This window comes from Exiguobacterium sp. B2(2022), from assembly GCF_028823655.1.
Taxonomy (GTDB): Bacteria; Bacillota; Bacilli; order Exiguobacteriales; family Exiguobacteriaceae; genus Exiguobacterium; species Exiguobacterium aestuarii_A.
Genome location: NZ_JAPEHX010000012.1, coordinates 1 through 48,654, shown reverse-complemented (window position 1 = coordinate 48,654; position 48,654 = coordinate 1). Strand labels below are relative to the sequence as shown.

General features: G+C 47.2%; 52 protein-coding genes and 1 pseudogene. 49 read left to right on the top strand and 4 right to left on the bottom strand.

All coding sequences use genetic code 11. The features are described from left to right. Nucleotides 1–10: 10 nt before the first annotated feature. Complete coding sequence (locus tag ON063_RS03850) at nt 11–991, bottom strand: YpdA family putative bacillithiol disulfide reductase (protein WP_274664290.1); 981 nt, start codon at nt 989–991, stop codon at nt 11–13. 51 nt (nt 992–1,042) lie between these two features. Then, nucleotides 1,043–2,014: an asparaginase gene (locus ON063_RS03845; protein WP_074034643.1), complete on the bottom strand. Its 972-nt coding sequence runs from the start codon at nt 2,012–2,014 to the stop codon at nt 1,043–1,045. 107 nt (nt 2,015–2,121) lie between these two features. Between ON063_RS03845 and prsW the strand changes: the two genes are divergently transcribed. From prsW to ON063_RS03710, 27 genes and pseudogenes are all read left to right on the top strand, one after another. After that, entirely contained in the window at nt 2,122–2,778 is a 657-nt protein-coding gene (gene prsW / locus ON063_RS03840; RefSeq protein ID WP_214691859.1) for a glutamic-type intramembrane protease PrsW, read from the top strand. 14 nt (nt 2,779–2,792) lie between these two features. Beyond that, nucleotides 2,793–3,458: a flagellar brake protein gene (locus ON063_RS03835; protein WP_214691860.1), complete on the top strand. Its 666-nt coding sequence runs from the start codon at nt 2,793–2,795 to the stop codon at nt 3,456–3,458. Between the two features lie 74 nt (nt 3,459–3,532). Then, a complete protein-coding gene (cmk, locus tag ON063_RS03830) occupies nt 3,533–4,207 on the top strand; it encodes a (d)CMP kinase (protein WP_214691861.1) in 675 nt (224 codons plus the stop codon). Then, nucleotides 4,204–4,827 (top strand): lysophospholipid acyltransferase family protein, encoded by a 624-nt coding sequence (locus ON063_RS03825; protein ID WP_274664289.1) that lies wholly within the window; start codon nt 4,204–4,206, stop codon nt 4,825–4,827. Before cmk ends, ON063_RS03825 begins: the two co-directional genes overlap by 4 nt. Before the next feature lie 155 nt (nt 4,828–4,982). Beyond that, a complete protein-coding gene (gene rpsA, locus ON063_RS03820) occupies nt 4,983–6,131 on the top strand; it encodes a 30S ribosomal protein S1 (RefSeq protein ID WP_274664288.1) in 1,149 nt (382 codons plus the stop codon). Nucleotides 6,132–6,269: 138 nt separating this feature from the next. Continuing rightward, nucleotides 6,270–7,580 carry a ribosome biogenesis GTPase Der gene (gene der / locus ON063_RS03815; RefSeq protein ID WP_214691863.1) on the top strand — a complete coding sequence of 437 codons (1,311 nt, stop codon included), beginning with the start codon at nt 6,270–6,272 and terminating at the stop codon, nt 7,578–7,580. A gap of 17 nt (nt 7,581–7,597) precedes the next feature. Next, nucleotides 7,598–8,623 carry an NAD(P)H-dependent glycerol-3-phosphate dehydrogenase gene (locus ON063_RS03810; RefSeq protein ID WP_074034637.1) on the top strand — a complete coding sequence of 342 codons (1,026 nt, stop codon included), beginning with the start codon at nt 7,598–7,600 and terminating at the stop codon, nt 8,621–8,623. 93 nt (nt 8,624–8,716) lie between these two features. Then, nucleotides 8,717–8,917 carry a DUF2768 family protein gene (locus tag ON063_RS03805; RefSeq protein ID WP_074034636.1) on the top strand — a complete coding sequence of 67 codons (201 nt, stop codon included), beginning with the start codon at nt 8,717–8,719 and terminating at the stop codon, nt 8,915–8,917. 3 nt (nt 8,918–8,920) lie between these two features. Next, nucleotides 8,921–9,631, top strand: a complete 711-nt coding sequence (locus ON063_RS03800; RefSeq protein ID WP_274664287.1) for a hypothetical protein — start codon at nt 8,921–8,923, stop codon at nt 9,629–9,631. A 109-nt stretch (nt 9,632–9,740) separates the two neighbouring features. Further along, nucleotides 9,741–10,013 carry an HU family DNA-binding protein gene (locus ON063_RS03795; protein ID WP_074034634.1) on the top strand — a complete coding sequence of 91 codons (273 nt, stop codon included), beginning with the start codon at nt 9,741–9,743 and terminating at the stop codon, nt 10,011–10,013. 125 nt (nt 10,014–10,138) lie between these two features. Further along, nucleotides 10,139–10,711 carry a heptaprenyl diphosphate synthase component 1 gene (locus ON063_RS03790; RefSeq protein WP_214875556.1) on the top strand — a complete coding sequence of 191 codons (573 nt, stop codon included), beginning with the start codon at nt 10,139–10,141 and terminating at the stop codon, nt 10,709–10,711. A gap of 20 nt (nt 10,712–10,731) precedes the next feature. Then, nucleotides 10,732–11,433 (top strand): demethylmenaquinone methyltransferase, encoded by a 702-nt coding sequence (locus ON063_RS03785; protein WP_274664286.1) that lies wholly within the window; start codon nt 10,732–10,734, stop codon nt 11,431–11,433. A gap of 3 nt (nt 11,434–11,436) precedes the next feature. Further along, nucleotides 11,437–12,399 carry a polyprenyl synthetase family protein gene (locus ON063_RS03780; RefSeq protein WP_274664285.1) on the top strand — a complete coding sequence of 321 codons (963 nt, stop codon included), beginning with the start codon at nt 11,437–11,439 and terminating at the stop codon, nt 12,397–12,399. 91 nt (nt 12,400–12,490) lie between these two features. Then, on the top strand, nt 12,491–12,910 hold the full coding sequence (gene ndk, locus ON063_RS03775; protein WP_074034630.1) for a nucleoside-diphosphate kinase: 420 nt from the start codon (nt 12,491–12,493) through the stop codon (nt 12,908–12,910). Between the two features lie 102 nt (nt 12,911–13,012). Next, on the top strand, nt 13,013–13,792 hold the full coding sequence (locus ON063_RS03770) for a CheR family methyltransferase (protein ID WP_074034629.1): 780 nt from the start codon (nt 13,013–13,015) through the stop codon (nt 13,790–13,792). A 9-nt stretch (nt 13,793–13,801) separates the two neighbouring features. Beyond that, on the top strand, nt 13,802–14,965 hold the full coding sequence (gene aroC, locus ON063_RS03765) for a chorismate synthase (RefSeq protein WP_274664284.1): 1,164 nt from the start codon (nt 13,802–13,804) through the stop codon (nt 14,963–14,965). Next, a complete protein-coding gene (locus ON063_RS03760; protein ID WP_274664283.1) occupies nt 14,959–16,011 on the top strand; it encodes a 3-dehydroquinate synthase in 1,053 nt (350 codons plus the stop codon). The genes aroC and ON063_RS03760 overlap by 7 nt, the downstream gene beginning before the upstream one ends. Further along, complete coding sequence (aroA, locus tag ON063_RS03755; RefSeq protein ID WP_274664282.1) at nt 16,011–17,261, top strand: 3-phosphoshikimate 1-carboxyvinyltransferase; 1,251 nt, start codon at nt 16,011–16,013, stop codon at nt 17,259–17,261. The genes ON063_RS03760 and aroA overlap by 1 nt, the downstream gene beginning before the upstream one ends. Before the next feature lie 29 nt (nt 17,262–17,290). Continuing rightward, nucleotides 17,291–18,586: a tetratricopeptide repeat protein gene (locus ON063_RS03750; RefSeq protein WP_274664281.1), complete on the top strand. Its 1,296-nt coding sequence runs from the start codon at nt 17,291–17,293 to the stop codon at nt 18,584–18,586. 23 nt (nt 18,587–18,609) lie between these two features. Further along, nucleotides 18,610–19,143 carry a ReoY family proteolytic degradation factor gene (locus ON063_RS03745; RefSeq protein WP_214691878.1) on the top strand — a complete coding sequence of 178 codons (534 nt, stop codon included), beginning with the start codon at nt 18,610–18,612 and terminating at the stop codon, nt 19,141–19,143. 219 nt (nt 19,144–19,362) lie between these two features. Further along, a complete protein-coding gene (locus tag ON063_RS03740; RefSeq protein WP_274664280.1) occupies nt 19,363–19,803 on the top strand; it encodes a DUF2487 family protein in 441 nt (146 codons plus the stop codon). Between the two features lie 110 nt (nt 19,804–19,913). Further along, on the top strand, nt 19,914–20,414 hold the full coding sequence (locus ON063_RS03735; RefSeq protein ID WP_074034622.1) for a QcrA and Rieske domain-containing protein: 501 nt from the start codon (nt 19,914–19,916) through the stop codon (nt 20,412–20,414). 19 nt (nt 20,415–20,433) lie between these two features. Continuing rightward, nucleotides 20,434–21,104, top strand: a pseudogene (gene qcrB / locus ON063_RS03730) (menaquinol-cytochrome c reductase cytochrome b subunit). Nucleotides 21,105–21,137: 33 nt separating this feature from the next. Then, nucleotides 21,138–21,932, top strand: a complete 795-nt coding sequence (locus ON063_RS03725; RefSeq protein WP_074034621.1) for a menaquinol-cytochrome c reductase cytochrome b/c subunit — start codon at nt 21,138–21,140, stop codon at nt 21,930–21,932. Between the two features lie 87 nt (nt 21,933–22,019). Continuing rightward, nucleotides 22,020–22,637: a DUF1405 domain-containing protein gene (locus ON063_RS03720; protein WP_274664279.1), complete on the top strand. Its 618-nt coding sequence runs from the start codon at nt 22,020–22,022 to the stop codon at nt 22,635–22,637. Between the two features lie 38 nt (nt 22,638–22,675). Next, nucleotides 22,676–23,359 (top strand): zinc metallopeptidase, encoded by a 684-nt coding sequence (locus ON063_RS03715; protein WP_214691886.1) that lies wholly within the window; start codon nt 22,676–22,678, stop codon nt 23,357–23,359. A gap of 61 nt (nt 23,360–23,420) precedes the next feature. Next, on the top strand, nt 23,421–23,876 hold the full coding sequence (locus ON063_RS03710; protein WP_274664278.1) for a GreA/GreB family elongation factor: 456 nt from the start codon (nt 23,421–23,423) through the stop codon (nt 23,874–23,876). A 41-nt stretch (nt 23,877–23,917) separates the two neighbouring features. Here the strand turns inward: ON063_RS03710 and ON063_RS03705 are convergent, their stop codons facing one another. After that, nucleotides 23,918–24,793, bottom strand: a complete 876-nt coding sequence (locus tag ON063_RS03705; protein WP_074034617.1) for a YitT family protein — start codon at nt 24,791–24,793, stop codon at nt 23,918–23,920. Between the two features lie 112 nt (nt 24,794–24,905). On the opposite strand from ON063_RS03705, the gene bshB1 reads away from it, so the two are divergent. The 14 genes from bshB1 to nth all read left to right on the top strand — a co-directional run bounded on the left by bshB1 (nt 24,906) and on the right by nth (nt 38,512). Then, nucleotides 24,906–25,589: a bacillithiol biosynthesis deacetylase BshB1 gene (gene bshB1, locus ON063_RS03700; protein ID WP_274664277.1), complete on the top strand. Its 684-nt coding sequence runs from the start codon at nt 24,906–24,908 to the stop codon at nt 25,587–25,589. Then, nucleotides 25,586–26,680: an N-acetyl-alpha-D-glucosaminyl L-malate synthase BshA gene (bshA, locus tag ON063_RS03695; RefSeq protein ID WP_274664276.1), complete on the top strand. Its 1,095-nt coding sequence runs from the start codon at nt 25,586–25,588 to the stop codon at nt 26,678–26,680. The genes bshB1 and bshA overlap by 4 nt, the downstream gene beginning before the upstream one ends. Beyond that, nucleotides 26,677–27,816, top strand: a complete 1,140-nt coding sequence (locus ON063_RS03690; RefSeq protein ID WP_274664275.1) for a CCA tRNA nucleotidyltransferase — start codon at nt 26,677–26,679, stop codon at nt 27,814–27,816. The genes bshA and ON063_RS03690 overlap by 4 nt, the downstream gene beginning before the upstream one ends. Beyond that, entirely contained in the window at nt 27,789–28,751 is a 963-nt protein-coding gene (locus ON063_RS03685; RefSeq protein WP_274664274.1) for a biotin--[acetyl-CoA-carboxylase] ligase, read from the top strand. Before ON063_RS03690 ends, ON063_RS03685 begins: the two co-directional genes overlap by 28 nt. A 224-nt stretch (nt 28,752–28,975) precedes the next feature. Continuing rightward, entirely contained in the window at nt 28,976–29,809 is an 834-nt protein-coding gene (gene panB / locus ON063_RS03680; RefSeq protein ID WP_274664273.1) for a 3-methyl-2-oxobutanoate hydroxymethyltransferase, read from the top strand. Then, nucleotides 29,809–30,639, top strand: a complete 831-nt coding sequence (panC, locus tag ON063_RS03675) for a pantoate--beta-alanine ligase (protein WP_274664272.1) — start codon at nt 29,809–29,811, stop codon at nt 30,637–30,639. Before panB ends, panC begins: the two co-directional genes overlap by 1 nt. 5 nt (nt 30,640–30,644) lie before the next feature. Continuing rightward, nucleotides 30,645–31,028 carry an aspartate 1-decarboxylase gene (gene panD, locus ON063_RS03670; protein ID WP_015881490.1) on the top strand — a complete coding sequence of 128 codons (384 nt, stop codon included), beginning with the start codon at nt 30,645–30,647 and terminating at the stop codon, nt 31,026–31,028. 106 nt (nt 31,029–31,134) lie between these two features. Further along, complete coding sequence (gene dinG, locus ON063_RS03665) at nt 31,135–33,945, top strand: ATP-dependent DNA helicase DinG (RefSeq protein ID WP_274664271.1); 2,811 nt, start codon at nt 31,135–31,137, stop codon at nt 33,943–33,945. A gap of 63 nt (nt 33,946–34,008) precedes the next feature. Beyond that, nucleotides 34,009–34,194, top strand: a complete 186-nt coding sequence (locus tag ON063_RS03660) for a YpmA family protein (protein WP_015881492.1) — start codon at nt 34,009–34,011, stop codon at nt 34,192–34,194. After that, the gene (locus tag ON063_RS03655; RefSeq protein ID WP_214783631.1) at nt 34,191–34,676 is read left to right on the top strand and encodes a hypothetical protein; all 486 of its coding nucleotides are present in this window, start codon (nt 34,191–34,193) and stop codon (nt 34,674–34,676) included. The genes ON063_RS03660 and ON063_RS03655 overlap by 4 nt, the downstream gene beginning before the upstream one ends. Before the next feature lie 20 nt (nt 34,677–34,696). Further along, nucleotides 34,697–35,884, top strand: a complete 1,188-nt coding sequence (locus tag ON063_RS03650) for a pyridoxal phosphate-dependent aminotransferase (RefSeq protein ID WP_274664270.1) — start codon at nt 34,697–34,699, stop codon at nt 35,882–35,884. 20 nt (nt 35,885–35,904) lie between these two features. Beyond that, nucleotides 35,905–37,206, top strand: a complete 1,302-nt coding sequence (gene asnS, locus ON063_RS03645; protein ID WP_074034607.1) for an asparagine--tRNA ligase — start codon at nt 35,905–35,907, stop codon at nt 37,204–37,206. Nucleotides 37,207–37,268: 62 nt separating this feature from the next. Further along, nucleotides 37,269–37,853, top strand: coding sequence for a DnaD domain-containing protein (locus ON063_RS03640; RefSeq protein WP_214783625.1), 585 nt, complete (start codon nt 37,269–37,271; stop codon nt 37,851–37,853). After that, nucleotides 37,853–38,512, top strand: a complete 660-nt coding sequence (gene nth / locus ON063_RS03635; protein ID WP_214783622.1) for an endonuclease III — start codon at nt 37,853–37,855, stop codon at nt 38,510–38,512. The genes ON063_RS03640 and nth overlap by 1 nt, the downstream gene beginning before the upstream one ends. A gap of 37 nt (nt 38,513–38,549) precedes the next feature. Here the strand turns inward: nth and ON063_RS03630 are convergent, their stop codons facing one another. Next, nucleotides 38,550–39,401: a DUF3800 domain-containing protein gene (locus ON063_RS03630; protein ID WP_198930015.1), complete on the bottom strand. Its 852-nt coding sequence runs from the start codon at nt 39,399–39,401 to the stop codon at nt 38,550–38,552. Between the two features lie 357 nt (nt 39,402–39,758). Here ON063_RS03630 and recU point away from each other — a divergent pair, with 357 nt between their 5' ends. From recU to ON063_RS03590, 8 genes are all read left to right on the top strand, one after another. Continuing rightward, complete coding sequence (gene recU / locus ON063_RS03625; protein WP_274664269.1) at nt 39,759–40,385, top strand: Holliday junction resolvase RecU; 627 nt, start codon at nt 39,759–39,761, stop codon at nt 40,383–40,385. A 20-nt stretch (nt 40,386–40,405) separates the two neighbouring features. Then, complete coding sequence (locus tag ON063_RS03620; RefSeq protein ID WP_274664268.1) at nt 40,406–43,051, top strand: transglycosylase domain-containing protein; 2,646 nt, start codon at nt 40,406–40,408, stop codon at nt 43,049–43,051. An 80-nt stretch (nt 43,052–43,131) separates the two neighbouring features. After that, a complete protein-coding gene (locus ON063_RS03615; protein ID WP_214691926.1) occupies nt 43,132–43,692 on the top strand; it encodes a hypothetical protein in 561 nt (186 codons plus the stop codon). 16 nt (nt 43,693–43,708) lie between these two features. After that, complete coding sequence (locus tag ON063_RS03610; RefSeq protein WP_274664267.1) at nt 43,709–45,958, top strand: DEAD/DEAH box helicase; 2,250 nt, start codon at nt 43,709–43,711, stop codon at nt 45,956–45,958. Continuing rightward, nucleotides 45,955–47,118, top strand: a complete 1,164-nt coding sequence (locus ON063_RS03605) for a ribonuclease H-like domain-containing protein (protein ID WP_274664266.1) — start codon at nt 45,955–45,957, stop codon at nt 47,116–47,118. Before ON063_RS03610 ends, ON063_RS03605 begins: the two co-directional genes overlap by 4 nt. Further along, on the top strand, nt 47,115–47,660 hold the full coding sequence (locus ON063_RS03600; RefSeq protein ID WP_214691931.1) for a DUF1273 domain-containing protein: 546 nt from the start codon (nt 47,115–47,117) through the stop codon (nt 47,658–47,660). The genes ON063_RS03605 and ON063_RS03600 overlap by 4 nt, the downstream gene beginning before the upstream one ends. Nucleotides 47,661–47,664: 4 nt before the next feature. Then, on the top strand, nt 47,665–47,961 hold the full coding sequence (gene gpsB, locus ON063_RS03595; protein WP_214691933.1) for a cell division regulator GpsB: 297 nt from the start codon (nt 47,665–47,667) through the stop codon (nt 47,959–47,961). A 19-nt stretch (nt 47,962–47,980) separates the two neighbouring features. Next, nucleotides 47,981–48,556, top strand: a complete 576-nt coding sequence (locus ON063_RS03590; RefSeq protein ID WP_214691935.1) for an NERD domain-containing protein — start codon at nt 47,981–47,983, stop codon at nt 48,554–48,556. Nucleotides 48,557–48,654: the final 98 nt, after the last annotated feature.

Below are 48,654 nucleotides of genomic sequence, written 5' to 3'. Positions count from 1 at the left end.
CCGAACTTTTTTATACTTGAATACGATTTGCGATCGTGTCTGCGATGGCTTTCCCATGAAAGCGACCGTTCTCGATAAAAATCTTATTCGCATCGTTGCCGGCAGCGACAACACCAGCGATGAACAAATGCTCGACATTCGTTTCGAACGATTCCTCATCAAACGTCGGAACACCGCTCTCCTCATCGATTGTGATTCCCGCATTTTCAAAAAGATGATGATCTGGTTGATACCCTGTCATCGCGAGGACGTGATCGGCATACACGTGCTTCTCTTCCCCATGTTGGTGATAATAGACACCGTCTTCGGTAATGCGATCGATTGTCGCTTCAAATTCCATCCGAACTTTCTCATGTCGGACGAGTGAATCGAAGTTAGGCAGAACCCATGGCTTCACCGAAGGACTATAAGAGTCACCGCGATAAAGCACGGTCACGTACGCTCCGGCTTTTTCGAGTTCGATTGCCGCATCGACTGCAGAGTTCTTTCCCCCGATAATGGTGACGTGTTGTCGATAGTACGGATGGGCCTCGTGGAAATAATGGTGGACGTGTGGTAACTCCTCACCAGGTACATCGAGCATACGAGGACGTCCATAATATCCTGTGGCTAAAATCACATAATCTGCCTCGCGAACGATTTCACCACGACGCTCATGTCTTGACGTCACGACAAACCGATTGTCGATTTTTTCTACTGATTCGACGTTCTCGAACGGATGGACGTTCAATCCGGTACGGGTGACGACTTCCCGATAGTAAACGAGTGCATCTTGTCGACGTGGCTTTAAATCTTTACATATAAACGGGATGTCCCCGATTTCTAACAGGTTTGCAGATGAAAAGAACGTTTGATGGGTCGGATATCGATAGATTGCATCAACGATATTTCCACGTTCAATAACCGTACAAGAAACCCCAATCTTCTCTAACTCGATGGCCGCTGATAGACCACATGGTCCAGCACCCACAATAATCGCTTGTTTATTCACTGAAAATCACCTCTTTGCTCATTGTAGGGAAGGGAATGCGGAAGCGCAAGGTTATTGCTGGAAGCTAAAGCTATGTTCCATGACGGATTGAGAAGAACCGGATTCGAGTTCCACGAGTAAACGCAGGCGAGCTTTTTGCGAATTCAACCCGTTCGAGAAAATGATCCCCATCTCTTTCAATTGTTTTCCGCCACCGGCATAACCGTATACGTCTTGGACGATTCCGTTAAAGCAACGGCTGACAATCACGACGGGGATTTCCTTGACCAAGCGCTCGAGCGCCGGCAAAAGTGTCGGTGGGACATTGCCTTGTCCTAATACTTCGAGGACGAGTCCGTCGTATCCAAGCTCCATCACCGATTCGAGTAAATCAGGCTCCATTCCCGCGACGACTTTTAACACAGCTACCCGTTTTGAGATGGACGGAATCATTTTAGGCTGTCTCGTTGCCGGTTGACTATAGATGAGTACGTGATCCTTTGTGACCATACCCACGTTTCCGAAATGGACCGATTTGAACGTATCAACGGATGACGTATGTGTTTTTGTGACGTTGAATGCCGAATGGATCTCTCCATTGAACACGACGAGTACCCCTTTTCCGCGAGCCGATTCACTCTTTGCGACCCGAAGAGCGGTAATTAAATTGAATTCACCGTCTGAACCGACTTCATTCGAGGAACGCATCGCTCCTGTCAAGACGATTGGTACAGGCGCACCGAGCGTAATCTGCAAGAAGTAAGCCGTTTCTTCAAGCGTATCTGTTCCATGTGTGATCACGACTCCGTCATACGTGTCCTGCGTCAACTCATGCTGAATGAATTGAGCCAGTTCAAGCATTTTATCGGGTGTCATATGTGGAGATGGGATATTTGAGAAATGCTTCGTTGTAATGTGGGCAATGTCCGTCGCCTTCGGAAGTGTAGCGTCGATTGGATTCACATCGCTCGGTTCGACGTGTCCTGTACCGGATTGGGACATAGCGATTGTACCGCCTGTGTGAATAAGTAATAAATGATTCATAAATGACCTCCTAATTATTTTTATGGATATTTCCATTTTCTAGGCGTTACACACTTTTTCTTTCAGACAATTCAGTGTATGCTAATGAGAGAAAGGAGAGATGCGTCATGATCGCAATCGCCTTGTCTGCGGTGGCACCAGGGCTTGCCCTTCTTTCCTACTTCTATCTTCGCCATGAATTGGAAGCAGAACCGCTCGGATATGTGATTCGTTCTTTCGTGGCCGGGGCCGTTCTCGTTTTCCCGATCATGTTTATCCAATATGCGTTCGTTGAAGAAGGGGTGCTGACTGGTCCGTTTTGGCAGGCATATGTCACCACTGCCTTACTCGAAGAGTTTTTTAAGTGGTTTATGATTTATTATACAATATATATACATAAAGTCTTTGATGATTACTACGACGGGATTCTCTATGCGGTCGCCTGCTCATTAGGCTTTGCGACGTTAGAGAATTTTTTATACTTATGGGTGTACGATTCATTAGAAATCGCGATTTGGCGCGCCATTTTACCCGTGAGCGGCCATGCATTGTTTGCGGTTGTCATGGGCTACTGTTTGGGGCGTGCCAAACATTCGGCACGTGAGCGGGTGTGGCTGTTTATGGCAATTTTTTCTGCAACGGTCATCCACGGGACGTTTGATTTGATCTTGATTTTAGAACCGAATCATAAGTTGCCGGCCGTGCTCTATATCGTCATTTTATGGATGGTTGCACTTCTACTTGTACGAGCAGCCAATCTGTCCAATCGTCGTCAATTTAAATAAAGGGGAACATGCATATGCTGAAAGAAGGACAAGAATTACGAATCGAAGTAGAAGGACGGAATGAGGGGAAAACAAAGATTGCTGCCATTGTGGATCAAATCGTTTGGATTGAATCACCAAGCGACATGACGACGCTTAAAACCTTCTTCTTACATGAAGAAGAAGAGATGCGTGTTTACTTTTTCAAAGGGGATAACCAGTTGTTCGCATTTGATACGAAAGTCGCGAAACGAATCAGTGATGCGCAGATGACGATTCGCTATGCTTTCAAGATGCCGGATGAGAAAAAAATCAAACGAATTCAACGACGTGAATATTTGCGCGTCCCTGAAATGATTGATGTGACAGTCGTTGCGGCAGATGGGGCAGACTTCGAATCATTCGAAACGACGTCGCTTGACGTATCGGCAGGCGGTATGAAAATTATTGCGAACCGTGTGCCCGTTGAAGTAAACGAATCGCTCATCGTTGTGTTCCGAATTGAAGATGAGCAGGGTGCGCCGCAACTCTTTCGTGTGAAGAGTCGTTTAGTACGTATACATAAACAAGAAGTGAAGCAAGAGCTTTCTTTGGCATTCGAAGATTTGACCCCTCGTGATCAGGAGACGATTTTACGATACTGTTTCCGCGTTCAACTTGAAGCGCGTAAGCGGACAGGGTCTGTATTTTCTTCAAGATAAAAAACTGTTATGATGTTCTCGGGATTATAGACCGAGAGGAGGAGGGTATCGGACACACTCGATACCCGTTTTGTATGAAAAAATCGTTACAAATTGCTTTAGATGGACCGGCTGGTGCCGGGAAAAGTACAATCGCCAAGTCGTTGGCGAAACAATTGGGCTATGTCTATATAGACACAGGTGCGATTTATCGAGCAGTCACATATCGTGCTTTAAACGAGGAGATTAATCTTGAAGATGGTCCCGCACTTGCAAAGATGATCGAGAACATGTCGATTCGTCTCGTGCCATCTGAAGAAGGGCAACGTGTATTCGATGGCGAACAAGAAGTGACAGATGTCATTCGCTCTAGTGAAGTGACGAATAATGTGAGTTTTGTCGCCCGTCAATCGGAAGTACGGGATGCCTTGATGGATTTACAGCGTGATTTGGCGAAGCATGGCGGTGTCGTCATGGATGGGCGCGATATCGGCACGCATGTGTTACCGAACGCAGATTTAAAAGTGTTTATGACTGCCTCGGTCGAAGAACGGGCACGCCGTCGCCATGAGGAAAATGTATCAAAAGGAATCCCGAGTGATTACGAGCGATTGAAGGAAGAAATCGCTCTTCGTGACAAACGTGATTCAGAGCGCGAGGTCGCGCCTCTCCGTCAAGCTGAAGATGCTCATTATCTCGATACGACGACGTTGTCGATTGATGGGGTCGTCTCGGCGATTGAACGATTAATTGAAGAGGTGAAAGCATGAGTAAACCGTTGAACAATGGTCCGTTTGGAATGTATCGGATGGCTAGGGCCGTCGTGAACATCATTCAACTCGCATCGTTTCGCGTCGAATTCATCGGACGCGAACATGTCCCAAAAGATGGATCGATTCTCGTCTGTTCGAACCACCAGTCAAACTGGGACCCGGTCCTCCTCGCATGTGCGATTCCGAAAGAACGTCCATTACGATTCTTTGCGAAAAAAGAGCTTTTCAGCGTTCCTGTATTGAAGCATATTTTGAACCGTTCGGGACAAATTCCTGTATCGCGTGGGGAAGGTGACCGTCAGGCGCTACGAGTTGTTCTTCAAAAGCTAAAAGAAGACGAGGTCATCTCGATTTTCCCTGAGGGTACACGTTCAAAAGATGGGACGTTAGGAAAGGCGCAAGCCGGGGTTGGTTTCTTTGCGATGCGTTCAGACGCGCACATTTTACCGATTGCCATCATCGGTAGATATAAGTTTCGTGCGAAATTGCGTGTCGTCATTGGAAAGCCGATTGATTTGGCTCCTTTGAAGGAACGTAAGGCAAACGCACAAGAGGCGGCTGACTTAATCATGAATACAATTGCCGACCTCTATTTGAAACATTCATTCACGAAGTAATTATAGGTTTGAGGAATTGAGGTTTAAACTTCTTTCAATAGAGGTACAATCTTCATAACGCCTTGACAAATTCTCGGAATTATAAGAGATTTATACTAGGTGTAAGCGCCTCAGGGCGCTCCTTTTTGTACTCATCGTGAGGGGGTAGTGTTGGAATGGTCGAAGAAATGAAAGATATGCCTGATTTTGAAATTAATCGTGGTCAAATTGTGACCGGAACAGTTGTCAAAATCGAGGACAAGCAAGCGCTGATCGATATCGGTTATAAAACCGAAGCGATTTTGCCAATTAGCGAAGTATCAAGCATGCATCTAGACGATTTAAACGAATCACTCCAAGTGAACGACGAGATTCGTGTCAAAGTTAAAAAAGTCACGGACGAAGAAGTGGTCGTTTCGAAAAAAGACGTCGATGCTGAAGCAGCATGGGATCGAATTGTCGAGAAATTCGAATCGGGCGAAGTGTTTGAAGTGATGGTGAAAGATAAGGTCAAAGGTGGCCTTGTCGTCGATATCGGAATCCGTGGATTTATCCCGGCATCTCTTGTCGAAAGTCACTTCGTCGAAGACTTCTCGTCTTATTTAAACAAACCAATTACCGTAAAAGTCGTCGAGATTGATCGCGAAAAAAATCGCGTCATCTTGTCACATAAAGCAGTTGTCGAAGCAGAAATGAGCGCCAAGAAATCAGAGACGCTTGAATCGCTCGAAGTCGGTCAAGTGATCGAAGGAACGGTTCAACGTTTGACAGACTTCGGTGCGTTCGTTGATATCGGCGGTGTGGACGGTCTCGTCCATATCTCAGAAATGGCGCACAGCCGTGTTGATAAGCCGAGCGATGTCGTAACAGAAGGCGACCGCGTCAAAGTGAAGGTCCTTGGTCTCGACTTGGATAATGAAAAAGTGAAGCTCTCGATTAAAGAGACACAACCAGGTCCGTGGGAAACGATTGAAGGGAAAATTCAACCGGGTGATGTGATCGAAGGAACTGTCAAACGTCTCGTGACGTTCGGTGCTTTCGTCGAGGTCGCACCACAAGTGGAAGGTCTCCTTCATATCTCGCAAATCGCAAACCGTCACATCGCAACGCCATCTGAAGTTTTATCAGAAGGCCAAGAAGTGAAAGTCAAAGTATTAGATGTTCATCTCGATGATAAGAAAATCTCATTGTCGATGCGTGCACTCGAATCATCTGAACCGACTCGTCAAGATGATGATCAAGCGTTACTCGACGAATACAGCGACCAAGGAGGATTCTCTGTCTCTGAACTGACAGGTGATGAATCTTCGGACGACTCTAAATAAGATGATCGTTCAAGCGGGAGTCATGCTCCCGCTTCTTTTTGTATGGTCACTTAATTTTGCCTGTGATATGATAGGTAAGTTGCGTTTCGAAATGTTGAAATGATGAAATTTTGATAGAAAGATTAGTGAGGTGTTGTTATGGGAATTCCAGCAGTGGCCATCGTTGGCCGCCCGAATATCGGGAAATCCACAATTTTTAACCGCATCATCGGAGATCGTGTCTCAATCGTCGATGATAAACCAGGTGTCACACGTGACCGTATTTATGGTACAGGAGAGTGGCTCAACCGTAAGTTCCATTTGATTGATACAGGTGGGATCGAAGTAGGAGACGAGCCGTTGCTCGTCCAAATGCGTCATCAGGCTGAACTTGCCATCGATGAGGCGGATGTCATTATCTTCATGGTGAACGGTCGCGAAGGCATCACAGCAGCCGATGAAGAAGTAGCGAACTTGTTGTTCCGTTCGAACAAACCGATTGTCCTTGCCGTCAACAAAGTGGATAACTTTGAAATGAGAGATCTCATGTATGAGTTCTATTCACTAGGATTCGGCGATCCGTTCCCAATTTCGGGTACACACGGGTTAGGACTTGGTGACTTGTTAGACCAAGTGTTCGAACTTGCTCCTGAAAAGGATGAATTTGAATATAACGAAGACGTCATTCAGTTCTCGTTGATTGGTCGTCCAAACGTCGGGAAGTCTAGTTTGACGAACTCAATTCTTGGTGAAGATCGTGTCATCGTGTCAAACATCGCTGGAACGACTCGCGATGCGATTGATACTCCGTTCACACGTGACGGACAAGAGTACGTCATCATCGATACGGCTGGTATGCGCAAACGCGGGAAAGTATACGAATCGACAGAACGTTACAGCGTCATGCGCGCGCAAAAGGCGATTGAACGCTCAAACGTCGTCCTCGTCGTCCTTGATGGTGAAGAAGGAATCATCGAACAAGATAAACGTGTTGCCGGTCTCGCCCATGAAGCCGGGAAGGCGATTGTCATCGTCGTCAACAAGTGGGATGCAGTCGAAAAAGATGATAAGACGATGAAGAAGATGGAAGAGGAAATTCGCAAAGAATTCTTGTTCCTTGATTATGCACCGATTGTCTTCTTGTCGGCACTTACGTCGAAACGGTTGCAGACATTGTTGCCTGTCATCAAGCAAGTGGCAGAGACACATCGTCGTCGGATCTCGACGAGCGTATTGAATGATGTCATCGTCGACGCGGTCGCGATGAACCCGACACCGACAGATAAAGGACAACGTTTGAAGATCAACTACGCGACTCAAGTTGCCATCGAGCCGCCGACGTTCGTCCTGTTCGTCAACGATCCTGAATTGTTGCATTTCTCGTATAAACGTTATTTAGATAATCAAATCCGTAAAGCATTTGACTTCACCGGGACGCCGATTCATATCGTGGCTCGTCAGAAAAACTAATAACGGGGGTGCCACTTATGGCAAATGTAGCTGTCATTGGAGCGGGAAGTTGGGGAACGGCCATCTCGCTCGTATTAGCGGATAATGGTCATGACGTCCTGCTCTACGGACGTGAACAAGAGCATGTGGACGAGATCAATTCGTCTCATACAAACTCGTTTTATTTGAAAGACGCACCGTTACCGGAATCGATTCGGGCCACGACAGATTTGAAGGAAGCGCTCGACGGACGCAACATTGTCTTCCTTGTCGTCCCAAGCTCGGCGATCCGTCCTGTCTCGAAACAGTTGAACACCATGTTGAAGGAACCGGTCACCATCGTTCATGCCGCAAAAGGGATTGAACCGAAAACGCACAAACGTCTCTCGGAAATCATTGCGGAAGAAATCGACCCGTCGAAACGTCGGGCCATTGGTGTCTTGACCGGACCGACTCACGCTGAAGAAGTCGCAGTACGGAAACCAACGACAATCACGATTGCTTGTGAGGACCTCGATGTCGCTGACGAAGTGCAGGAGCTGCTCACAAACGATCAATTCCGCGTTTACTTGAACTCGGATGTCGTCGGTGCCGAGTATGGCGGGGCGCTTAAAAATATTATCGCTCTTGCTGCAGGTATGACCGACGGACTTGGTTATGGGGACAATGCAAAAGCTGCCCTCATGACACGTGGGATTGTGGAAATTGCCCGACTTGGAGTGAAGCTTGGAGCCAATCCGGCCTCTTTCTCTGGATTGACAGGAATCGGGGATTTGATTGTGACGGCGACGTCGCAACATAGCCGAAACTGGCGGGCCGGCAACGCAATCGGACGCGGCGAAAAGCTTGAAGACGTTCTTGGAAACATGGGAATGGTCGTCGAAGGTGTCCGCGCCTGTGAGGCGGCACATTCGCTCGCGAAAGAAGCGGGTGTCGAAATGCCAATCACGGAAGCACTCTATAACGTGCTATTTGAAGGAAAGAGTCCTCATGATGAAGTGAAAAAACTCATGAGACGTCCACAAAAGCACGAGATGGAACAAGTGTTTCATTTTGAAGAATAATACTTCGGAGAGGAACTGACGTTTTCGTTCAGTTCCTCGCTTTTTTTTGCTACACTTGAAGTCTGGAGAACATAGAGAAAGTAGGGGGTAGACGTGACACCGTCACTCATCAAAATGTGGATTTCATTTGCGGGGATAGGTGCTTTTGCCATCGCTGCACTGATGGTCGCCATCAGTCACACGAAACTGACCGGATGGTTCGCGACGCTTGTGCGCCTGATTGCGTTCATCATTTTCTTATTTGGGACAGTAATTATGATTTTTGTCGTCGTCTCAGGACCGACGGGAGGATAGGCCATGAAAAAGAGTATCATCGCTGTTAGCCTACTGTTAACGACTTTGTTGGCAGGATGTATGTTCCCGGACTCGGAACGAGCTAACAATATTCCGTACGAAGACCAGTTGAATACCGTACAAAGTGCGGTCGATGCATATCGTGAACAATCTGGCGTATTGCCCATTAAAACAAAACCAGCGGAAACGCCGCTCATGGAGCGTTATCCAATCGAGTTTGCCCGGCTCGTGCCAGGATATTTAGCAGACCCTCCAGGGAATAGCTTTGAGGGTGGTGGATTGTTCCAGTATATTCTCGTCGATGTCGAAACGGAACCGACCGTCAAATTGATTGATTTGCGTGTGTCGGAACGTTTGCAACAGCTTCAGACAAACATTAATGCGTTTCGGGCGAAAGAAGGGAAGTTCCCGTTCGATGGATCGATTGGGAAAAATCAGTTCACGCTCGATTACGACAAGATTTTTGTCACAGAGGAGCCGGTCATCCCGAGCCCGTATTCGGATCGCGAACTCCCGATCTACGTAGACGGTACCGGACAACTATTTGTGGACTATCGAGAAGATGTGAAGGAAGCGCTTCAAAATACGGATGAGTCGCCAGAAATCGGTGAAGACATTCGTTATTTGCTCTATGAAGACGCTCCATTCGCCCCTGCTTATTCACAAGGCTATACAATAGATGAACAAGGAGAAGTTGTTTTTTTAAACAACTGAGCTTGTTTTGATGGCGAATGTCGTGAATTCACGCAAAAAATGTTGTCATATCAACGTTTGTACGATATGATTAATCCCGTAAACTCCTAGTGAGAGGAGGTGAATCGTGATGAACAAAACTGAATTGATCCAAGCAGTAGCGGAGAAAGCAAATGTTTCGAAAAAAGAAGCTACAGTAGTTGTAGAAGCTACTTTCGAATCTATCACTGAAGCACTCCAAAACGGTGAAAAAATTCAATTGATCGGTTTTGGTACTTTTGAAGTTCGTGAACGTGCTGCCCGTAAAGGCCGTAACCCACGTACAAAAGAAGATATCGAAATCCCAGCGAGCAAAGTCCCTGCATTTAAAGCAGGTAAAGCGCTCAAAGATGCGGTCAAGTAATCAGCAATACATAAGTCGCCGAAAGGCGGCTTTTTTGTTTGGTTTGCGAGTTCGAATGACGTGAATGTGACAAAAATGTGCTATACTATGTCAGAATGACAATGAAGTGGACGAGGGGGGATAGCATGGAACAGTTGACAAATGAATTCGTTGTCACAGACCTTGCTCGTCAAATCCAACAACGTATGAATCATCCCTATTTGACGAAACACGAGGTTGTACCAGCGGTCGACATGCTGTTGCTTCGTTGGATGGTCGAGATGATTGATTTGGAATCGATTGAGCATCGACAACTCGTGATGGCAACTTATTTCGCTCATCAGGCGCTCGAATTACACGATCAAGTGAACAGTAGTCCGAAAGGGTCGCTAGAGCGCCAATTAAAAGTGCTCGCGGGCGATTTTGCCTCGGCTCAGTTTTATAAAATCTTGACGGCTTTCCCAGCGTCGTATAGCGATCGATTCGGACAGTCTGTACAACGTGTCAATGCTGCAAAGTGTACATTACTGCTCGATAAAAACGTCTCGATGAACATTTGGATCGAAGCAAACGTCGGATTGATTCAAACACTTTCCGAGCTGATTGAACAACCTTATTTGACAACAAGTGGGAAACGAATGATTGATAAGAAAGCGACAGCGCTCAGACAAGACCAAAAGGAGCAGCTCAACACGTTGCTCGCGCACGCGGTCGCTTAGAACGGAAAGGATGTTACGCGTTGCAACCGATAGAAAAAGAGCAAAAAGTATACGAAGTATTTCAGTCCATTTCTCCGAGCTACGATACGATGAACTCGATTATCAGCTTCCGACTTCACAAATGGTGGCGTCGGACAACGATGAAGAAAATGAACGTCTTTCCGGGGGCTAAATGTCTAGACGTTTGTTGTGGCACAGCTGACTGGACGATTCAATTGGCTGAAGCTGCAGGAAATACGGGGGTCGTCAAAGGTCTCGACTTTTCAGAGAATATGCTGAAAGTGGGAGAGGAAAAAGTAAAATCATTGCCGACGATCGAGTTATTACACGGGAATGCGATGGCGCTCCCGTTTGGGGATCATTCGTTCGATTACGTCACAATCGGATTCGGACTTCGGAACGTTCCGGATTACATGACGGTGTTGCGTGAAATGCATCGCGTCTTAAAACCGGGTGGGACGGTCGTTTGTCTTGAAACAAGTCAACCGACAGCACCCGTCTTTAAAGAATTGTATCGCTTCTACTTTGGGACGGTCATGCCTTTGTTCGGCAAAGTGTTCGCCGGCTCATACGACCAATATAAATGGTTACAAGAATCGACCGATCAGTTTCCTGACCGGCTGACGCTTAAACGCATGTTTGAAGATGCAGGGTTCGAACAAGTCGAAGTAAAGACATTCTCCGGAGGTGCATGTGCCATGCATCTAGGAAAGAAGTGGTGAAACATGTCTTTGAAGCGACTTTACCGTCATATGAACCGAGAGATTGATCAAATCGATCAATTTTTATCAACTCGAGTCAGGACGGACCACCCTGTTATTGAATCGGCATCTCGCCAACTACTCGATGCTGGTGGTAAACGCATCCGACCAGCTTTCGTTTTATTGAGCGCAGGATTCGGTGAGACGAAAGATATCCGTTTGACGAAAGTTGCCTCAAGTCTTGAATTGATTCATATGGCATCACTCGTTCATGATGATGTCATCGATGATGCGATGCTTCGCCGGGGGAAACCGACCGTGATGGAGCGGTATGATGAGACCGTTGCAATGTATACCGGAAATACGTTATTCGGGGAGGCGATTCGTCTCGTATCCGAAATCGATTCTCCGGAAGTGATGCGAATCATGGCGGACACGATGGAGCGGATTTGCGTCGGCGAAATCAATCAAATCCAAGATCAATATGATTGGGGTCAATCCCCTAAACGATATTTAGATCGGATTGCACGAAAGACAGCCCTTTTAATTGAGACGAGTTGTGCGGCAGGCGCTGTTATTTCAGGAGCGTCACCTCATGTCGTCAAACAATTAAGCTTATTCGGGTATGACATCGGGATGGCATTCCAAATGACTGATGATTTACTCGATTTCACGGCAAAAAGTTTCCAACTCGGGAAACCAGTCGGAGAAGATTTAAAGCATGGTCATAAAACGTTACCGCTCCTCTATTCATCGGAGGATCCAACTTTTTACGAGCGTCTCTGTCAGGTGAACGCATCGACGGACACGGAGATGACAAAATCACTCGTTCGTGAAGTGCAGCGGAATGGAACGTTAGAACGAAGCCAACGCACGATTGACCGATATGTTGAACGCGCTATCCGACGACTCGACGGGTTACCAAATGTGCCTGATAAGCAGTCTTTGATTGAAATCGCTCAATATATCGGAAAACGTAAATGGTAAATGCCCATGTAACCCCTTTCAAAAATGTGCAGGAGCGTGTACACTAAATACGTACAACGTACACATTTATTGACTTAGGGGGATTTGGGGAATGGAAAAGACATTTTTAATGGTTAAACCGGATGGGGTAAAACGTGGATTGATTGGGGAAATCATCTCACGTTTTGAAAACAAAGGATATACATTGAACCGTCTCGAAATGGTGACACCGTCAGTTGAGGTCGCAGAGGCACACTACGCAGAGCATAAGGAAAAGCCGTTCTTTGGTGAATTGGTAGAGTTTTTGACTTCTGGTCCGGTCGTCGCGATGGAATGGGAAGGGGAAGACATCGTAGCCGTCTCTCGTCTCATGATCGGGAAGACGAAGCCAATCGATGCACAACCTGGAACGATTCGTGGTGATTTTGCATCGACGATGTCACAAAACGTAATTCATGGTTCTGATAGTGTGGACAGCGCAGAACGCGAATTGGCACTTTGGTTCGCAGGAGTTGCCTCACACGTTTCATGACTTTTCGAAGGGACGGGGAAACCTGTCCTTTTTTGATTCCCTTTAAATAGCTCGTGGTCAGAAGAAAGAGGAAATGAGAAAGAATTGAGGTTGAAATTGGTGATGAATGATTATGCCATCTTCGTAAAAAAGTTTTATATCAAGTCTGGAATTGACTTGAATTTATATAAAGAGGCGCAAATGAAGCGTCGGATGGTCGCCTTACGCGAAAAGAAAGGATATGCGTCGTTTCTTGAATACTTAAAGGCGATGGAGACAGATCGACAGCTCTATGAGGAGTTCCTAGACCGAATGACGATTAACGTGAGTGAGTTTTATCGTAATCCGATACGTTGGCAGCAGCTTGAAGAAGATATCCTGCCTCACTTGATTCGTTCGAGTCAAGGGAAGCTCCGCGTGTGGAGTGCAGCGTGCTCGACAGGAGAAGAACCTTATTCACTCGCCATGCTGTTGTCTAAACATCTGGCACCTTCTCAATTTTCCATTATGGCCACTGATTTAGATGATCTCGTCATTGAAAAGGCGAAACAAGGGAAGTATCACGAACGTGCACTCATCGACTTGCCAGACGAGTTTAAAAGCCGCTACTTTACGCGTCGTGGAGACGACTATTTCATTTCGGATGAGATTAAACAACTCGTGACGTTTAAAAAACACAATTTATTAGCGGATGTGTATGAACGGAACTTTGATTTGATTGTCTGTCGAAACGTATTGATTTACTTTACGGAAGAAGCGAAAGAAAAAGTATATACATCGTTTCAACGTGCCCTTCGACCAGGAGGAATCTTGTTTGTCGGAGGAACTGAACAAATCTTCCAGCCTAAGCGTTATGGATATGCAATGAAACAAAGCTTCTTTTACGAAAAAATAGATGGATGAGGTGAACAGATGCGCTATTTGACAGCTGGTGAATCACACGGTCCGGGACTGACGGTCATTATTGAAGGTGCCCCTGCCGGTCTCGCTATAGATTTAAATCAAATTAACCTAGAGTTGAAAAAACGTCAGTCGGGATATGGACGAGGGCGTCGCATGCAAATCGAGTCAGATCAAGTAGATGTTCGTTCTGGTATACGCCACGGTAAAACGACAGGCGCACCAATCACATTCTGGATTGAGAATAAAGACCATACCCATTGGAAACACATCATGCAAGCCGAGCCAATCGAAGATGATGTCGAAATCAAGCGCCGAGTCTCGCGACCGAGACCAGGGCATGCCGACTTGGTCGGTGGGATGAAGTATGACCATCGCGATTTGCGGGATGTTTTGGAACGCTCGAGCGCAAGGGAAACGGCGGCACGCGTCGCGGTCGGCGCCTTTTGTAAACAATTGCTTCAACAAGTCGGGGTGTCGCTCTTCAGTTACGTCAAAGTGATTGGTGGAGAACGGGCAGAGATACGTACATTTGAATCGCTCCAAGAAGCAAAAGAAGTGATTGACGCCTCACCCGTTCGAACGCTTGACGAAGCAGCTGCTGAGCGGATGATGCGTCGCATCGATGAAGCCAAGGCAAATGGAGACTCGATTGGCGGCATCGTCTGTACAGAAGTGCACGGTGTCGTACCAGGTCTAGGTTCATATGTGCAGTACGACCGAAAATTGGATGCGAAAATTGCGCAGGCGGTGTTGAGTGTCAACGCATTTAAAGGCGTGGAGTTTGGAGATGGTTTTGAAATGGCATACCGTCCCGGTTCTGAAGTGATGGACCCGATTGCATATGGAGACGAAGGATATACCCGACTCAGTAATCATCTCGGTGGTTTTGAGGGTGGGATGACAACGGGTATGCCGATTATCTGTTCAGCCGTCATGAAACCAATCCCGACACTTTATAAGCCTCTTCAATCAGTCGATATTGATACGAAAGAGGCATTCCTCGCTCAAATCGAACGGAGCGATTCGTGTGCTGTCCCTGCAGCATCACTCGTCGTTGAGGCGGTCATTGCGTTTGAAATGGCGAAGGAAGTATGTGAGACGTTCGGTCATGATACGATGGACCGAATAAAACACCGAATCGATGAGTATCGAGAGGAGTTACGAGTATGGTGACCATTCCAATCGCGGCATCGACCCCGTATCAGGTTGTCGTCGACGATCAAGACCGCTGGATGGAAACAAATGATTGGTCACGTTACCCGATGCTCTGGGTCGTCACAGATGAACGGGTCGACGCGCTTTACGGGGAAACGTTCCTTGCAAAGTTGGAGCAAGTTCACCCATGCGTCGTCTCATCTGTCGTCAAGGCGGGTGATGCGTCGAAGTCGTTATCGCAACTCGAACAGCTCGTCACAGAAGGATTGAGACACGGATGCGACCGTCATACTCTGATTGTCGCTTTCGGTGGCGGGATGATCGGTGATTTGGCTGGTTTTTTAGCGAGTGTCTACATGCGTGGTGTTCCTTACATACAAGTCCCGACAACGATTTTGGCACATGATTCGGCTGTCGGTGGTAAAGTGGCCGTCAATCATCCGTTTGCGAAAAACGCGATCGGTTCATTCTATCAACCAATCGGTGTCTATTATAATGTTTCTCGTCTTCATACCTTGCCGGTTCAGGAAGTTCGGAGCGGTCTCGGTGAACTATTGAAACATGCGTATTTGTCAAGTTACGTCCTCGAATCCTCTTTCGAGGACGACTTGTTTTCCGCTCTTTCTGAACATCAGGAATTGGATTGGGTCACATGGCTCGCACGCGGCATTGAAGTGAAACGAGCAGTTGTCGAGAAAGATGAGCAAGAGCAAGGCATTCGTGCTTGGCTCAACTTCGGGCATACGTTCGGTCATGCGCTTGAGTCCGTCGAGGCGTACCGTATCCCTCATGGAGAAGCGGTGTTACATGGGATGGTGTTTGCCTTTTTGTTATCGGGTGACGAGACACGGGCGAAACGGTTGTTTGAATGGATTCGTCTGAACGATGTCACACCGATTGACTGGAAACCGTTCGAGCAATATGTCGAAAAAATGATTCGGGATAAAAAGAATCGTCACGGCGAAATTCGGTTCGTCTTGCTCCGTGACACGATTGTCGTTGAATCTATGCCGCTCGAGCACCTTGAACATACATTTGAACAGATGAAAGGATGGTGGGAATGATGAGTTTAAACGGTTCGATCCGTGTGCCAAGTGATAAGTCAATCACTCATCGTGCGCTTTTATTCGGCATGATGGCGACTGGGACGACGCGCGTCGTGCATCCACTTCTCGGTGCCGATTGTCGCTCGACGCTCGAAATCATTCGTTCACTCGGAGCAGAAGTAATTGAAAAACAAGATGAACTCCTCATCACGGGGATTGAGTCACCGCGTTCGGCACGATTAGACTGCGGGAACTCAGGGACGACGATGCGTTTGTTGATTGGACTCTTATCGGGGTATGATGGGTCATTTGAACTCGTGGGAGATGAGTCGTTGTCAAAACGTCCGATGCGACGTGTCAACGCACCACTCCGTGAAATGGGAGCGGACGTGAAAGGTGATTTGGCGCCGATCGTGATTGAAGGGAAAACGCTACAATCCATCGACTATACGTTACCGGTAGCGAGCGCCCAAGTGAAATCGGCTGTCCTCCTTGCCGGGTTACGTGCGGAAGGGACGACGATTGTTCGTGAGCCGATATTGTCTAGAGACCACACCGAGCGAATGTTGCCACTTTTTGGGGCTCGTCTCTCTGTTGATGAGGAAAAAGGAGAGCGCACTATTCGTGTCGAACCTTCTCGACTAAGCGGCGCGACGGTCGATGTGCCGGCAGACCCCTCGTCGGCCGCCTTTTTCTGGGCAGGGGCAGCCATCGTGCCGAATAGCTCTGTCACGACGACAGACGTCTGTTTGAATGAGACACGAATCGGATTTTTGCGGACGCTCGAACGTATGGGATCAAACGTCATCATCTCCAATGAACGAACCGTCGGGGAAGAATTGATCGGGGACGTCACGGTGACGACAAGTGAACTGTCTGGCACGGTCGTAGAAGGGGATATGATTCCGTCACAAATCGATGAGTTGCCGTTATTCGCACTCGTCGCTTCACAGGCGAATTCTCCGTCAATCGTGAACGATGCAGCAGAACTGAGAGTGAAGGAGACGGACCGGATTGATGTGGTCGTCTCGGAGTTGCAAAAATTGGGGGTGGACATCGTCGGAAAAGAGGATGGGTTTATCGTAAAACCAAGTCGTCTTCATGGCGGAAACGTCTCGGCTCATGGTGACCATCGTCTGTCGATGATGTTACAAGTCGCTACACTCGTCACGGATGAAACGATCCAGATTGAAGGCATTGATGCGTCCGATGTCAGCTATCCTGGCTTCCGTCAAGATTTACAACAGATTCAACGTGAGATAGAATAACGACAAACCGAAGGCCAGGAGGACGAAACATGCTAGATGAAGCAGCATTAACACATATTATCGAGATGCTTGAATCAGGAGAGACTGAACATGCTCTTGCGCATATAGAAGAACTTGAGAAAGACGGATCGGATGATGACCGCTTAGCGATCGCTGATTTGTATTTAGAGCTTGGTCTTGCCGACCGAGCGACAGAAGTCCTTTCAAAATTGTACGTGGATTACGAAGGTGACCCAAACGTCGCCCTTTCACTCGCGGAGGCATATTTAGACAGTGACCGTGAAGAAGAGGCGATTGCTGTTTTAGAGAAGGTCAAGTCAGATGACGCGGAGACGCAAGTGAGAAGTCTCGTCTTATTAGCTGATTTGTATCAATCTCAGGGGCTCGACGAGGTAGCCGTGAAAAAATTGATGGAAGCTCTTGAAAAGAATCCAGACGAACCGTTACTCATCTATGGTTTGGCGGAATTGTACGCATCGACCGGGTCGTTCGAGCAGGCCATCCCGCTCTATGCACGTTTACCTAAAATGAATTTGCCGTCCGAGATCGATTACCAAGCCGACTATGCGGAAGCACTCACAATGGTTGGGTCGTTCGAAGAAGCGCTCGATGAGTATGAAAAAGCAACACATCGCAATTTAAATACCGTCTTCGGACATGCGATGACAGCACATCGAATCGGTCGAGAGGAAGTTGCCATCAAGCAGTTCAAAGAGCTTCAGGCGATGGACCCGGACTTTACCTCGCTCTATCTTCCTTACACCGAAGCACTAGACGCGAATGGTCAGACGGAAGAAGCGCTTGAAATCGTCGATCAAGGAATCACGCGCGACGACTATAATGACGAACTTCGTCACGTGAAAGCAAAGTTGCTCCTCAAGCTCGGTAATCGCGATGGCGCCGTTAAAGAGCTTCGAGAAGCACTCGTCTTGAATCCGGAATCGCTACAAGCGACAGAATTAATTTTATCGATTTTATTCGAAGCAGGAGAAATCGATGACGTCCTCGAAACAATCGATGACGTCCTCGAAACAATAGATGCACTCGAAGATCATACGACATCCCCGCTCATGACTTGGTATAAGGCGAAGGCGAAATATGAGCTCGAGGAATATGACGAAGCTGTCAGTTTGTATGCCTCGATTGAGCCGATGATGAAAGAGGACGTGTCATTTGTGACAGAATGGGCTACACTGTTGATAGAGGAAGGTCGTAGACAAGACGCACGCCGTGTGGTCGAGCAATCGCTTGCACTGGTGGTCGACCTCGAAGATCGCCAAGTGCTTGAAGACCAGCTCGAACAATTGTCTGATGACGTAGAATGATAAAGGGAAGGGAATGAGGTCAGATGGTCGAGCGGAAACGGAATTTTTTGAAGCGATTCGTCGCTCATCATACACTTCGGAAACGTGAAGCAAAATGGATTCTTGATTATTGGTTGAGACATCCGGATAAGCTTGGCAACGTTCATTTCGTAACAAACGCCTCGGTCTCGCCACGAAGTCTTGTGATGACGGCGTACGGGTTTGACGGTGAACCGTTTCGATATCGACGGGGAGACCTTGTGACCATGAATCCTGAAAAGGCGTATCATGACATCCGTCTTCACGATGGGCCAATTTATGTAGAATTGAATTTTCAAGGCATGATGATTGATGAGAATTGGATTGACATCGTGGAGCAAAATCCGTTCGAACCGGTGGCGGAAGTGAAAGATGAAGTGTCTTCTTCTGCCCAAACGGTCATTCAAGCTTCCGTTGCCCAATTTGAAGAAGAGCGATTATTGATTGAAATCGATAAAGCGCTCGACCGTCGGGACGAAAACTTATTCCGCAATTTGACGAGTCAACTCCACCAAGTAAGGGAATCTAAATTATTTTGAAAAAAACAAGCGCTTCCGTTCCGGTTGGCGCTTGTTTTTTGGTATATTAATAACGTAGGAATACACAATTATTTCACAGTTCGTTCATCTGTGTTTTTTGGTATATTAATAACGTAGGAATACACAATTATTTCACAGTTCGTTCATAAGTTTGAAACGTGAACGAAGTCATGTACGATACAATAGACATGATGAGATAAGTTGGAGAGGAGGGAAAAGATGAGGTTCGATAGTCAAGGGGCACTGCGCTCGATTGCCGAACGACAATACGTCGATACGCTCATCGTTCCGCTCGCAGAATTGGCGTTTGGTGAGGATATGGTTCGTAAAGCCGAAAGCTATGAAGTCATTCATGCCGTCACGGTCGAGACAGAACGACAATTATCTGGTCGGACGATGCTCAGCCCAACGATCAGTTACACCGATGTGGAAGCTGGTGTTGAACTGGTGAAAGATGTGGTGGCAAAAGCGGAATCATCCGGTTTTTCTCACGTTTTGTTTATTGCGTCAGACGTCCGTTTCAAGCCATATGATTTGCCGATTTTGTTCGTACCACCGCTTGCGTTAGGAGCGATGTCGAGCGATCAGGCGCACACGATGGTTCAAAATTTTGCGACACAAGTTATCACGGAACTTTCGAGCCGTTGGATGGCGACATGAAGCGGTTGACGTAGAGGTTTTATTGATATACTATTTTGTTGAGTGAGAAATTTTTGTGAAGAATGCATAAAGAATTATGGGGTTATGCACACGAATGAGGGGGGAACGAAATGGCTCAAAATGGGTCAAAAGTCACGCGCCGTCAGTTCTTAACGTACACACTGACTGGAGTAGGTGGCTTTATGGCGGCAACATTGATCAGTCCGATGGTCAACTTTGCGATCGATCCGGTTTTGAAAAAATCTGGAGCAGGCGACAAAGTAAAAGTAATGAGTCTTGATGACATCACGACTGAGCCGCAACGTGTCGACTTTAAGAAACAAACACAAGATGCTTGGTACGAATTTGAAGAAACGCTTTCGGCATGGGTATACAAAACAGAAAGTGGCGAAATCATCGCACTCTCTCCGATTTGTACACACCTCGGCTGTCAGGTAGCTTTTGCGGGTGATCCGACTCGTCCACAAGAATTCTTCTGTCCGTGTCACTTAGGACGTTATGAAAAAGATGGAACGAACATCCCGGGTACACCACCAACAGCACCACTTGCACGTTATGAAAAAGAAGAAAAAGACGGCTTCCTATATTTAGGTAGTCCAGTCGCTCAGTAATGAGAGGGGGAACTAGCCGATGTTACAAAAAATTTATGATTGGGTCGATGAACGCGTAGACATCACACCGCTCTGGCGCGATATCGCAGACCATGAAGTACCGGAACACGTCAACCCTGCTCATCACTTCTCTGCATTTGTCTATTGTTTTGGCGGTTTGACGTTCTTTACAATCGTCATTCAAATCCTATCTGGGATGTTCTTGACGATGTACTATGTACCAGATATCATCAACGCGCACGCGTCGGTATACTATCTGCAAAATGAAATCGCACACGGACAAATCGTTCGTGGGATGCACCACTGGGGCGCATCCGTTGCCATCGTTATGTTATTCTTACATACGCTCCGCGTGTTCTTCACGGGATCGTATAAGAAGCCACGTGAGCTCAACTGGGTCGTGGTGTTCTCTTGTTCTTCGTCGTCTTGGCGCTTGGACTTACAGGATACTTGCTTCCATGGGACATGAAAGCATTGTTCGCAACGAAAGTTACGCTTCAAATCGCTGAAAGTGTACCGGTCATCGGTGGTATTGCGAAGACACTTCTCGCCGGTGGTGAGATTGTCGGGGCGAGCACGCTCGCACGATTCTTTGCGATTCACGTCTTCTTCTTACCGGCTGCATTGTTCGGATTACTAGGGGCCCACTTCTTGATGATTCGTAAACAAGGTATTTCTGGACCGCTATAAGCCGATTCGAGGAGAAAAAGGAGGAGAAACGATATGCATCGCGGTAAAGGGATGAAATTTGTAACCGACTCTCGAGTAGGAATCTCGAATCGGAAACAAAACATTGCAAAAGACTATTCAGAATACCCAGGACGCACAGAGGCGTTTTGGCCAAACTTCTTGCTTAAAGAGTGGATGGTAGGGTCGGTCTTCTTGATCGGCTTCATCGCTTTGACAATCGTCGAAGCACCACCGCTTCAAAATATCGCCGATCCAACGAACACGTCATACATTCCGTTACCGGACTGGTATTTCTTGTTCTTGTATCAATTACTCAAATATCAATTCGCTGCAGGAGACTGGATCTTGCTTGGTACGGTCATCATTCCAGGTTTGGCGTTCACGGCACTTCTCATCGCGCCTTGGCTTGACCAAGGTCTCGAGCGTCGTCCGGCGAAACGTCCAGTCGCCATCAGTTTCATGTTGCTCGGTATTCTCTCGGTCTTCTACTTGACTTGGGAATCTGTTCAAACGACACACTGGGATCAAGTCCACGCTCAAGGTGAACTTCAAATTCCAGGTGAAGGTCCTGAAATTGATACAGCTGCACCAGGATATGAGATTTATTCAGCTCAATCTTGTGTGAACTGTCACGGTCAAAACCTAGAAGGTGGAGCAGCAGCTCCAGCACTCGTCGGAACACAGTATACAGCTGAAGAGATTGCGGATATCGCTGTAAACGGGATTGGGACGATGCCTGCTGGTCAGTGGGACGGCTCGCCTGAAGATTTACAAGTACTATCTGAATTCATCGCTTCATATGGTGAAGGCGGCGAAAATAACGAGTAAGCCATAAAGTGTAGCCTGAGAAACCAGGCTACACTTTTTTACTTATGTATTCGTATTGCGATAAACTGAAGAAAAAGGATTGAGAACATGAACCCGACGTTTTTAAACACTTTCTTAATGAATCGAATCGTACTGATTCTTTTATTTGTGGTCAACTTAGGAGGTACGATTTACGGTTATATTTGGTATGAGCCTCAACTTCGTGACACGCCATACGTATATTGGCCGTTCGTCCCGGACAGCCCGACAGCATCCCTCTTCTTTACAATTGTCCTCGGATTATGGATTGTGAATAAGCGTTCACCATTATTCGAGACGCTTGCATTCATTACCTTAATCAAATACGGCGTCTGGGCCGTCATCATGAATATCATGTTTTTAGGGGAGTTACCGGTGGATGCACCGACCGTCACCATCTTAATGGCGGTCATGTTGATGATTTCTCATGGAGCGATGGCGCTTCAAGCACTCATCTACGCACCATTTATGAAATGGACCACTACTTCGTTTGTCTGTTCATTGATTTGGGTAATTCATAATGACGTAGTTGATTATGTGCTCGGTCAATGGCCGCGCTATCCATCACTCGCGGAACATATTATGTGGATCGGCTACGGCTCGTTTTGGTTAACGGGATTATGTTTTTTTATGGGATATGCGTTCGTCCTACGCCCTTCGCTTGAAAATAAGTTCATAAGAATGTAAAATCGAATTATCAAATACACGCAGAGGTGAAATAGAAAATGTCATTAGGTGGCTATATTTTCTATCTTGCACTGATTATGCTCATCCCCTTATGGGCTCAGATGCGAGTGAAAAGTACGTACAAACAGTTTTTAAAACAACCGCTTCAAAGCGGTGTCACTGGCGCACAAGTCGCTGATTTCATTATGAAACAAAACGGTGTCCACAATGTGCGAATCGAGATGGTCGATGGACTCATGAGCGACCACTATGACCCGGTCAATAAGGTCGTCCGTCTCTCTCGTGAAGTGTATCAAGGATCGACGATTTCGTCGGCAGCCATCGCGGCCCACGAGATTGGTCACGTCATTCAAGATGCGACCGACTACAAGATGATGCGCGTTCGACATAGTCTCGTTCCAGTCGTCAATATCACGTCGAACTTGTCATTCCCATTATTAATCGGTGGTTTCTTGTTCGGTGCACTCGGATTGGCACAACTCGGTGTCATCATGATGCTCGGTGCGGTTGTGTTCCAATTGATCACGCTCCCAGTCGAGTTCGATGCTTCGAAACGGGCGATGGCTCAGTTGACGTCACACGGAATTGTGACGGCGACAGAAGAGTCTGGCGCACGGAAAGTATTGAATGCTGCAGCATGGACGTACGTGGCTGCAACGCTCGTTGCGGTTGCCGAACTTATCCGTTTGGCGCTCATCGTCTTCATGCCACGTGAGGAATAGAACGAAATCCCGTCAAATTCGGCGGGATTTTTTTATTTTGTGATGAAAGGAAATGTTGTTGATGAAACCGCAACTGACAGAGAACGGTCATGAGCAATTGAAAAATAAACTAACCATATTAAGGAAGGCTCGGACGGATGCACGTGAACGTATACGTACAGCGCGGAAATTTTGTGATTTTCGAGAAGATGTGACCTATACTGAGGCGGTTCGTGATGTTGAGCGAATTGAAGCAGATATATTAGAGCTTGAGCATTTCCTTGACGACGCAACAATCGTCGAATCGGAACAGTCGGAAGTCGTGACATTCGGGAATCGGGTCGTGATTCGTGAAGGCGACGAGGAGACCGAGAGCTATCGAATCGTGAGTGAGGCAGAAGCAGATGTAGAACGAGGAAGTATTTCGATGACATCGCCACTCGGTCGTAGTTTGATGGGGGCGAGTGTCGGTCAAACGATTCAAGTTGAAACGCCCGGAGGCACGATTCAAGTCGAGGTGCTCAACATCGAGCCATAAAAAATCGCCTGTTCATTCCTATGAACGAGGCGATTTTTTGCTTATTTTAGCGGCATTCGATTCTCATCGAACGTAAAGCCCTCTCCGCCCACTTCATAGACGTGATGGAATGTGACGAACGCATGAGGATCGATCTGTTTGACAATCGTCTTCAAGCGATTCACTTCATTTCGCCCGACGACGACGTACAGCACTTCAAGTTCACGGTTCGAATAGCCACCTTTGGCAAGTAGTCTTGTCGTGCCGCGGTTCATCGTCGCATGAATACCGTCGGCGATAGCAGTCCGGTGGTCACTGATGATCATCGCCGCCTTACCGGCATACGTTCCTTCTTGCATTGAGTCGATGACACGTGCCCCGATATAGACGGCGAGAAGCGTATACATCGCCTCGCGGATATCGAGATACGTCAAACTGAGAACGATGACAAAGAAGTCAAAGATGAGGAATGTCTTTCCGATCGACCAGCCGATATAGCGTTGTACGAGTCGCGCGATGATATCGACGCCACCCGTCGTTCCGCCATTGTTAAAGATGATTCCGAGTCCGACTCCGATAAAGAGACCGGCAAACAAACTTGCGAGCACCATGTCATCCGTTAGGTCGATGACGAGTGTAGAATATTTAGCGATGAGTGCATACCAAAGTGAAAATGAGAACGTCCCGATGAGTGTATAGACGAAGGTCGTTCGCCCTAACAACTTATAACTCATGAAAAAGAGTGGGATGTTTAACGCCAAGTTCGTGATGGAAGGCGAGATATCAAAGAGACCACGTAGAATCAAGGTGATCCCGGTGAATCCACCCTCTGCCAAGTTGTTTTGGACGTTGAAGTGATAAACGCCGAATGCAAAAATAAAAGAACCTATCAAGATGAATATAATATTTCGAACACGAATCGGTAATTGTACCGTCATCAGGTTCACCTCCCCTTAGATAGAGTACTCGAAAAACAGTTCGATTGACTACCCTGAACATATGACATTCAGAAACGAGTCGGCTATACTTTTCAAAGAAGAGGTGATGTAAATGAAAGTAGTAGCCATCGGGGCACATCCAGATGATATCGAGATCGGGATTGCAGGGATGACAGCCCAATGGACGAAAGAGAAGATTGAGGTCGTGTACGTCGATTTGACGAGAGCGGAACTTTCTTCAAATGGTGACGTAGAAACGAGACAACGGGAAGCCAGTGTGGCAGATGACGTGCTTGGTGTCCGCCGAATCAATCTCGGATTTAAAGACCGGGGAATTGACGGGGGAGAAGAACAGCTCAAGACAATCGTTTCCTTGATTCGTCATGAGCGTCCAACGCACTTGTTGTATCCATATGAAGTCGACCGCCATCCGGACCATGCGGCATGTGCTTATCTCGTGACAGAGGCGTTGTTCAACGCGGGTATTCGAAAATATTTACCGGAGCTTCCGGCATATCGACCAGAAAGTGTGTATCAATATATGATCAATGCTCATGTCGAGCCGGATGTGTGCGTGGATATTAGTGATGCGATTAAAGTGAAGACACGGGCACTCCAATGTTACGCAAGCCAGTTCACTCCAGTCGATGGGGTGAAAACACCGCTCACCGATGCATACGTGGAACGGGTCATCGCCCGTGAACGCCATTTTGGGAGCTTGATTGGCGTCGCTTATGCGGAAGGGTTGAAACGGGTGCGACCGTATGTCGTCAAACGGGCAGGTGAGCTCACATGACGTATCGAATCGGAATTCTTTGTTATCCATCTGTCGGTGGTTCGGGGATTTTAGCGACGGAACTCGGCATGAAGCTTGCGGACCGAGGACATGACGTTCATTTCATTACGAGCAGTATGCCGTTTCGTTTGAACGCCTATCATCCGAATATCACGTTCCACCAAGTCGAAATCAACCAATATTCGGTCTTTCGCTATCCGCCGTACGATATGACACTCTCCGCGAAAATTGCGAGTGTCATCCAGTCATTCGGTCTTGATGTCATTCATGCGCATTATGCCGTACCTCATGCCGTGTGTGCCGCGCTCGGTCGGGAGATGGCCGGTGTGAAGACGCCAATCGTCTCGACGCTACACGGAACCGATATCACCGTTCTCGGTGAGGATGAGGAATTGAAACCGGCGATTTTGTATGGGTTGCGCCAATCTAACGCGATTACGGCTGTCTCGCACAGTTTGAAACGGGAGACGGAGGAGCGGATTGCTAGCAATCTGCCGATTCAAGTCATACACAACTTTATTGATGAATCGGTATACACCCCACAATTCGACCCAACCTTACGGGAACGATACGGCTTAACGGCAGACGACCGGGTCGTGATCCATATTTCAAATTTCCGTCCCGTCAAGCGTGTCGACCTCGTCCTCGAGGCGTTCGACAAGATGGATGTTCCAAATAAAAAACTGTTACTCGTCGGAGACGGCCCGCTCATGGGTGCCATGCGCCGCCTCGTGACGGAGATGGGGCTTGAAGATCAAGTCATTTTTGCCGGTAAACAAGAGCAAGTCGCTGCACTGCTCTCCATTAGTGACATCCATGTCCTCTTATCAGACAAAGAGGCGTTCGGTCTCGTCGCACTCGAGGCGATGGCAACGGGAGTCCCGTCGGTCGTCAGTGACGCAGGAGGGCTACCTGAAGTGATCACAGACGGTGAGGACGGGTTCGTCGTTCCACGAGGCGATGCAACGAAAGCCGCTATGGCGATGCAACAGCTGTTGAAAGATACAACGTTACAGGAGCGTTTCAGACAAAATGGGTTGGTGAAATCAAAAGAATATGAACGCTTGTATGAACAGGTGGTGACATCATGACAGAATGGGAGTATGCAAAACAGATTATTGAGACGATTGAACGACATGGCGGCGAGGCGTACATCGTTGGCGGAGCCGTTCGGGACTATGTCCTTGGAAATTTGCCCGATGATATCGATTTGGCCACGTCCCTCTTCCCGGAAGAAGTGATGGCGCTGTTCCCAAAATCGGTCCCGACCGGTATCGAACATGGAACGGTCACGGTCATCATCGATCATCATCCGTTCGAAGTGACGACATTTCGATCGGAAGGATCATATTCAGATTCAAGACGTCCGGACCATGTCGCACTCGGTGTATCGCTCGAAGAGGACATGTTACGTCGTGACTTCACAATGAATGCGATGGCATTTCATGACGGACAAGTCGTCGATTTATTCGGAGGGCAACACGATTTAGATGAACGCATCATTCGCACGGTCGGGAGTCCTTTCGAGCGGTTTGGTGAGGATGCCCTTCGCATCATGCGTGCGCTCCGTTTCATGTCTCAGCTCGACTTCACGTTACACGAAGAATTGCGTCACGCAGCGAATGCACTTAGTCACAAACTTGAACAAATCGCAATGGAACGCATCGCAATCGAGTTTGAGAAATTGTTGACGGGACCGGCCTATCGAAAAGCGTTAGCAGAGATGGTCGAGCTCGGCATCCATCGTCATCTACCGAACGTGACGACCGAACTGATGCAACGGGTGCAACAAGATGATCGCACTCCAGTGAATGTGGTCAGTGGGTGGGCCATCTTCCTCTATCACGCAAAAGATGAGGCATGGCTATTGCCATGGAAAAGATCGAATGCAATCAAGCGGGAAGCTCGAGTGCTTGCGCAGCTCTGTGAGACCGGACTCGATGTGATGACGGTTTATACGACGGATGAGGGGACTCTCTCGACTTACTTTAAAATGAATGGTGAACCAGACCGCAGTCGTGAACTGAAAGAGTCACTTCCGATCCAGTCACGTCAAGAACTGAAATTCAATGGACGGGATGCGCTTGAACTCGGTGCGACAGGCGAGGCGATCAAGCATCTATTGCTTGATCTCGAACGACGTGTCATTTTACAAGAGATTCCGAATCACGGGACCGTATTAAAAGAGGAGGCGAGACGATGGCTTCAACGCGCGGGCGTGTCTTGACGTTATTACAAAATGGGGAAGTGTGGAGCGGACAAGAATTGGCGCGTCAATTGAATATTTCACGTACCGCTATTTGGAAGCACATTGAAACGTTGAAGCAAGATGGGTACGCAATCCATACAATCCCCCGTAAAGGATATCAACTGATTGAACAGAGTGACCGTCTAGATGAACCAGCATTTGTCTCATTCCGTAAAGGTCGATTCGGTCAGACGGTCCATGCGTATGAACAAGTCGATACGACACAACGAATCGCCCATGAATTGGCGCAACAGCATGTGTCGGAAGGAACGATTGTCATCAGTGAAGAACAGACTGCCGGACGGGGACAGCTCGGTCGTCATTGGCATAACCCAAAACATGTCAATATTGCAGCGAGCATCATCTTAAGACCGGATTTGCCGATTCGAGACGCATCGAAACTCACGTTGATGGCAGCGAGTGCATTCGCACGGGCGCTCAACCAACAAAATCTTGATGTCATGATCAAGTGGCCGAATGATTTATTATTGAATGGGAAGAAAATCGGTGGCATTTTGACAGAGATGCAGACGGAGGGTGATCGGATCCAGGCTGTCATCCTAGGGTTCGGGATGAACGTCAATGGTGAGGAGATTCCAGACGAGTTAGCTCATCGGGCCACTTCTCTTTATCTAGAGACCGGAAAGCGATTCCGTCGAAGTGAACTGTTGGCTGAACTACTGGCTGAACTTGAAGTCGAATATGACCGATTCCTCGAAAGTGGTTTTGATCCAATCCGGATCAATTGGATGCAACATGCCGCCTACTTGAATGAAAAAGTCACGTTGAACGCTTCTCGTACTTCTCGTACAGGGGTCATGCGAGGGATATCAGAAGAGGGTGCATTGCTTCTTGAAGAAGAAGGAAAAGTTGAATCGGTCTACTCTGCTGAGATTGCAGTGTGGAATGATTGATGAAAGCGAGACCATCGACTATACTTAATGTGTCGGACGCTATCAGTTATTGAAGTGTACCGCGCTTGCAGACTGTCACAATCAGTTGTCTGCCTTGATCATTTTGACAGGGACAGAAGGACACTACTCATGAAAACCATGAAATTGTTTTTCGTGCGCCTTCTTGCCAACCGTGTAAGAAGGCGTTTATTCTTTCCTGTCTCCACGTTTAGGAGGAGAAACAGATGCACACGATGACTTCGTTATTGAAAAAAATGAACGAGCAGGAAAAGCTCGTCATGTTGACGGCGTATGATTACCCGTCAGCCAAACTCGCCGAAGCGGCTGGGGTCGATTTGATTTTGGTCGGCGATTCTCTTGGGATGGTCGTTCTCGGGTATGACTCGACAATCCCGGTGACGACAGAAGACATGCTTCACCATTCGAAGGCAGTACGCCGTGGAGCGAAAAACACATTCGTCGTGGTGGATATGCCATTTGCGACATACCATGGTGATTTTGACCGAACACTTCAGGCTGCGTCCCGTCTCTTCCAAGAAGGACATGCGGATGCGATCAAACTAGAAGGCGCGGGTGAAGTCCTTCAGACGATTGAACGACTCACTCAAGTAGGAATGCCTTGTGTTGCCCATCTAGGGTTGACCCCGCAATCAGTCGGTGTACTAGAAGGGTATAAAGTACAAGGGAAATCCCTTGAGGCGGCAGAGGCACTGCTTCAAGATAGCTTGGCTGCCGAACGCGCCGGTGCGAAGATGCTCGTCCTTGAGTGTGTACCGCATCAGTTGGCGAAACGAATCGCAGAAGAGTTGACGATTCCAGTCATCGGAATCGGTGCCGGGGCAGAAGTCGACGGACAAGTACTCGTCTACCATGACGTGTTGAAATATGGCGTGGACCGCTTACCGAAATTCGTTCGGGCATATGCCGACGTGAATGAAGTGGCGACAGATGCCATCCGCTCTTATGTGGAAGAGACGAAAGCTGGGCAATTCCCGCTTGAACGTCACACGTTCACAATGGATGAGTCATTGCTCGACTCGCTGTACGGAGGAAAATGATGAAAATCGTATCAACAGTTGAAGAGTTACGTCACACGTTGCCAGCGGATCAAACGATTGGTTTTGTGCCAACGATGGGATATTTGCATGAAGGACATATGAGTCTCGTCGAGAACGCACGACGTGAGAATGACGTCGTTGTCATGAGTATTTTCGTCAATCCGACTCAGTTCGGTCCGAACGAAGACCTCGACCGATACCCTCGTGACTTCGAACGAGATGAAAAATTGGCACGAGAAGCCGGTGTCGACCTTCTCTTCTATCCGACGACGGAGACGATGTACCCGCTTGATATGGCGCGCGTTACTGTGCGCCAAGGGGCAGATGTATTATGTGGGGCGAGTCGACCCGGCCATTTTGATGGTGTGTTGACAATCGTTTCGAAATTATTTAACCTTGTTCAACCGACACGTGCTTATTTCGGTCTGAAAGATGCCCAGCAAGTAGCACTCATCGAAGGGTACGTCCGAGACTATTTTGTCCCGGTCGAGATTCGACGCTGCCCGATTATTCGTGAGGAGACAGGACTAGCCAAGTCTTCTCGGAACGTATATTTGTCAGACGTTGAAAAAGAAGATGCGAGTCAAATCTTTAAAGCTTTGACGACGGCGAGAGAAACACTTGAAGCAGGTCATGATCTTGAAGAAGTGAAACAACGACTGACCGAACGATTACACGAGATCCCGAACAGTCAAATCGACTATGTCGAACTCGTTGACTACCCGACGCTTGCTGACGCTTCAAGCGATTCGAATGAAATATTGATGGCGGTGGCCGTTCAGTTTGAGCGAGCCCGATTGATTGATAATGTGATTTGGAAGAAGGGATGAATCCAATGATTCGTACATTTATGCACGCGAAGCTTCATAAAGCAACGGTGACAGAAGCAAACTTACACTACGTCGGTTCGATTACAATCGATGAGGACTTGATGGATGCAGTAGGCATCATGGAAAATGAACATGTGCACATCACGAACAACCACAATGGCGCTCGTATCGAGACGTATGTCATCAAAGGCGAACGTGGTTCTGGTGTGATTTGTTTAAACGGTGCGGCAGCAAGACATTTCCAGGTTGGTGATGTTGTCATCATCATGGCGTACGGTCAAATGACTGCAGAAGAAGCGAAAACGCATCGTCCAAAAGTAGCCGTATTGAACGAGCAAAATGAGGTCGATCAACTTCTTTATGAAGAAATCGCTCACACGATTTTATAAAACATTCGGGGGTGTCGACAAAGACATCCTCGTTTTTTCGTCGTTCGTTCTATGGTAAGATGAGACAGACAGAAAGCACGAGCGTGCCTAAGATGGGATGGATGTTATGGACACGTATGTGATTGTGGATATAGAGACAACGGGTCATTCCGTAAAGTCCGGTGATGAACTGATTGAGTTTGCGGCGGTCGTTGTACAAGATGGTGAAGTGATCGAGCGCTACAGCACCTTGATTCGACCGGGTCGACCAATCCCACCTTTTATTACGCAATTAACAACGATTAGCGATGATGACGTAAGTGATGCACCAACATTTGAAGAAGTGATTCCCGACATTTGGAAAATGCTAGATGGACGGGTGTTTGTCGCGCATAACGTCGCATTTGATTTAACTTTTTTAAACGAGAGCCTTGAACAAGCGGGCTATCTTTCGTTTCAGGGGAGGGCCATTGATACGGTTGAACTCGCTCGCATCCTCTACCCGACACTTGAGAGTCATGCCCTAGAAGCGTTATCTGAGACATTCGACCTCGTACATACAGACGCACACCGCGCACTTAGTGATGCGGAAGCAACGGCCGAGCTGTTTATCCGAATGCTCGAGCGCTTGCGCGATTTACCTGTCGTGACATTGAAACGACTTCGCGATTTGTCTGAATCGTGGACGAGTCATGTCGAGCCGTTGCTCGATGAAATCATCCTCGAGGTTGGGATTCGACCAGACGACGAAACGAGTTTTGATATTCATCGGAAGATTGCGTTACACCGTCCAAGCGATACGTTCGTTCCGGCAGAAGAACGAGAACCCTTTGAACCGTTTCTCCTTCGCACGATCGAAGAAACGCTCCCGTCAATCTTTGATCAATTTGAGCCGAGACAAAGTCAATTTGAAATGATGCGTCACGTTTATAAAGCATTAGACGACGAGGAAACGTTGTTAGTCGAAGCAGGGACGGGAACAGGGAAGACGTTGGCGTACTTAATCCCGAGTGCTCATCATGCACTTGAGACGAAACGTCCTGTCGTGATCAGTACGCATACGATTCAATTGCAGGAACAGCTCCTGAACCGGGATTTGCCGGTACTTCGACAAATCTTTCCGGAAATTGAATTTACCTTGTTGAAAGGAAGACGGAACTATATCGATTTACGTAAATTCGAGATGGTGCTCGATGAATCGAATGATGGATTGTTGGTTTCGATGTGTAAAGCGATGGTACTCGTCTGGTTAACCGAAACAGAGACGGGGGATTTGGAAGAACTCTCATTCCCAGGATCTGCGACACAAGGTCCAGCTTCTTTTAAACGGTTGATTCAAGCTGATGCTTCAAGTGAATTCGGACGGTTCGACCCTTGGTATAGCCGAGACTTTTTCACAAAAGCAGTCCTCCGTTCGAAAGAAGCAGATTTGATTGTCACGAATCACGCGCTCTTATTCTCTGATTTGCAACATCAGGCAGGCATCTTACCGACCGATACACCGCTCGTCTTAGACGAGGCACATCAAGTCGAAGAAGTGGCCTCTCACCATTTCGGTGTGACGTTTGATGCCATCCAATTTGATCGGTTGTTCAAATGGTTCGGATACGGTGCGGACGGGAAGTTTCATTCTCGGATCATTCAGCTAGCCGATTTGACGTCTGTGACAGAAGAGGCAGAAGCGTTCAGTCAACAGATTGATTCTGCGCTCGCACGGGTCGAAGAAGAGCTCGAAGACCTCTTGACGGCACTACAGTCTCTAGGAAAGAAAAAAGAACCTCGACAAACTGTTCGATTCGAGCGAGAAGGCGCATCATTCAGACCGATTCGTGAAGTGGCGAATCGATTAGAGGACAAGTTACGTACATTAAGGACGTCACTCAGACATCTCCATCGACTGCTCGATGAGCGTAAAGAACACATGACGTTCAAACAACGCGCACTTTTGAGTGATTTGAAAACATTGATTAGCGACGTCCGTGAGCTCGAAAGTGTCATTTATGAGACGATGTTGACACGCAATGATGATGCGGTCAGTTGGGTCGAGTTGAATTTAGGCAACCGTAAATTGACATCGGTCTACACGCAACCGGTTGAAATCGGTCCGTTGCTGCACGAACGATTATTTAAGAAGAGACCGACGATTTTGACGTCAGCGACGATGACAGTCTCGGGCAAGTTTAGTTTTATGGAGCGACGACTCGGACTTGAAGGAGAACCGGTCAGACGAGTCGTATTGCCTTCACCGTTCAACTTTAAGGAACAGGCAAAACTGTTTGTTCCGTCAGACTTCCCGTTGATCAATGATGTGCCGCTTCCTCAGTTCGTTGATCAGACCGCTCAATCGATTGTTCAAATTGCAAACGTGACAAAAGGGCGAATGCTCGTCCTCTTCACCTCGAATGAATTGTTACGTCTCACTTACGAACAAGTAAAAGATCATCTCGACCCTTCTTATACGCTACTTGCTCAAGGGGTCAGTGGGGGATCGCGAAGCCGATTGACGAAACAGTTCAAGCGGATGGAACAGTCGATTTTATTCGGGACGGCCAGCTTTTGGGAAGGTGTCGATATTCCAGGTGAGGCGTTGACGTGCCTCGTCATCGTACGTCTTCCGTTCGCGCCGCCTGATCAACCAATCATGCAAGCCCGTTCGGAAAAAATTGAATCGATGGGGAAATCCCCATTCTTCGAGCTTTCGCTTCCTCAAGCAGTCATTCGTTTCAAACAAGGTGTCGGTCGATTGATTCGATCGAAATCGGATTATGGTGCGATTTTTGTGTTCGATCGCCGTGTCGAGACGACTCGTTACGGGAAACAATTCATCAATAGCTTACCGAAGGTGGAGCGGATTGAAGGGACGCTAGAGACATCCTTATCCGAGTTAGAATTGTTCTTAGATGAAAAGGAAAACTCTGTGACAAGAAATGATAGATAACGCTAGGCATCATGATGTTATCGTTTTATAATGATACGTATAGGTTTTGGAGGAGGAGTCAACATGAATTCGAATATTGAGACGCTTGCGAGTGTGCGCATCGAACCGACGGCGGACGTTTATAAGATTGTCGATTTATTGAATCGGACGTTAAAAAGTCAAGATTTGATGTTCGGCCTTTCGCTTGAAAAGAAAGTGAATGATCCGAAGAAGGAAGAGATGGTCTTCACCATCTATCGTACAGAATGACCAGAAAAACAAAATGGATCGTCTCGTTACTGGCGGCACTGCTCGGTGTCGTCCTTGTCTTTAGCGTGATGTATCGATTCACGATTGGACACACAGAAAATCAAAAGGAACAACTCATCGAGGAAGCCTTGATTCGATTGAACGAGGAATCGCCAGACGTTCAAGTGGGACAAGGAGAGCTGTTCAATGGGACAGAGGCATACGTCGTTTTTCAGGAAGAGGACGGAGACTCGATTTGGTTCGTTCCACTCGATGACGAGTTCGAAATTGAACAACGTGAAATTGGTGAAGTGAATGCGAATGATGTCTGCGCTCGTTCTGTCCAAGATACAGGCGGACAACTCATCAGTTGTAAGTACGGATTCGACGAGAGAGCGCTCGTCGAAGTGGTCACAAAGGCAGACGCATCTTATACGTATTCGTATTACACGTTACAGACTGGAGAGTTTATTCGACGCGTCCAATTGACCGATCAAATGTGACGAATTAGAGGGGGATAATGATGGAACATCTATTAGCGAAACGAGTGAAACAACTCACGCCGTCGACAACATTAGCGATTACAGCTAAAGCAAAGGCGCTCAAGGCTTCGGGCAAAGATGTCATTGGACTCGGCGCAGGTGAGCCTGATTTCAATACACCGGAACGAATCATCGATGCTGCGTGTCAAGCGGCTCGTGATGGCGATACGAAATATACACCTTCGGGCGGAACGGTCGCGTTGAAGGACGCCATCATTGAAAAAACGAAACGGGACAGCCAGCTGACGTTTGAGCGGAATGAAGTCATGGTCGCTTCGGGTGCAAAGCATGCGCTTTACGCATTGTTCCAAGCGATTTTAGATGAAGGTGACGAAGTCATCGTCCCGACACCTTACTGGGTCAGTTATCCAGAACAAATCAAACTCGCTGACGGTGAACCTGTATATGTCGATACAAATGAAGACACATCCTTCAAATTGACACCTGAACTGCTCGAACGTGCAATTACAGATCGTACGAAGGCAGTCATATTGAACAGCCCTTCAAACCCGACAGGAATGATTTACACGAAAGAAGAGTTACAGGCACTCGCCGATGTCGTTCTTCGACATAATCTTCTCGTCGTGAGCGATGAAATTTATGAGAAGTTGATTTACGGTGACGCAACATTCGTATCGATTGCGACATTACCGAATATGCGTGAACGTACGATCATCATCAACGGTGTCTCAAAATCTCATGCGATGACAGGGTGGCGTATCGGATATGCCGTTGGTGATGCGACAATCATCAGCGCGATGACAAACTTAGCGTCTCACTCCACATCAAACCCGACATCTGTCGCTCAGGCGGCAGCGGTTGAGGCATACAATGGACCACAGGATGATGTAGAGATGATGCGTCAGTCATTCGAAGAGCGACTCGACATCGTTTACAACCGTCTCGAACAAATTCCAGGAATCACTTGCTTGAAGCCACAAGGTGCATTTTACTTATATGCCAATGCGAAAGTTGCCGCGACTGAGAGTGGATACAACACAGTCGATGCTTGGTGCGAGGCAGTACTTGAAGAGGCAAACGTGGCACTTGTTCCAGGTTCTGGTTTTGGACAGGAAGACTACGTACGATTATCATATGCAACAGAATTAAAACGCGTATTAGAAGCGCTCGATCGAGTAGAAGACTTCATTACGAAGCGTGCTCGATAAGCGAAAGGATGGAAATGAACATGACAACAATTTCGATTAACCAATTTAAAGACTACGAAGGACAGACGGTCCGCGTCGGAGCTTGGATTGCCAACAAACGTTCTAGCGGGAAGATTGCCTTCCTTCAACTACGTGACGGTAGCGGATTTGCACAAGCGGTCGTCGTGAAGGCTGACGTCTCTGAAGAATTGTTCACTCTTGCTAAAGGTGTGACACAAGAGACTTCTGTCTGGGTGACAGGTAACGTCAAGTCGGATGGTGGACGTACGCCACTCGGGTTTGAATTAGAAGTGACAGATGTAGAAGTGATTGCAGAGTCAGTGGATTACCCAATCACACCGAAAGAACATGGAACGGAATTCTTGATGGATAACCGTCACTTATGGCTCCGTTCACGTCGCCAACACGCAATCATGAAAGTGCGTAACGAAATCATTCGTGCGACGTATGAATTCTTTAATAAAGAAGGATTCGTCAAAATCGATCCACCAATCCTTACGAGCAGTGCACCAGAAGGCACGACAGAGTTGTTTGAGACAGATTACTTCGGTCAATCCGCTTACCTCTCACAGACGGGCCAATTGTATATGGAAGCCGCTGCAATGGCACTCGGTAAAGTCTTCTCGTTCGGACCGACTTTCCGTGCAGAGAAATCAAAAACACGTCGTCACTTGATTGAGTTCTGGATGATCGAGCCAGAGATGGCGTTCTTCGATCACGACATGAACCTTGAGATTCAAGAGCAATACGTCTCATACATCGCACAATCCGCGCTTGAGAACTGTAAGGATGAACTTGAATTCCTTGGACGTGACCTTGAGAAGTTGGCACAAGTGAAAGCACCTTTCCCACGTGTCCGTTATGAAGATGCAATCAAATTCTTGAAATCAGAAGGATTCGACGATATCGAATACGGCGACGATTTCGGTGCACCGCATGAGACGGCGATTGCTAACGCACACGACCAGCCAGTCTTCATCACGCACTGGCCAAAAGAAATCAAACCGTTCTACATGAAAGTGGACCCTGAGAATCCTGAGCTCGTTCTTTGTGCAGACTTGATTGCACCAGAAGGATATGGAGAAATCATCGGGGGATCACAACGTGAAGACGATTACGATCGTTTGAAAGAAGAGATCATCAAAGAAGGTCTTGATGAAACGGATGCATACGACTGGTATCTCGAACTTCGTCAATACGGTTCGGTCCCGCACTCTGGTTTCGGACTCGGACTTGAGCGTACGGTTGCATGGATCAGTGGAATCGAGCATATCCGTGAAGCCATTCCATTCCCACGTTTATTAAACCGAATCCACCCTTAACGATTAATCGGGGAAGACGTCATGTCCTCCCCGATTGATGTGTCTTAGAAAGGAAGTGCGACATGGATGCACATCAATTGATTCAATTATTCGAGCAAAGTCCGGTCGTTATTCCGCGCAAACTGTTCACTGACGCTAGACGACTCGACTTATCGCCTGTCGAATTCAGTCTCATCGTCCATCTTCTTGAAATGACGGGAGAAGGCATCGTCATGCCACTCCCAAGCGAATTAGGAAAACGGTTGAACGTCTCTGAGAATGAGGCGCGCTCTGTGTTACTCGGCTTGTTGCAGAAAGAATTGATTGCCATTGACGCTTCGAGTAATGGCGAGCGATACAGCTTAATACCTCTGTTTGAAGCGTTGCAAGGAGAAGAGAAAGTTGTACCGCAACAGACGTTGAATGAAAATATCATCCATACGTTCGAACGAGAATTTGGGACGATCACTCCGTTCGAGATTGAACAAATCGTCGGATGGATGACGGAAGATAATTTCAGCGAAGAACTAATTATGGCCGCGTTACGCGAAGCGAAACTTCGGAATGTTCGAAACTTCAAATACATGGATAAAATCTTACGCGTCTGGCAGGACCATCAAGTCGAGACGCTTGAGGATGTCGTGGAATATCAACGGAGGAATAAATGATGTTGACGAAAGTCCAGTTACAAGAAGTGTCTGATACGATGAGGCAAATGTTCCCGGATGCGCATTGCGAACTGACGCATCAAAACCCATTCGAATTAGTGGTCGCCGTGGCCCTCTCCGCCCAGGCGACGGATGCCCTCGTCAACAAGGTGACACCGGGCTTGTTTGAAGCGTTTCCGACAGTCGAAGCGATGGCTGCGGCAGACGTTTCAGAGATTGAGGCGTTGATCAAACGCATTGGATTGTATCGGAACAAAGCGAAGAACGTGAAGGCACTCTCTGAAAAAATCGTGAACGAGCATGGCGGCATCGTGCCGTCGGACCGGGCATCACTTGAGGCCCTTCCAGGTGTCGGTCGTAAAACGGCCAACGTCGTCCTGTCGGTCGCGTTCCTTGAGCCGGCCTTTGCCGTGGATACCCACGTCGAGCGGGTGTCGAAGCGTCTTGGCATTTGCCGCTGGAAAGATAACGTCCGTCAAGTCGAGGATACGTTGATGAAGAAGTTCCCACGCGAGGAGTGGTCACAACTCCATCATCAATTTATTTTCTTCGGACGCTATCATTGTAAAGCCCAGCGACCTGCCTGTGAGACGTGCCCGCTTCTTCATATGTGTCGGGAAGGAAAGAAACGAATGAAGTCCGCGAAAGTCACGACATAAAAAATGCATCGGCACATGTGTGTCGATGCATTTTTGTTTAATGATTCCAAGGATGGTCGCTCCACTCACGACGCTTTTTCGTGATGGGTACCTTTTTGAAGCCCCAGTTGCGGAAATCTTGGTCTGGACTTTCTTTACGAATGTAAATTTTGTCCTTGATTGCTTTAAAGATTCGGTTCTCGTCCCCATAATGGACGAACCGTGGTTTTACCTCGATCACACCTCGACGGACACGTGAAAGTGGGAGACAGACGAGGTCAGCGATTTCTAAACCGGATTGATACATCGTGTTCTGTTTCTCAGAGAAGATGAACCCTTTAATTTTTTGACGACTCTTTTCGACATCGAGATGGACCGTGCCCGAGTTGAAAATATCAAAAAATGCTTTTTGAATGAGTAAGTTCTGGTAATCATCTCGTGATTCGAGGACGACGCGTGCACTGACCGCCTCTGTTTCCTCTAAAAACGCATAGAACGACTTCATCAAGTGGGCGAAGGCGACTACATACGGATCTTTTGGCGTCGAATAAAAGTCATGTAGTTTTTGTTTATCGACTTCAACACTGACGATTGTACAATCGATTCCTCGCAAAAAATCAGGTAGCTTGTCCCAAAAATCACGCAACATGTCGATCGTGATGCCATCTTCTTTCCCATAAGGATGCTCGGCTTTTAAAATTTCTTTTAAATGAAGCGGGATTTGCTCGGTTTTAAAAACATCTCGCTTGAACGCGTGAAGACGTCGCTTCAATTCACATGGCATTCCAGTCTCATCCGCATCGATTGAATATTTGTACTCCATCAGAACACCAGTCAAATTGAACTGCGTGTTTCCTTTCGGTGTACCTGTTTCGTCGACGAACATGACATACTTCTTTCCACTTTCCATCCAATCCCTCCAAAACGGCTTAACAGTAACGTCTTTAAGCATTCTATTTTATTTCCAGACGGCATTTCCAGCCGTCCATTGCACAGGTATTGCACACTTTTTTTCAGAATGACATCAATTAGGTTTATCGATGTACAATCTTGGTTAAACAGAAGAGGTGCTATTATCATAGAAAAACAATCAAGTCTTACGTGACGAGAGCTTTTCAATTTGGATACACAATCGCTTACATACTAGTTTAACATACGGGAGTTTGGTACGATATGTGTTGCGGTAAATCCACACAAGTGTCGACCGACAGAAGTCGACAATCAGACCTGAGACGGAAGGAACGAGTGGAGCGACCTGTTAATATGTATGTATGGGGTGACAACATTGTTCCATTATCCAAACGGTAAAAAAGCAAAAGTGACAAAGACACCAAAGGAGGAAGGAATTTCGAAACAACCCTCGAATTCTCCAACCTATGCGAATCGCGGAATGAATTTGGAGACATTGTTGAATGAAACGAATGAATTTTATCGAATCCATCAACGAGCCGTCATCCATAAGAAACCGACACCGTTACAAATCGTCAAAGTCGACTACCCAAAACGAAGTGCAGCCAAAGTGACGGAAGCCTATTTCAAACAGGCATCCACGACTGACTACAATGGGGTGTATCGCGGCAAGTACATTGACTTTGAAGCGAAAGAAACGAATAATAAGACGTCGTTTCCGCTCGGCAACTTTCACGAGCACCAGATTGAACACATGCGCGAGTGCGAACGCCATGGAGGGATTTGTTTTGTCATCATCCGCTTTAGTCGCTATAATACGCAATATGTATTGACCACGGAACAACTTGTTCAGTGGTGGGAACAACGATTGATGGGACGCAAGTCAATTCCACTTCGTTTTATCGAAGAGGAAGCGATTGAAGTTCCGACGAGAGCCTTGCCGTCGATTGACTATTTGGCGGTGCTCGATCAATGGCTCGATTGAATAGAAGGAGTGAACCATGAATGGAGCGAAGTAGGGTCGCACGTCGACAAGATTCGACGACGAATAAACGCAAAAAAACTGGGAAACAACCAAAGACGAAAAGTAAAAAACCGATGTGGAAACGCATCTTTTTATTAGGTTTCTTATTATTTATTGCAGCAGTCATCGCGTTCGGGGCATATACCGTATATGCGATTGCAACGGCACCAGAGCTTGACGAAGAAAAACTCGTCGATACGTATCCGATTCAGCTAATCTCTGCTGAAGGTGAACCGCTCGAAGGAGCCGGTCAAATTCGAGAATACGTCTCCATTGACGATATTTCAGAAGTGATGCAACAAGCGGTCGTCTCGATTGAGGACCGTCGTTTCTATGAGCACAACGGAATCGACTTACGTCGGATCGGTGGCGCGGTCGTAGCCAACTTGACTGACGGTTTCGGTGCAGAAGGTGGGTCAACCATCACGCAACAGTTGGTGAAACAGTCGTTTCTTTCAACAGACAAGAAGTTGAAGCGGAAGCTTCAAGAGCAGTGGCTCGCGCTCAAACTTGAACGTGAGTATACGAAAGAACAGATTTTAGAGATGTATTTAAATAAAAACTACTATGGTAGTGGTGGATACGGTGTACAAACTGCATCGAAGCGCTACTTCAACAAGCCGGTCTCTGAGGTCAATTATCAAGAAGCGGCAATCCTTGCAGGCCTTCCGCAACGTCCAAGTGCATACGATCCAATCAATGGTGACCAAGAGTTGACGCGTTATCGCCAAGAACAAGTCTTGTCTGCGATGAAGCGAGACGGCCACATTTCGGAAGAACAGTATAACGAAGCGCTTGATGTTGCCATCGCAGACGTCATCTCACCTGGTGAAGAGACGGAAGAAGAGGCGTTCACACGTGCGATTTATTCACGCGTGCTTAAAGAGCTAGAAGAGGACTTCGGACTTGAACAGTCAGACATCTACGGAACAGGTCTAAAAGTATATACGTCAATCAATAAAGAATTGCACACGAAAATCAATAGTGAAATCAAATCGAATAGTACCGGTACGATGGTAGATAATTTCCCGGAACAGCTCCGAATGGGTGCGACCGTACTGAATACGAAGACGGGCGAGATTGTCGCGATTGTTGATAGTCAGCAAGCAAAACAAGGTGATACGACGTACCGTGACTATTCAAACGAGAAGTATCAAATTGGATCAACGGCGAAGCCGTTCTTCGACTACGGTCCGGGAATTGAGAACGGACAATGGTCGACCGGAAAAGTATTGCTTGATGCACAACTTGAAGGGAAATTTAAACCGAATAACTATTATCAAGGTTTCCGTGGACCAAATACGATGCGTCAATATTTGAAGATTTCAGCGAACACGCCGGCAGTTCGTGCCTTCCAAGAAGTTCGGGATGAGTACGGTCAAGAGGCGATTGAATCGTTTGTAAAGAATGTTGGAATCGAACCGGTATATGCTGGTGATGAATTACTTGAATCAAACACGCTGGGTACAGCAGAGGCGAGTACGACGCAAATGGCAGCAGCCTATGCGGCGCTCGGTACAAATGGGATGTATACGAAACCGCATTTGATTCAAAAGATTGAGTTCAATGACGGTTCGAGCATCAACTCGCCAGTCAAAGCGAAACAGGCGATGGAAGACTATACGGCCTACATGTTGACAGATATGCTACGTGATGTCGTAAGTGCCTCTGACGGAACGTATGTACCTGACCCATTCTCTTTCGATGTCGCAGGAAAAACAGGGACAACGAATGAAGAAGTAAAAGGTTCTGAACGAGTCATTCCGAAAGATAAATGGTTCACAGGGTATTCAACAGATTATTCAATTTCTGTTTGGACAGGTAAATCCGTATCAAATGAAGAGACTGAAGCACTGTTTAAACCTGACTATGCCCAATACTATTTTGACTATATGATGCTAGAGGCAGCGAATGTTTCAGGTCAACCAGACCGCTTCCAACGTCCAGACTCTGTCTTATCACTCGGGAATGAACTTTATGTCAAAGGGACGAAGCCAAAAGACCTTCAACCTGAGAAATTGACTGCTCCAACGGGTGCAAGCGTCAATTATGACGAAAGTTCACAAGCCGGTTCTGTCTCATGGTCATACGATTTTGATGGCGCACAAGCAGATGGTTACTCAGACATCTCATTCACCGTGACGCAACAGTCAGCCGAAGGCGGTGAACAAGTCGTCGGTACGACGGGAGAGACGAGTATTGATATTTCGAACTTGGCTGAAGGGGACACAACGTTCACCATCGTCGCCAAGGCGACAAACCCATTGACGGGTGAACAGCAATCTGCCCCAGCACAAGCAAGTTACTCCATTGAACCAAAAGAAGAACCGAAGGATGAGGAAGAAGAAAGTCCTTCTGACGAAGAGAATAACGAAGACAACCCATCGGACGAGAACAACGGTAACGGGAACAATAGTAACAATGGTAACGGAAACGGCAACGAAAACGATGAAGATACCACTGAGGAACAAAATCCTGATGAGCCAGCGACCGATGAAGGTACGGATGAAGGAACAGACCAACCGACGGATGGAGAAGATCCAGGTGCTCCGCTAGAAGGTCAATCGAATAATGAATCGCCAGCCACGGAACGTGGGAACGGCAATTCGAATAACGGAAATAACTAAGGAAGGCAGGGCGACATTGTGCGCCCTGTTTTTCGTATGACTTTGTTATAATGAAAAGAAAGGGAACAGGATGGTGACACATGGTTCAACTCTCTTTAAAGCGAAAGATGAAAGTGTTATTTGTTATGGATCGACTGCAAGACGACGATTTCGGCGTACCGCTCAGTGGACATCTCGGATTAAAGCTTTCCCATCTGTTATTAAAAGAGTCGATTCCACTCGGACGTCTCATCCAAGATCAAACCGTCGCTGAAGCGATTGGACATTCTTACTTAAAACGAATCGGAGTCGAAACGATGTTCACGGGTGAAGAATCCTACTATCCGGACTTACTTCGTGGCAACCGTCAACAGTTATCGACAGACGAAGATTATTATAAAACGGTGCAACGCTACGCCAAACATCTATTAGCGGTTCATTCGAAATGTACGAAGCTACATACCATTGTCTTATTCGGTCGATCGACACAACGTCTATTTTCAGACGCGCTCATCCGCCTCGAAGAAGAGAATGCACATGTGGCTGATACGTTTCAACACATGACCATTTTAAAAATGCCCGCTGTATCGAGAATGATACGAGATGAACGGATTCAATCGATCCGACAAACCGTAGTCGAACTTGCACCTTCGAACTCATAAAAAAGAAGGTGAACTGATGCGAAAATCACGCTCCGTCGAAGAGATGATTCAAGAATTAAAAGAAGACCCGAGCTTTGCCAAAAACGTTCGTCACTGGCATACAGTCGATGCACGTCCGGCACAATATGCACCCATTCCAGAGCAAGTACCGGAACAGTTGACGAACGTGTTGAAAAATCGGGGAATTGAGCAACTGTATACGCACCAAGCTGAGGCTGTGAAACAAACGGCTGGCGGTCATTCGACCGTCATTGTGACCCCTACCGCATCAGGGAAAACATTGTGCTATAACTTGCCGGTACTTTCAAAAATGATTGAAAAACCGACAGCACGTGCACTTTATCTATACCCGACAAAAGCGCTCGCCCAGGACCAAAATAGTGACTTGATGGAGATGGTCGAGGCACTTGAAGGGAATTTACGATGCTTCACGTATGATGGGGATACGTCTCCCGCTGCCCGAACGAAAGTCAGGGATGCGGGGAATATCGTCATCACCAATCCGGATATGTTACATTCCGGTATTTTACCGCACCATACGAAATGGATTCGTCTATTTGAAAACTTAGAATACATCGTCGTCGATGAGCTGCACACGTATCGTGGCGTGTTTGGCAGTCACGTGGCCAACGTATTTCGTCGCTTGAAACGAATTTGTGCCTATTATGGGAGTCACCCAAAATGGATTATGACTTCTGCGACGATTGCCAACCCGCGAGAACTCGCCGAGTTATTGACGGAAGAAGAAGTCGTGTTGATTGACCGGAACGGGGCGCCACAAGGGAAGAAACACCTCGTCTTCTACAATCCTCCTGTCGTCAATGAGGCGCTCGGAATCCGAAGAAGTGCAACGCTTGAGACGAAACGAATCGCGTCGAAGCTCGTGGAAGCGAACATCCAGACCATCGTCTTCGCACGTTCACGTGTCCGAGTCGAGGTGCTTCTGACGTATTTACAAGAACTGACACGACGAGAACTCGGACCAAAGTCAATCGTCGGTTATCGAGGAGGTTATCTTCCGTCTGAACGTCGCGAGATTGAACGGCGCTTACGAAATGGCGAAATCAAAGCAGTCGTATCGACGAACGCGTTAGAACTCGGTGTGGATATCGGTCAATTGCAAGCATGTGTCCTCAATGGCTATCCTGGAACCGTCGCCTCACTCTGGCAACAGGCGGGTCGTGCAGGTCGTCGTCATTCTGAATCACTCGTCGTATTCGTCGCATCGTCTTCCTCTCTTGATCAACTCGTCGTCGAACAGCCTGAAATGATTTTAGACCGTTCGCCGGAAGCGGCTCGTCTTGACCCGAACAACTTGATCATTTTAGTCGACCACATGAAGTGTGCCGCATTTGAACTACCGTTTCAAAAAGGAGAGCGTTTCGGAACGGTCGACACAGAGGATATTTTAGATTTCCTAACAGACGCACAAGTGCTACACGAACGAGCGAATAAATACTATTGGATGACCGATTCATTCCCGGCACACGATATCTCCCTTCGCACGAGCGACCAAGAGAATGTCGTCATCGTCGACCAAACTGCGAAGCATCAAGTGATCGGTGAAATGGATACGTTCAGCGCGATGACTTTGTTACACGATGAAGCAATTTATTTACACGGAGCTGAACAGTATCAGGTCGAAAAATTAGACTTTGAAGAGAAGAAGGCGTTCGTCCGTCGTGTCGATGTCGACTACTATACGGATGCGAATCTGGCAGTAGAATTAAAAGTGCTCGAAGAGAACAAAACGGATGGTGCAAAAACGTTTGGCGAAGTGTCGGTCATTGCGATGGCCACGCTCTTCAAAAAAATCAAATTTGGGACGCATGAGAATATTGGGTCAGGCCCGATTCATCTTCCGGAGCGAGAACTGCATACGACGGCGACATGGTTCACATTAGATGAACGTTTTGCTTATTCGGAGGCAGATCTTGAAGATCAACTCGAAGCGGTCAGTGACTTATTCAGACGGCTTGCCCCACTCTATCTCATGTGTGATACGCTCGATTTATTTACAACCATTCAAATGAAGTCGACTCATACGAATAAACCGACCGTTTATTTATATGACCGTTATCCTGGTGGCATCGGTCTCAGTGAGGCGCTCTATAAAGATGCAGACATGGTGCTCGAGGCAGCAGAGCGGACGGTATCGGATTGTCCTTGTGAGAGTGGATGCCCTCGCTGTGTCGGTATGATTGGATATGGAGACTTCAAGCATCAAGTCATCCGTCAGTTACAAGCTTTGAAAGGATCGTTATGAAAGCAAAATTATCAAGATTGATTAAAACGAAAGAACCTGTCGAACGCCCGCGCGTTACCTCACCTGATGAAGTGGAACAACAGAAATGGACTGAACAAGGTGGGGAAATTTTAACGTTCGAAGGAGAATGGTGTGTACGAATCCGAAACACCTATCCGCTTGATGAGATTTATCACGACTATGCGTTCGGAGACGCCAGACGAATGATGCAGAAAACGGAACATCCGTTTTTCGCGGTCGACTTAAAACCGGATCAAGTCTTGTTTATGGATACAGAGACGACCGGATTACGTGGGTCCGGGACGTCGATTTTCTTGATCGGATTTGCACGGATTCGTGCGGAACAGCTTGAAATGATTCAGTATGTCTTGCCTCATCCTGCCTTTGAGACTGCTTTTTACTATCATTTTCTACAGGACATCGGGGATGAGGTACGGTTCGTCACCTATAATGGAAAGTCTTTTGACTGGCCACAAATCAAAACAAGACATACGTTTGTCAAATCACGGGTAAAAGCATTGCCTTCCGTCGGTCATGTCGATCTATTGCATGCGGCAAGACGGTTGTTGAAACCGAGGTTAGAATCGGTGTCGCTCAAAGCGGTCGAAACGTATTTCGGTCATGGACGGACGGACGATCTACCTGGATTTTTAGCTCCGATGCATTATTTTCAGTACGTCAAAGAGCGCAACCCTGAGATTCTCATGCCGGTCCTTGAGCACCATCATGCGGATTGTTTGAGCCTCGTCTCTCTTTACACGCGACTCAGTCAACTCGTCATGACTCCTGAGACCGATTTCGGAGAAGAGCGTGCGCATTGGTTGCATGACCTAGGGGAGCAGGAGCAGGCGCTTAAAGAATTCGAACAGCTATCTGACCCTTCGAAGCGAGCGGTCATGCGGCAAGCGCTCTTATTGAAACGAACAGGTCGTATGGAGCAAGCAATCCCGCTCTTTGAATCGTTGCATACGACTGAAGGGTACGTGGAGCTCGCCAAGTACGCAGAGCATAAGCAGAAGGACGTCGCACTTGCGATTGATTACACGGAACGTGCGATTGAACTGCTCGAGCAAAAGCGCACCGTTTTGCGTCAAACCGTTAATCGCGAGAAGGCAGAGCTCGAACATCGGCTTGCCCGTCTAGAAAGGAAGCGATCATGAAAGTTGTAGCCGTCACAGGATATCGTCCCCATGAACTTGGGATTTTCAAAGCGGACCATCCGGGAATCGACATCATTCAAGAAGCTTACCGAAAAAAAATCCTGGAAGTCATTGAATTAGGTGCTGAATGGTTCATCTTTAGTGGAACGAACGGTTGTGAATTATGGGCCGGACAAGTATTGTTAGAGTTAAGAGAAACATATCCGATTAAAATTGCGGTATTTCCTCCGTTCTTAAATATGGACGAACGCTATAAACCGTTCGAACAAGAATTGTTTGTTCAACTTCAACTCGAAGCAGATTTCTTTGAACCGTTGACGCAACGTCCATATGAGGATCCGAGTCAATTACGCGCAAAAACTGCATTCTTTTTAGATAAAGCAGAAGGATTGATTACCTTGTATGACGAAGAAACGGAGGGAAGTCCCCGTTTTCTAGTCGAAGGGGCTCGGCGAAAGCCGAATATGGAGGTCTTTCTCATCACACAGGAAGATTTACGTGTCATTGAGGAAGAAAAACAATGGGAACAACAATGGGAGTGATACAATGCAAACCGAATTAACGGCAGAGGCAATTTATAAACAAGAATTTAAAACGGCATTACGAGGCTACTCGCAAGAAGAAGTCGATCAATTTTTAGATGTCGTCATCCGCGATTATGAAAAGATGGCGAAAGAAATCGAACGGCTTCAGAAAGAAAATGATTCATTGCGTCGCGAATCGGCACCAGTGGCAGAACCTACAAAACCAGCGCAACCCGTTGCGTCGAACTATGATATGTTGCGTCGTATTTCAAATCTTGAAAAAGCAGTCTTCGGAAAGCAAGTGGGGCCAAGCGAATAAGGAATAGGGGGTGGAGTGAATGTTGCAAGTGTTAACGGCTACGGAGAAACAACCCGTTAAACAACAAACAAGGAAGCTGTTTCGAACGAAAGAAGAAGTGATGAAAGCACCGACAAGCTATACAGATCATCTCGTCGAAAACATCAGGCACACCTGTCGATTTGATTGGATGATGATTGAACAAGTCGAATTTGGCGAGGACCTCGTTCATTACGTGCTCGTCGGGCCGAAAGGTGTATTCTTGATTCAATTGAATCGAACTCCAGCCCCTGTCCATTTAACGAATCGCGAGTGTCGGACGGAGACGTCTATGGGATGGAAGCATATCTACCCACATCCTCTCACAGAGCTAGAGCGAATGACGAAACAAGTGCGGGCACGGTTGAAAAAGGAGTGTGGGCAAGCGATTCCGGTCTATTCTTTCTTGATCTTCCCCGAGACGGAACAGTTGAAGCTTAAGCGGGTCAAGGCAAATTGTGGTGACTCTTTCGCATTCGTCAATCAGGTCATCAGCAAAACAAATCTTGAGACGTTGACAGAACCGCTCGTTAAACAAATTGCCTACTATTGCTCTGAACGACAAGTACATAAATAAGAAGAAGGCCAAATATTGGATTTGGCCTTCTTCTTATTTTAAGAGTTCTCTTGCCTTTGCCGCATCATCTCGATGAACGAATAGTGCGACACGGTCGT

What these genes read in the sequence shown, in the direction of transcription:
- ON063_RS03845 (WP_074034643.1), bottom strand. Translation starts at nt 2,014, where the DNA reads ATGAATCATTTATTACTTATTCACACAGGCGGTACAATCGCTATGTCC.
- prsW (WP_214691859.1), top strand. Translation starts at nt 2,122, where the DNA reads ATGATCGCAATCGCCTTGTCTGCGGTGGCACCAGGGCTTGCCCTTCTT.
- ON063_RS03835 (WP_214691860.1), top strand. Translation starts at nt 2,793, where the DNA reads ATGCTGAAAGAAGGACAAGAATTACGAATCGAAGTAGAAGGACGGAAT.
- cmk (WP_214691861.1), top strand. Translation starts at nt 3,533, where the DNA reads ATGAAAAAATCGTTACAAATTGCTTTAGATGGACCGGCTGGTGCCGGG.
- ON063_RS03825 (WP_274664289.1), top strand. Translation starts at nt 4,204, where the DNA reads ATGAGTAAACCGTTGAACAATGGTCCGTTTGGAATGTATCGGATGGCT.
- rpsA (WP_274664288.1), top strand. Translation starts at nt 4,983, where the DNA reads ATGGTCGAAGAAATGAAAGATATGCCTGATTTTGAAATTAATCGTGGT.
- der (WP_214691863.1), top strand. Translation starts at nt 6,270, where the DNA reads ATGGGAATTCCAGCAGTGGCCATCGTTGGCCGCCCGAATATCGGGAAA.
- ON063_RS03810 (WP_074034637.1), top strand. Translation starts at nt 7,598, where the DNA reads ATGGCAAATGTAGCTGTCATTGGAGCGGGAAGTTGGGGAACGGCCATC.
- ON063_RS03800 (WP_274664287.1), top strand. Translation starts at nt 8,921, where the DNA reads ATGAAAAAGAGTATCATCGCTGTTAGCCTACTGTTAACGACTTTGTTG.
- ON063_RS03795 (WP_074034634.1), top strand. Translation starts at nt 9,741, where the DNA reads ATGAACAAAACTGAATTGATCCAAGCAGTAGCGGAGAAAGCAAATGTT.
- ON063_RS03790 (WP_214875556.1), top strand. Translation starts at nt 10,139, where the DNA reads ATGGAACAGTTGACAAATGAATTCGTTGTCACAGACCTTGCTCGTCAA.
- ON063_RS03780 (WP_274664285.1), top strand. Translation starts at nt 11,437, where the DNA reads ATGTCTTTGAAGCGACTTTACCGTCATATGAACCGAGAGATTGATCAA.
- ndk (WP_074034630.1), top strand. Translation starts at nt 12,491, where the DNA reads ATGGAAAAGACATTTTTAATGGTTAAACCGGATGGGGTAAAACGTGGA.
- ON063_RS03770 (WP_074034629.1), top strand. Translation starts at nt 13,013, where the DNA reads ATGAATGATTATGCCATCTTCGTAAAAAAGTTTTATATCAAGTCTGGA.
- aroC (WP_274664284.1), top strand. Translation starts at nt 13,802, where the DNA reads ATGCGCTATTTGACAGCTGGTGAATCACACGGTCCGGGACTGACGGTC.
- ON063_RS03760 (WP_274664283.1), top strand. Translation starts at nt 14,959, where the DNA reads ATGGTGACCATTCCAATCGCGGCATCGACCCCGTATCAGGTTGTCGTC.
- aroA (WP_274664282.1), top strand. Translation starts at nt 16,011, where the DNA reads ATGAGTTTAAACGGTTCGATCCGTGTGCCAAGTGATAAGTCAATCACT.
- ON063_RS03750 (WP_274664281.1), top strand. Translation starts at nt 17,291, where the DNA reads ATGCTAGATGAAGCAGCATTAACACATATTATCGAGATGCTTGAATCA.
- ON063_RS03745 (WP_214691878.1), top strand. Translation starts at nt 18,610, where the DNA reads ATGGTCGAGCGGAAACGGAATTTTTTGAAGCGATTCGTCGCTCATCAT.
- ON063_RS03740 (WP_274664280.1), top strand. Translation starts at nt 19,363, where the DNA reads ATGAGGTTCGATAGTCAAGGGGCACTGCGCTCGATTGCCGAACGACAA.
- ON063_RS03735 (WP_074034622.1), top strand. Translation starts at nt 19,914, where the DNA reads ATGGCTCAAAATGGGTCAAAAGTCACGCGCCGTCAGTTCTTAACGTAC.
- ON063_RS03725 (WP_074034621.1), top strand. Translation starts at nt 21,138, where the DNA reads ATGCATCGCGGTAAAGGGATGAAATTTGTAACCGACTCTCGAGTAGGA.
- ON063_RS03720 (WP_274664279.1), top strand. Translation starts at nt 22,020, where the DNA reads ATGAACCCGACGTTTTTAAACACTTTCTTAATGAATCGAATCGTACTG.
- ON063_RS03715 (WP_214691886.1), top strand. Translation starts at nt 22,676, where the DNA reads ATGTCATTAGGTGGCTATATTTTCTATCTTGCACTGATTATGCTCATC.
- ON063_RS03710 (WP_274664278.1), top strand. Translation starts at nt 23,421, where the DNA reads ATGAAACCGCAACTGACAGAGAACGGTCATGAGCAATTGAAAAATAAA.
- ON063_RS03705 (WP_074034617.1), bottom strand. Translation starts at nt 24,793, where the DNA reads ATGACGGTACAATTACCGATTCGTGTTCGAAATATTATATTCATCTTG.
- bshB1 (WP_274664277.1), top strand. Translation starts at nt 24,906, where the DNA reads ATGAAAGTAGTAGCCATCGGGGCACATCCAGATGATATCGAGATCGGG.
- bshA (WP_274664276.1), top strand. Translation starts at nt 25,586, where the DNA reads ATGACGTATCGAATCGGAATTCTTTGTTATCCATCTGTCGGTGGTTCG.
- ON063_RS03690 (WP_274664275.1), top strand. Translation starts at nt 26,677, where the DNA reads ATGACAGAATGGGAGTATGCAAAACAGATTATTGAGACGATTGAACGA.
- ON063_RS03685 (WP_274664274.1), top strand. Translation starts at nt 27,789, where the DNA reads ATGGCTTCAACGCGCGGGCGTGTCTTGACGTTATTACAAAATGGGGAA.
- panB (WP_274664273.1), top strand. Translation starts at nt 28,976, where the DNA reads ATGCACACGATGACTTCGTTATTGAAAAAAATGAACGAGCAGGAAAAG.
- panC (WP_274664272.1), top strand. Translation starts at nt 29,809, where the DNA reads ATGAAAATCGTATCAACAGTTGAAGAGTTACGTCACACGTTGCCAGCG.
- panD (WP_015881490.1), top strand. Translation starts at nt 30,645, where the DNA reads ATGATTCGTACATTTATGCACGCGAAGCTTCATAAAGCAACGGTGACA.
- dinG (WP_274664271.1), top strand. Translation starts at nt 31,135, where the DNA reads ATGGACACGTATGTGATTGTGGATATAGAGACAACGGGTCATTCCGTA.
- ON063_RS03660 (WP_015881492.1), top strand. Translation starts at nt 34,009, where the DNA reads ATGAATTCGAATATTGAGACGCTTGCGAGTGTGCGCATCGAACCGACG.
- ON063_RS03655 (WP_214783631.1), top strand. Translation starts at nt 34,191, where the DNA reads ATGACCAGAAAAACAAAATGGATCGTCTCGTTACTGGCGGCACTGCTC.
- ON063_RS03650 (WP_274664270.1), top strand. Translation starts at nt 34,697, where the DNA reads ATGGAACATCTATTAGCGAAACGAGTGAAACAACTCACGCCGTCGACA.
- asnS (WP_074034607.1), top strand. Translation starts at nt 35,905, where the DNA reads ATGACAACAATTTCGATTAACCAATTTAAAGACTACGAAGGACAGACG.
- ON063_RS03640 (WP_214783625.1), top strand. Translation starts at nt 37,269, where the DNA reads ATGGATGCACATCAATTGATTCAATTATTCGAGCAAAGTCCGGTCGTT.
- nth (WP_214783622.1), top strand. Translation starts at nt 37,853, where the DNA reads ATGTTGACGAAAGTCCAGTTACAAGAAGTGTCTGATACGATGAGGCAA.
- ON063_RS03630 (WP_198930015.1), bottom strand. Translation starts at nt 39,401, where the DNA reads ATGGAAAGTGGAAAGAAGTATGTCATGTTCGTCGACGAAACAGGTACA.
- recU (WP_274664269.1), top strand. Translation starts at nt 39,759, where the DNA reads ATGTATGGGGTGACAACATTGTTCCATTATCCAAACGGTAAAAAAGCA.
- ON063_RS03620 (WP_274664268.1), top strand. Translation starts at nt 40,406, where the DNA reads ATGGAGCGAAGTAGGGTCGCACGTCGACAAGATTCGACGACGAATAAA.
- ON063_RS03615 (WP_214691926.1), top strand. Translation starts at nt 43,132, where the DNA reads ATGGTTCAACTCTCTTTAAAGCGAAAGATGAAAGTGTTATTTGTTATG.
- ON063_RS03610 (WP_274664267.1), top strand. Translation starts at nt 43,709, where the DNA reads ATGCGAAAATCACGCTCCGTCGAAGAGATGATTCAAGAATTAAAAGAA.
- ON063_RS03605 (WP_274664266.1), top strand. Translation starts at nt 45,955, where the DNA reads ATGAAAGCAAAATTATCAAGATTGATTAAAACGAAAGAACCTGTCGAA.
- ON063_RS03600 (WP_214691931.1), top strand. Translation starts at nt 47,115, where the DNA reads ATGAAAGTTGTAGCCGTCACAGGATATCGTCCCCATGAACTTGGGATT.
- gpsB (WP_214691933.1), top strand. Translation starts at nt 47,665, where the DNA reads ATGCAAACCGAATTAACGGCAGAGGCAATTTATAAACAAGAATTTAAA.
- ON063_RS03590 (WP_214691935.1), top strand. Translation starts at nt 47,981, where the DNA reads ATGTTGCAAGTGTTAACGGCTACGGAGAAACAACCCGTTAAACAACAA.